The sequence below is a fragment of the Bradyrhizobium sp. Leo114 genome (assembly GCF_055229415.2).
Map to the genome: position 1 here is coordinate 1 of NZ_JBUYEN020000050.1, position 48,262 is coordinate 48,262.

The 48,262-nt window shown below is 64.0% G+C and carries 40 protein-coding genes, 1 tRNA gene and 2 pseudogenes; 24 read left to right on the forward strand and 19 right to left on the reverse strand.

What is annotated here, in order from left to right:
• Positions 1–531: 531 nt before the first annotated feature.
• The gene (locus tag ACZIRK_RS37110; protein WP_130228427.1) at positions 532–1,545 is read right to left on the reverse strand and encodes a KpsF/GutQ family sugar-phosphate isomerase; all 1,014 of its coding nucleotides are present in this window, start codon (positions 1,543–1,545) and stop codon (positions 532–534) included.
• 205 nt (positions 1,546–1,750) lie between these two features.
• Between ACZIRK_RS37110 and ACZIRK_RS37115 the strand changes: the two genes are divergently transcribed.
• Complete coding sequence (locus ACZIRK_RS37115) at positions 1,751–3,472, forward strand: outer membrane beta-barrel protein (RefSeq protein WP_474419211.1); 1,722 nt, start codon at positions 1,751–1,753, stop codon at positions 3,470–3,472.
• A 154-nt stretch (positions 3,473–3,626) separates the two neighbouring features.
• Here the strand turns inward: ACZIRK_RS37115 and ACZIRK_RS37120 are convergent, their stop codons facing one another.
• Positions 3,627–5,084 (reverse strand): glutamate synthase subunit beta, encoded by a 1,458-nt coding sequence (locus ACZIRK_RS37120; protein WP_130228428.1) that lies wholly within the window; start codon positions 5,082–5,084, stop codon positions 3,627–3,629.
• A gap of 182 nt (positions 5,085–5,266) precedes the next feature.
• Positions 5,267–10,000 (reverse strand): glutamate synthase large subunit, encoded by a 4,734-nt coding sequence (gene gltB, locus ACZIRK_RS37125; RefSeq protein ID WP_130228429.1) that lies wholly within the window; start codon positions 9,998–10,000, stop codon positions 5,267–5,269.
• 456 nt (positions 10,001–10,456) lie between these two features.
• Here gltB and ACZIRK_RS37130 point away from each other — a divergent pair, with 456 nt between their 5' ends.
• The gene (locus ACZIRK_RS37130; RefSeq protein ID WP_130228430.1) at positions 10,457–11,167 is read left to right on the forward strand and encodes a hypothetical protein; all 711 of its coding nucleotides are present in this window, start codon (positions 10,457–10,459) and stop codon (positions 11,165–11,167) included.
• Positions 11,168–11,361: 194 nt separating this feature from the next.
• On the opposite strand, the gene ACZIRK_RS37135 is transcribed toward ACZIRK_RS37130, so the two are convergent.
• Entirely contained in the window at positions 11,362–11,832 is a 471-nt protein-coding gene (locus tag ACZIRK_RS37135; RefSeq protein ID WP_028162974.1) for an Hsp20 family protein, read from the reverse strand.
• A 218-nt stretch (positions 11,833–12,050) separates the two neighbouring features.
• On the opposite strand from ACZIRK_RS37135, the gene ACZIRK_RS37140 reads away from it, so the two are divergent.
• Positions 12,051–12,998: an alpha/beta hydrolase gene (locus tag ACZIRK_RS37140; protein WP_474419212.1), complete on the forward strand. Its 948-nt coding sequence runs from the start codon at positions 12,051–12,053 to the stop codon at positions 12,996–12,998.
• Between the two features lie 17 nt (positions 12,999–13,015).
• Here ACZIRK_RS37140 and ACZIRK_RS37145 read toward each other — a convergent pair.
• Positions 13,016–13,342, reverse strand: a pseudogene (locus ACZIRK_RS37145) (c-type cytochrome); the annotation flags it as partial.
• A gap of 122 nt (positions 13,343–13,464) precedes the next feature.
• On the reverse strand, positions 13,465–15,258 hold the full coding sequence (locus ACZIRK_RS37150) for an adenylate/guanylate cyclase domain-containing protein (protein ID WP_130228433.1): 1,794 nt from the start codon (positions 15,256–15,258) through the stop codon (positions 13,465–13,467).
• A gap of 239 nt (positions 15,259–15,497) precedes the next feature.
• Between ACZIRK_RS37150 and ACZIRK_RS37155 the strand changes: the two genes are divergently transcribed.
• The gene (locus ACZIRK_RS37155; RefSeq protein ID WP_130228441.1) at positions 15,498–16,133 is read left to right on the forward strand and encodes a LysE family translocator; all 636 of its coding nucleotides are present in this window, start codon (positions 15,498–15,500) and stop codon (positions 16,131–16,133) included.
• Positions 16,134–16,148: 15 nt separating this feature from the next.
• Here the strand turns inward: ACZIRK_RS37155 and ACZIRK_RS37160 are convergent, their stop codons facing one another.
• Complete coding sequence (locus tag ACZIRK_RS37160) at positions 16,149–16,901, reverse strand: sulfite exporter TauE/SafE family protein (protein ID WP_130228434.1); 753 nt, start codon at positions 16,899–16,901, stop codon at positions 16,149–16,151.
• 89 nt (positions 16,902–16,990) lie between these two features.
• Between ACZIRK_RS37160 and ACZIRK_RS37165 the strand changes: the two genes are divergently transcribed.
• On the forward strand, positions 16,991–17,881 hold the full coding sequence (locus tag ACZIRK_RS37165) for a LysR substrate-binding domain-containing protein (protein WP_130228435.1): 891 nt from the start codon (positions 16,991–16,993) through the stop codon (positions 17,879–17,881).
• A gap of 12 nt (positions 17,882–17,893) precedes the next feature.
• Here the strand turns inward: ACZIRK_RS37165 and hisN are convergent, their stop codons facing one another.
• Together hisN and ACZIRK_RS37175 are read right to left on the reverse strand one after the other, a co-directional pair.
• A complete protein-coding gene (gene hisN, locus ACZIRK_RS37170; protein WP_130228436.1) occupies positions 17,894–18,673 on the reverse strand; it encodes a histidinol-phosphatase in 780 nt (259 codons plus the stop codon).
• A gap of 556 nt (positions 18,674–19,229) precedes the next feature.
• Positions 19,230–20,117, reverse strand: a complete 888-nt coding sequence (locus tag ACZIRK_RS37175; protein WP_028162967.1) for an N-formylglutamate amidohydrolase — start codon at positions 20,115–20,117, stop codon at positions 19,230–19,232.
• 310 nt (positions 20,118–20,427) lie between these two features.
• Here ACZIRK_RS37175 and cpdR point away from each other — a divergent pair, with 310 nt between their 5' ends.
• Together cpdR and ACZIRK_RS37185 are read left to right on the forward strand one after the other, a co-directional pair.
• Positions 20,428–20,787, forward strand: a complete 360-nt coding sequence (cpdR, locus tag ACZIRK_RS37180; protein ID WP_027583737.1) for a cell cycle two-component system response regulator CpdR — start codon at positions 20,428–20,430, stop codon at positions 20,785–20,787.
• A gap of 81 nt (positions 20,788–20,868) precedes the next feature.
• Positions 20,869–20,943 (forward strand) — tRNA-Val (locus ACZIRK_RS37185).
• 167 nt (positions 20,944–21,110) lie between these two features.
• On the opposite strand, the gene ACZIRK_RS37190 is transcribed toward ACZIRK_RS37185, so the two are convergent.
• Positions 21,111–21,401, reverse strand: coding sequence for a hypothetical protein (locus ACZIRK_RS37190; protein ID WP_051397160.1), 291 nt, complete (start codon positions 21,399–21,401; stop codon positions 21,111–21,113).
• Positions 21,402–21,817: 416 nt separating this feature from the next.
• On the opposite strand from ACZIRK_RS37190, the gene ACZIRK_RS37195 reads away from it, so the two are divergent.
• Together ACZIRK_RS37195 and ACZIRK_RS37200 are read left to right on the forward strand one after the other, a co-directional pair.
• Entirely contained in the window at positions 21,818–22,543 is a 726-nt protein-coding gene (locus tag ACZIRK_RS37195; RefSeq protein ID WP_474419213.1) for a hypothetical protein, read from the forward strand.
• Complete coding sequence (locus ACZIRK_RS37200; protein ID WP_474419214.1) at positions 22,544–22,684, forward strand: energy transducer TonB family protein; 141 nt, start codon at positions 22,544–22,546, stop codon at positions 22,682–22,684.
• Between the two features lie 26 nt (positions 22,685–22,710).
• Here ACZIRK_RS37200 and ACZIRK_RS37205 read toward each other — a convergent pair whose 3' ends face one another.
• Together ACZIRK_RS37205 and ACZIRK_RS37210 are read right to left on the reverse strand one after the other, a co-directional pair.
• Positions 22,711–23,193, reverse strand: coding sequence for a hypothetical protein (locus tag ACZIRK_RS37205; protein WP_028168073.1), 483 nt, complete (start codon positions 23,191–23,193; stop codon positions 22,711–22,713).
• Positions 23,194–23,600: 407 nt separating this feature from the next.
• Entirely contained in the window at positions 23,601–24,209 is a 609-nt protein-coding gene (locus ACZIRK_RS37210; protein ID WP_028168072.1) for a TetR/AcrR family transcriptional regulator, read from the reverse strand.
• Positions 24,210–24,379: 170 nt separating this feature from the next.
• Here ACZIRK_RS37210 and ACZIRK_RS37215 point away from each other — a divergent pair.
• From ACZIRK_RS37215 to ACZIRK_RS37230, 4 genes and pseudogenes are all read left to right on the forward strand, one after another.
• Positions 24,380–24,502 (forward strand): annotated as a pseudogene (locus ACZIRK_RS37215) (PspA/IM30 family protein); the annotation flags it as partial.
• 42 nt (positions 24,503–24,544) lie between these two features.
• Entirely contained in the window at positions 24,545–24,820 is a 276-nt protein-coding gene (locus tag ACZIRK_RS37220; RefSeq protein ID WP_130228438.1) for a YiaA/YiaB family inner membrane protein, read from the forward strand.
• A gap of 188 nt (positions 24,821–25,008) precedes the next feature.
• Entirely contained in the window at positions 25,009–26,061 is a 1,053-nt protein-coding gene (locus tag ACZIRK_RS37225) for a hypothetical protein (RefSeq protein ID WP_474419215.1), read from the forward strand.
• Positions 26,058–27,257, forward strand: coding sequence for a hypothetical protein (locus ACZIRK_RS37230; protein WP_130228439.1), 1,200 nt, complete (start codon positions 26,058–26,060; stop codon positions 27,255–27,257). Before ACZIRK_RS37225 ends, ACZIRK_RS37230 begins: the two co-directional genes overlap by 4 nt.
• Before the next feature lie 44 nt (positions 27,258–27,301).
• Here the strand turns inward: ACZIRK_RS37230 and ACZIRK_RS37235 are convergent, their stop codons facing one another.
• Both ACZIRK_RS37235 and ACZIRK_RS37240 read right to left on the reverse strand, forming a co-directional pair.
• Positions 27,302–27,826: a hypothetical protein gene (locus tag ACZIRK_RS37235; RefSeq protein WP_474419216.1), complete on the reverse strand. Its 525-nt coding sequence runs from the start codon at positions 27,824–27,826 to the stop codon at positions 27,302–27,304.
• Between the two features lie 286 nt (positions 27,827–28,112).
• Positions 28,113–28,964: an SDR family NAD(P)-dependent oxidoreductase gene (locus tag ACZIRK_RS37240; protein WP_130229193.1), complete on the reverse strand. Its 852-nt coding sequence runs from the start codon at positions 28,962–28,964 to the stop codon at positions 28,113–28,115.
• A 219-nt stretch (positions 28,965–29,183) separates the two neighbouring features.
• Here ACZIRK_RS37240 and ACZIRK_RS37245 point away from each other — a divergent pair, with 219 nt between their 5' ends.
• From ACZIRK_RS37245 to ACZIRK_RS37260, 4 genes are all read left to right on the forward strand, one after another.
• On the forward strand, positions 29,184–30,680 hold the full coding sequence (locus tag ACZIRK_RS37245; RefSeq protein WP_130229194.1) for an aldehyde dehydrogenase family protein: 1,497 nt from the start codon (positions 29,184–29,186) through the stop codon (positions 30,678–30,680).
• Positions 30,681–30,903: 223 nt separating this feature from the next.
• Entirely contained in the window at positions 30,904–32,031 is a 1,128-nt protein-coding gene (locus ACZIRK_RS37250; RefSeq protein WP_474419217.1) for an alkene reductase, read from the forward strand.
• Between the two features lie 111 nt (positions 32,032–32,142).
• Positions 32,143–32,625 carry a GFA family protein gene (locus ACZIRK_RS37255; RefSeq protein ID WP_028168063.1) on the forward strand — a complete coding sequence of 161 codons (483 nt, stop codon included), beginning with the start codon at positions 32,143–32,145 and terminating at the stop codon, positions 32,623–32,625.
• Between the two features lie 200 nt (positions 32,626–32,825).
• The gene (locus ACZIRK_RS37260; protein ID WP_130229195.1) at positions 32,826–34,490 is read left to right on the forward strand and encodes a thiamine pyrophosphate-binding protein; all 1,665 of its coding nucleotides are present in this window, start codon (positions 32,826–32,828) and stop codon (positions 34,488–34,490) included.
• A gap of 204 nt (positions 34,491–34,694) precedes the next feature.
• Here the strand turns inward: ACZIRK_RS37260 and ACZIRK_RS37265 are convergent, their stop codons facing one another.
• Together ACZIRK_RS37265 and ACZIRK_RS37270 are read right to left on the reverse strand one after the other, a co-directional pair.
• Complete coding sequence (locus ACZIRK_RS37265) at positions 34,695–36,083, reverse strand: LLM class flavin-dependent oxidoreductase (protein WP_130229196.1); 1,389 nt, start codon at positions 36,081–36,083, stop codon at positions 34,695–34,697.
• A gap of 54 nt (positions 36,084–36,137) precedes the next feature.
• Positions 36,138–36,764: a carboxymuconolactone decarboxylase family protein gene (locus ACZIRK_RS37270; protein WP_207231117.1), complete on the reverse strand. Its 627-nt coding sequence runs from the start codon at positions 36,762–36,764 to the stop codon at positions 36,138–36,140.
• Positions 36,765–36,915: 151 nt separating this feature from the next.
• Here ACZIRK_RS37270 and ACZIRK_RS37275 point away from each other — a divergent pair, with 151 nt between their 5' ends.
• Positions 36,916–38,301, forward strand: coding sequence for a M20 family metallopeptidase (locus ACZIRK_RS37275; RefSeq protein WP_474419218.1), 1,386 nt, complete (start codon positions 36,916–36,918; stop codon positions 38,299–38,301).
• Between the two features lie 38 nt (positions 38,302–38,339).
• Here the strand turns inward: ACZIRK_RS37275 and budC are convergent, their stop codons facing one another.
• Positions 38,340–39,110 (reverse strand): meso-2,3-butanediol dehydrogenase, encoded by a 771-nt coding sequence (gene budC, locus ACZIRK_RS37280; RefSeq protein WP_130229198.1) that lies wholly within the window; start codon positions 39,108–39,110, stop codon positions 38,340–38,342.
• Between the two features lie 392 nt (positions 39,111–39,502).
• On the opposite strand from budC, the gene ACZIRK_RS37285 reads away from it, so the two are divergent.
• The 5 genes from ACZIRK_RS37285 (at position 39,503) to ACZIRK_RS37305 (ending at position 44,028) form a co-directional block, all read left to right on the forward strand.
• Positions 39,503–40,414, forward strand: coding sequence for an amino acid ABC transporter substrate-binding protein (locus ACZIRK_RS37285; protein ID WP_130229199.1), 912 nt, complete (start codon positions 39,503–39,505; stop codon positions 40,412–40,414).
• 213 nt (positions 40,415–40,627) lie between these two features.
• Positions 40,628–41,359, forward strand: coding sequence for an amino acid ABC transporter permease (locus ACZIRK_RS37290; protein WP_474419220.1), 732 nt, complete (start codon positions 40,628–40,630; stop codon positions 41,357–41,359).
• A 1-nt stretch (position 41,360) separates the two neighbouring features.
• Complete coding sequence (locus ACZIRK_RS37295) at positions 41,361–42,053, forward strand: amino acid ABC transporter permease (RefSeq protein WP_028168055.1); 693 nt, start codon at positions 41,361–41,363, stop codon at positions 42,051–42,053.
• Between the two features lie 185 nt (positions 42,054–42,238).
• Positions 42,239–42,970 carry an amino acid ABC transporter ATP-binding protein gene (locus ACZIRK_RS37300; protein WP_130229200.1) on the forward strand — a complete coding sequence of 244 codons (732 nt, stop codon included), beginning with the start codon at positions 42,239–42,241 and terminating at the stop codon, positions 42,968–42,970.
• 200 nt (positions 42,971–43,170) lie between these two features.
• Positions 43,171–44,028, forward strand: coding sequence for a D-amino-acid transaminase (locus tag ACZIRK_RS37305; RefSeq protein ID WP_028168053.1), 858 nt, complete (start codon positions 43,171–43,173; stop codon positions 44,026–44,028).
• Between the two features lie 117 nt (positions 44,029–44,145).
• Here ACZIRK_RS37305 and ACZIRK_RS37310 read toward each other — a convergent pair whose 3' ends face one another.
• Complete coding sequence (locus ACZIRK_RS37310; protein WP_474419219.1) at positions 44,146–45,759, reverse strand: MDR family MFS transporter; 1,614 nt, start codon at positions 45,757–45,759, stop codon at positions 44,146–44,148.
• A 91-nt stretch (positions 45,760–45,850) separates the two neighbouring features.
• Positions 45,851–47,002, reverse strand: a complete 1,152-nt coding sequence (locus tag ACZIRK_RS37315; protein WP_130229202.1) for an HlyD family secretion protein — start codon at positions 47,000–47,002, stop codon at positions 45,851–45,853.
• Positions 47,003–47,145: 143 nt separating this feature from the next.
• Between ACZIRK_RS37315 and ACZIRK_RS37320 the strand changes: the two genes are divergently transcribed.
• Positions 47,146–48,057 carry a LysR family transcriptional regulator gene (locus ACZIRK_RS37320; RefSeq protein ID WP_130229203.1) on the forward strand — a complete coding sequence of 304 codons (912 nt, stop codon included), beginning with the start codon at positions 47,146–47,148 and terminating at the stop codon, positions 48,055–48,057.
• The last annotated feature ends 205 nt before the right edge of the window (positions 48,058–48,262 follow it).

Below are 48,262 nucleotides of genomic sequence, written 5' to 3' on the forward strand. Positions count from 1 at the left end.
AGGGAAAGCCGGAATGCTTCGGTTGAACCTGTGGTCCTACCCCCGTGCTTTTTGTTGCACGGGACCCATGGGTGCAACCGGCACCCGGCTTTCCCTGCGCCCTCTGATCTCGAGGAGGGTGAAACGAGACGCAAAACTCGGGCGTAACGCACCGCGAGAATGCGAACGCACATCCCACACTCCATCGTCATGCCCCGCGAAGGCGGGGCATCCAGCATCCGGCGGCCTCTCGGCTCAAGCACCGCCGTCTCTGGAATACTGGATCGTCCGGTCAAGCCGGAAGATGACAGCGGAGAGGCTGTTTGACAGTTGAAGCAGAACTTACCACTCGTCATTGCGAGCGGAGTTCGCAATGACGGGAGAGAAAGAGCGGCGCACTCGTGCCTATCTCCTCACCCCTGAGGAGACCGCATAGCGGTCGTCTCGAAGGGGAGGCCACCGGCGGGGCCTCATGGTTCTCAAGGCGATGCGAGGCATCGTCCGGAGACGCGCGTTCCGCGCTCCTCACCATGAGGGTCTAGCGCGGCGAGCCTACGCCACGCCCGCGCGCAGGAGGTCGTGGAAATGCACGATGCCGACCGGCTTGCCGGCGTCGACGACGATCAGCGCGGTGACCTTCGATGCGTTCAGCAATTCCAGCGCCTCGCCGGCCAGCGTGTCGCGGCCGATGGTTTTCGGATTCTTGGTCATGACGTCGTCGACGACGGCGGTCATCAGGTCGGAGCGCATATGGCGGCGGAGGTCGCCGTCGGTGACGATGCCGACGAGATGGCTGCGGCGGTCGACGATGCCGACACAGCCAAAACCCTTCGAGGTCATCTCGACCAGCGCGTCCGACATCCTGGTGCCGAGCGGCTTCAGCGGCACAGCCTCGCCAGCATGCATGAGGTCGCGGGTATATTTCAGCATCGCCCCCAGCTTGCCGCCGGGATGCAGCACGCTGAAATCGGTTGAGGTGAAGCCGCGGCCTTCCAGCAGCGCAATCGCCAGCGCATCGCCGAGCGCGAGCATCATCAGCGAGGAGGTGGTCGGCGCCAGATTATGCGGGCAGGCCTCGCGCGCCTTCGGCAGCGTCAGCGCGATATCGGCGGCCTTGCTCAGGCTCGAACCCTTTTCCGCTGTTATCGCGATCACGGGAATGCCGAAGCGCGCGGCGTAAGAGATCAGGTTCTTCATCTCCGGCTGCTCGCCGGACCATGACAGCGCCAGGATGACGTCGTCGGCGGTGATCATGCCGAGATCGCCATGGCTCGCTTCGGCGGCATGGACGAAGAACGCCGGCGTGCCGGTGGAGGCAAAGGTCGCCGCGACCTTGCGGCCGATGTGACCTGATTTGCCGAGCCCGGTGACGATCAGCCGTCCCTTGGCGTTGCGGATCATCTCCGCCGCCGCGGCAAAGGGCGCCCCGAGGTCGGAGCGGAGCGCGGCGTCGATCGCGGCGACACCGCTGGCTTCCGCCTCCAGCGTCCGCAGCGCCGATTGTACGGCGGCGTCAGCGGGCTCGGTGTCCGACGATTTCGGCATCAGCGGTTTGGGCTTGGCCATATCTCTTTACCAGAGGGTCTGTTTCCAGGGAGGAGGGGCGGTGCGCCCAGAGCCGTCTCCCTTAGCACGGCCGGCGGCGGCAGGCGACGCAGCCAGCCGCTCTCAACGAGCCATTAACCATAATTGTTTTAACTCCATTAAGGACGTTCTCGGCCCCGTTCCGCGTTTGCCGTGTAAGTCAAGGAATTTGTTGAGGTATTCTATCGTGGGACGAGGGCGAGCAAGGGGCCGGGCTGGGCGCGCGCGCTATTTGCGCGCGCCTGTCGTGTGCCTTACCGCGCTCGCGGTGAGCGGCCCCTTCGCGCAGGCCCAGACGGTCACGCCCGATTTGTTCAGCCCGTCGCGCACGACCCAGGTGGCGCCGCCTGATTCGCCCCTGCGCAGGACCGCGGCCGAGCTGGCCGATCCGCTCAACGATCCACGATTGCGTGACCGGGATCGCGATGGCCGCGCGCCGTCACGCATTGGCCAGGTGCCGTCTTACGGCCTGCCGGCTGCGAACGGCGCCTCGACGTCAGGCTATGACTCGCTCAACCGCAAACGCCAGCAGCCGAAATATTATCCGGCGCAGGCGAGGCCGAAACGGCCGCCCGGCCCCGGCACGCCGCCGCCCGCGCCACCGCCGAGGACTCTGGCCGGACAATTGCGCCTGTCGATCCCGCCGTCGGAGACGGCCAACAAGCCGCCGGTGCCGCCGGCGATGGCCGGCAATGTGGTGGGCCAGCCGCCGCGCAAGCGGCTTAAGGTCGACGATGATCCGTTCGGCGCGGTCGGCGATTATGCCGGCAGCTTCCTGATCAAGTCCGCGGTCGAACTCAGCGCCGGCTATGAAACCAATCCCGGCCGGCTGTCGGTGCCACAGGGCTCGCCGACCTACGTGATCGCCCCGGAATTCCTGGCGGTGTCCAACTGGGAGCGCCACGCGCTGGTCGCGGACCTGCGCGGCTCCTTCACCGGCTACACCCAAAACCTGACGCCGAACGCCGATGGCACAGCGCTCTCCGCGCCGCTCGATATCGATCGCCCCAACTTCATCGGCCATATCGATGGGCGGCTCGACGTCACCCGTGACACAAGGCTGATGGGGCAGGCGCGGCTGCTCGTCTCCACCGACATCCCCGGCAGTCCGAACGTGCCGGCGGGTCTCGCCAGGTACCCGATCTACACCACGGTCGGCGGCACCTTCGGCGTCGACCAGAATTTCAATCGCCTGCAGGTCTCCGCAGGAGCCACCGTCGACCGCACCGATTACCAATGGTCCAGGCTCACCGACGGCTCGTTGGACTCGAACGATGACCGCAACTTCAGCCAGTACGGCGGCGTCGCGCGCGTCAGCTACGAAGTGAACCCTGCGGTCAAGCCGTTCGTGGAAATCCAAGGCGACAGCCGCGTCCATGATCTGCGGCTCGACCGCTCGGGCTTCGCGCGGGATTCCGTGGGCGGCTATGCGAAGGCCGGCTCGTCCTTCGAGTTCTCGCGGCTGTTGTTCGGCGAAGTCTCGATCGGCTACGCCGCCCGCAACTATCAGGATCCGCGGCTGAACCGGCTGGATGGCCTGCTCACCACGGCATCGCTGACCTGGACCGCGACGCCGCTGACGACGGCCAAATTCTATTCCGACACCCAGCTCGCCGAGACCACGCTGCCCGGCACATCAGGCGTGCTGGCGCGCACCTACACCGTCGAGGTCGATCACGACTTCCGCCGCTGGCTGACCGCGATCGGCAGGTTCACCTACGGCACGCTCGACTACCAGGGCGACAACCGCCTGGACAAGATCTACTCGCTGTCAGGCGACCTCATCTACAAGATGACCCGCAGCCTCTGGATCAAGGGCACCGTCCGCCACGACATATTGGACTCGAGCTCGCCGGGATCGAGCTCGCAGTCGACGGTCATGCTGCTCGGGGTCAGGGTGCAGAATTGAGGGAGAAAGCGGGTGCCTCACTCTCCGTCATGCCCGCGCAGGCGGGGCATCCCAGTACGCGGAAGCTTCTCGGCTTATGCTCCGACGCTGATGGAATACTGGGTCACCCGCCTTCGCGGGTGACGACAGTTGAGAGTGGTGCCGGCGCGGCGCACTATCGCGGCAGGTCCGTCTTGCCCATCAGGAAGGTGTCGATCGCGCGGGCGCAGAGGCGGCCTTCGCGGATGGCCCAGACCACCAGCGACTGGCCGCGGCGCATGTCGCCGGCGGAGAAGACGTTGGGCAATGAGGACTGGTAGTCGCTCGTGTTGGCGCGGACGTTGCCGCGCTGGTCGAGGTCGACCGCGAGCTGCTTCAACAGGCCGTCGTGCACGGGATGCACGAAGCCCATCGCCAGCAGCACGAGCTCGGCGTCGAGCTCGAACTCGGTGCCGGGCAGCGGCTTGAACTTGTCGTCGACCTTGATGCAGTGCAGCTTCTTCACCTTGCCGCCAGTGCCCTCGAACTTCTGGGTCAGCACGGCGTATTCCCGGATCGCGCCTTCGGCCTGGCTCGACGAGATCCGCATCTTCAACGGCCAGTTCGGCCAGGTCACGCCCTTGTTCTCGCGCTCCGGCGGCGCCGCCATGATCTCGAGCTGGGTCACGGACTTGGCGCCCTGGCGCAGCGAGGTGCCGATGCAGTCGGAGCCGGTGTCGCCGCCGCCGATCACCACCACATGCTTGTCCTTGGCCAGGATCTCGGTCACGCCGTTGAGCGGCTCGCCGGAGACGCGGCGATTCTGCTGCGGCAGGAAGTCCATCGCGAAATGGATGCCGTCGAGATCGCGGCCGGGGATGGGGAGGTCGCGCGGGGCTTCCGCACCGCCGGTCAGCGCGATCGCGTCGTACTGGCTCTGCAGATCGCTCGGATCGATCGCGCCGGGTGCATCGCCTCCGACTTGGGCGCCGTAATGGAAGGTGACGCCTTCGGCCTCCATTTGCGTGACGCGGCGATCGATGATGCCCTTCTCCATCTTGAAGTCGGGAATGCCGTAACGCAGCAGTCCGCCGGCCTTGGCATACTTCTCATAGACATGCACGTCGTGCCCGGCGCGCGCGAGCTGCTGCGCGCAGGCCATGCCCGCCGGCCCCGCGCCGATCACCGCGACCTTCTTGCCGGTCTTCTCGGCCGGGACTTCCGGCTTCAGCCAGCCATTGTCCCAGGCGCGGTCGACGATCGCGCATTCGATGGTCTTGATGGTGACGGGGTTGTCGTCGATGTTGAGCGTGCAGGACGCCTCGCACGGCGCCGGACAGATGCGGCCGGTGAATTCGGGGAAGTTGTTGGTCGAATGCAGGTTGCGCGAGGCTTCTTCCCAATTGCCCTGATAGACGAGGTCGTTCCAGTCGGGGATCTGGTTGTTGACCGGGCAGCCGGGTGTGCCCGGCGCGACCGAGCCGGTGCCGTGGCAGTAGGGAATGCCGCAGTTCATGCAGCGCGCGGCCTGATCGCGGAGGTCCTTCTCGCTGAGCGGAATGACGAACTCGTGGAAATGCTTCAGCCGCTCGGTGACCGGCGTGTACTTGCGGTCGTGCCGCTCGATCTCGAGGAAACCTGTGATCTTTCCCATTAAGCCTGAGGCCCCTGCACCTGGTTCGTCTTGTTTCGTCATCCGGGCTCGCGTCACGCGCCCCGTTAGACCCTCATCCTGAGGACCGGCGCTCGCGCCGCGTCTCGAAGGATGAAGGCCGGTATCCTGGCCTCATGGTTCGAGACGGCGCTTCGCGCCTCCTCACCATGAGGGTCTTGTGACTACGCTCCGATCGCGATTTTCGGCTCGGCGTCGGCGTTCGCCTTCATTTCCTTCAGTGCGCGACGGTACTCGACCGGCATCACCTTGCGGAATTTCGGCAGCCACGCCTTCCAGTCCGCCAGGATCTCGGCGGCCTTCTTCGAGCCGGTCAGCTTGGCGTGCCGCGTGACCAGCACATGGAGCCGTTCGACATCGGAATCAAGCAGGTTCTGGAACACGTCGACCCGGCCATGCGCCTCGAGATCGCCGGCATGGTGATAGGTGGCGGCGTTGATCATCTCTTCCGACAGCACCGGTTCCAGCTCGACCATCGAAAGGTTGCACAGTTTCGGGAAGTCGCCGGCTTCGTCCAGGACATAGGCGATACCGCCGGACATGCCGGCTGCGAAGTTCCGGCCGGTCTTGCCGAGCACGACGACGATGCCGCCGGTCATGTATTCGCAGCAATGATCGCCGGCGCCCTCGACGACCGCGACCGCGCCGGAATTGCGCACGGCGAAGCGTTCGCCGGCGATGCCGCGGAAGTAGCATTCGCCCTCGATCGCGCCGTACATCACGGTGTTGCCGACGATGATCGACTCCTCCGGCACGATGCCGGAATTCTTCGGCGGCTTGACGATGAGGCGTCCACCAGAAAGGCCCTTGCCGACATAGTCGTTGCCTTCACCTTCGAGCTCGAAGGTGACGCCCTTGGCAAGCCACGCGCCGAATGCCTGGCCCGCGGTACCCTTGAGGCTGACATGGATGGTATCGAGCGGCAGGCCTTCATGGCCGTAGATCTTCGCCACCTGGCCCGACAGCATCGCGCCGGCGGAGCGGTCGGTGTTGTTGATCTCCTCCTCGATCCTGACAGGCGCGCCACGGTCGAGCGCGGCGCGGGCCTTCTCGATCAGGCGACGGTCGAGCACGGCTTCCAGATGATGGTTCTGGGCCTCCGAACGGTATATCTTCTGGCCCTTCTCCTCCTTCTGCCGCACGAACAGCCGCGAGAAATCGAGGCCCTTGGCCTTCCAATGCGCCACCAGCGAGGTCTGGTCGAGCATCTGGGTCTGGCCGACCATCTCGTCGAATGTCCTGTAGCCGAGCGTCGCCATGATCTCGCGCACTTCCTCGGCGACGAAGAAGAAGTAGTTGATCACGTGCTCGGGCTGGCCGGTGAAGCGCTTGCGCAGGACCGGGTCCTGGGTCGCGACGCCGACCGGGCAGGTGTTGAGATGGCACTTGCGCATCATGATGCAGCCGGCAGCGATCAAGGGCGCCGTGGCGAAGCCGAACTCGTCGGCCCCGAGCAGCGCGCCGATCACGACATCACGCCCGGTGCGGAAGCCGCCGTCGACCTGCACCGAGATGCGGCTGCGCAGCCGCTCGCGCACCAGCGTCTGGTGAGTTTCGGCGAGCCCGATCTCCCACGGGCTGCCGGCATGCTTGATCGAGGTGAGGGGCGAGGCACCGGTGCCGCCCTCGAAGCCCGCGATCGTCACATGGTCGGCACGCGCCTTCGCGACACCGGCGGCAACCGTGCCGACGCCGATCTCGGAGACGAGCTTGACCGACACGGCGCCGTCCGGATTGACGTTCTTCAGGTCGTAGATGAGCTGCGCCAGATCCTCGATCGAATAGATGTCGTGGTGCGGCGGCGGCGAGATCAGGCCGACGCCGGGCGTCGAATGGCGAACGCGGGCGATCGTCGCGTCGACCTTGTGGCCGGGCAACTGGCCGCCTTCGCCGGGCTTGGCGCCCTGCGCCATCTTGATCTGCATCATGTCGGAATTGACGAGATATTCCGTCGTCACGCCGAAGCGGCCCGAGGCGACCTGCTTGATCGCCGAGCGCATGGAATCGCCGTTCGGCAGCGGCTTGAAGCGATCGGATTCCTCGCCGCCTTCGCCGGTGTTGGACTTGCCGCCGATCCGGTTCATCGCGATCGCGAGCGTGGTGTGCGCCTCGCGTGAGATCGAGCCGAACGACATCGCGCCCGTGGAGAAGCGCTTGACGATCTCCTTGGCCGGTTCGACCTCCTCGAGCTTCACCGGCTTGCGCTTTTCTTCTGCCGCGGTCTTGATCCGGAACAGGCCGCGCAGCGTCAGCAGCCGCTCCTGCTGCTCGTTCAGGATCTTGGCAAATGCGCGATAACGCTCGAGCGAGTTGCCGCGCACGGCGTGCTGCAGCGTCGAGACCGACTCGGCGGTCCAGGCGTGATCCTCGCCGCGGGTGCGGTAAGCGTACTCGCCGCCGACATCGAGCGCGGTCTTGTAGACCTGGGCGTCGCCGAACGCATCGGCATGCCGACGCGCGGTTTCCTCGGCGATCTCACCCAGCCCCACGCCTTCGATGCGGGTGTGGGTGCCGGCAAAATACTTGCCGACGAAATCGGCCTTCAGCCCGACGGCGTCGAAGATCTGCGCGCCGCAATAGGACTGGTAGGTCGAAATGCCCATCTTGGACATCACCTTGAGCAAGCCCTTGCCGATCGACTTGATGTAGCGCTTGACGATCTCCTTGTCGTCGAGCCCGCCCGGCAGGCGGTCCTTCATCGCGATGATGGTCTCGAATGCGAGGTAGGGATTGATCGCCTCCGCGCCGTAGCCGGCGAGACAGGCGAAATGGTGCACTTCGCGCGGCTCTCCGGATTCGACCACGAGGCCGACCGACGTACGCAAGCCGGTGCGGATCAAATGATGATGCACGGCGGCGCAGGCGAGCAGCGCGGGGATCGGGATCCGGTCGGTGCCGGTCATGCGGTCGGACAGGATGATGATGTTGATGCCTTCGCGCACCGCGCCCTCGGCGCGCGCGCAGAGCTCATCCAGCACCTGCTCCATGCCGGCCGCGCCGAAGCCGGCGTGGAAGGTGGTGTCCAGCGTGCGCGACTTGAAATGCGTCTCGGCAACATCGGAGATCGAGCGGATCTTCTCCAGATCCGCGTCGGTCAGGATCGGCTGGCGCACTTCGAGGCGCTTGGTGGAGGCGAGCCCCTGCAGGTCGAACAGGTTCGGCCGCGGCCCGATGATCGAGACGAGGCTCATCACCAGCTCCTCGCGGATCGGGTCGATCGGCGGGTTCGTCACCTGCGCGAAGTTCTGCTTGAAGTAGGTGAACAGCGGCTTCGCCTTGTCCGACAGCGCCGAGATCGGCGTGTCGTTGCCCATCGAGCCCGCGGCTTCCTCGCCGGTTGCTGCCATCGGCGTCATCAGGATGTTGATGTCTTCCTGCGAATAGCCGAATGCCTGCTGGCGATCGAGCAGCGGCAGGTTCGAACGCACGCTCTTGGTCGGCGCGTCAGGCAGTTCTTCGAGCTGCATCTGGGTGCGGGCCAGCCAGTCGCGATAGGGATGGCTCTTGGCCAGATCGGCCTTGATCTCGTCGTCGGGAATGAGCCGGCCCTGCTCGAGATCGACGAGCAGCATCTTGCCCGGCTGCAGCCGCCACTTGGTGACGATCTGGTCCTCCGGGATCTTCAGCACGCCCATCTCGGACGCCATCACGATGCGGTCGTCTTTTGTCACCAGATAGCGCGCCGGCCGCAGGCCGTTGCGATCGAGCGTGGCGCCGATCTTGCGGCCGTCGGTGAACGCGATCGCGGCGGGGCCGTCCCACGGCTCCATCATCGCGGCATGATATTCGTAGAAGGCGCGGCGCTCTTCATCCATCAAGGGATTGCCGGCCCACGCTTCCGGAATCATCATCATCACCGCGTGCGGCAGCGAGTAGCCGCCCTGCACCAGGAATTCGAGCGCATTGTCGAAGCAGGCGGTGTCGCTTTGGCCTTCGTAGGAGATCGGCCAGAGGCGGCTGATGTCTTTGCCGTAGAGCTCCGAATGCACGGAGGCCTGCCGCGCCGCCATCCAGTTGACGTTGCCGCGCAGCGTGTTGATCTCGCCGTTATGCGCGATCATGCGATAGGGATGCGCCAGCGACCAGGCCGGGAAGGTGTTGGTCGAGAAGCGCTGGTGCACCAGCGCCAGCGCGCTCGCGAAATCGTCCTCGTGCAGGTCCGGATAATACTTGCCGAGCTGATCGGCCAGGAACATGCCCTTGTAGATCACGGTGCGGCACGAGAACGAGACCGGGTAGTAGCCGGCCATGCCGCGATCGCGGCGCTGATAGATCGCCTGCGAGATCGACTTGCGCAGGATGTAGAGCCGGCGCTCGAACTCGTCCTCGGTCTTGCCGACGCCGTTGCGGCCGATGAATACCTGCAGGTGATAGGGCTCGGTCGGCTTCACGGTGACGCCGAGGGAGGAGTTGTCGGTCGGCACGTCGCGCCAGCCGAGCAGCTTGAAGCCCTCGTTCTTGATCTCGTCGGCGATGATGCTCTTGATGACGTTGCGCCAGGCGGCATCGCGCGGCAGGAACAGCGCACCGATTGCATAGTCGCCCGGCTGCGGCAGCTTGAAGCCAAGCTCGGCCGCCTTGCGCGCGAAGAAAGCGTGCGGGATCTGCACCAGGATGCCGGCGCCGTCACCGGCGCGCGGATCGGCGCCGACCGCGCCGCGGTGCTCAAGGTTGCAAAGAATGTTCAGCGCGTCGGAGACAATCTGGTGCGAGGGTTTGCCCTTGATGTTGGCGATGAAGCCGACGCCGCAGGCATCCTTCTCCAGGCTCGGGTCGTACATGCCTTCGGCTTTGGGACGCCAATCGTGTTCGCGCGCCGGTTCGTCCGCTTTCGAGGCTGCGGCCGCCGACAACGTCTCTGTCACGATGGTTTCGCGCTCGAATTCCGACCCGCTCATGTTTCCTCTCAAATAAGGCTAAAGGGCCTCACGGTCGTTGGCGCACCTTGGGCGTTGCGGCACCCACTGGGGCCACCGCTCGTCCTCCGCGAGCCGCAATGTCTTAAATCAGGCGAGGAGCGTTCAACGTCCCTGAGGAACGGCCTTGCCCGCAGCATTCTCGGAGCCCGAAGGGCCGAGTTTCCGTTGCAATCCCTATGCCGGGAATTGCTCCGCGATTAAGACAGCTATACTGTCCTAACTCCGACCTTGCCAAATTTTTTTCTATCACACAAGCGCATGAGAGTCCTCGTCCGCATGTAGTTTTGCGCGGTGCGCGACGGGAGGGCCGCCCCCGATTTGAAGCAAACGCGCCGTGATCCGGCCCAAGGACCGCCGGAATTGCCGCTGAAGTTTCCCGCGGGCGCCAGAGGGCAAAAATGCTCCACGCCCAGCGTCTTACAGGAGCTACCGGTGATGAAGCTGTTTACGGGATGGGTCTTGTCTGCGGGCCTCGTTCTTGCGGCCCCGACCGCCAATGCGCAGGTGCTGGCGCCCAATCACGTCGAAAATCCGCTGGTCGTGACCGTGTCCGACTTCGACGGCCCCTATGCGGTGATGCCGCCGGAGGTGCCGGCGCCGCGCTATGGGCCAGCCTACGAACCGGGGCTGCTGCCGCCGATCGAAGTCTACGCCGTGCTGCGCGAAAACGGGTTCCTGCCGCTCGGCATCCCGCGGCAGCACGGGCTGGTCTACACGATCGCGGTCATCGAGCCCGGCGGCAGTGACGGCAGGCTGATCATCGATGCGCGCAGCCGGCGCATCATCCGATTCATTCCGGCCGACGGGATGGATGACGATTATCGAGGCGATCTGAGCGGCGCCTATGGCGCTGCCGGGCCGTTGCCGCCGGCAACCCCTGTTCGCAGCAGCGTGCCGCGGCCGCCGGCCCCCATTCCGCATGTGGCGAGCCGGACCGTGCCGAAGCCCAGGCCGAACCCGCTGACCGCGAAGCGCGCGCCGGAACCGGCCCAGCAATCAGCCGCCGTGCAGCAGAAGCCCGCGGAGACCCAGCAGGCCATTCCACCGGCTGCCGCCCCGACCGTCGGCCAGGTCAAGCCGGCTGCTCCCGCCGCGCCGACCATTCTGCCGACCCAGGAAATGCCGCAGGTGCAGGGCTTGGAGTAGCAAACGTTCCTGTCATTCCGGGGCGATGCATGAGCATCGAACCCGGAATCCATTTCGCCGCCGACACCCGTGGCCAAATGGATTCCGGGCCTGCGCCTGACGGCGCATCCCGGAATGACCGAGAAAAACAAAAACGCCCCGGTTTCCCGGGGCGTTTTGCGTTCGGCCAATATCTGCCGAAGCTGCTGCCGCGATTAGGCGGCGGCCTTGGAGCCGTCGGCGACCTGCGGCGCGGCGGAGCCGGTCGTGATCGGAATGCTGCGCGGTTTCTTGGCCTCGGGAATCTCGCGAATGAGGTCGACGTGGAGCAGGCCGTTCTCAAGCGAAGCGCTCTTCACCTGTACGAAGTCGGCGAGCTGGAACGCGCGCTCAAAGGCCCGAGAGGCGATGCCGCGATAGAGAACGTTGGTATTGTCCTTGCCATTCTCGTTGGCGGTCTTCTCGCCCTTGATCGTCAGCGTGTTTTCCTTCGCGACGATGGAAAGCTCAGCCTCGGAGAAGCCGGAAACCGCAACGCTGATGCGGTAGGCGTTCTCGCCGGTGCGCTCGATGTTGTAGGGGGGATAGCCGGGGCTGCCGTCCGAAGTCGCCTGATCGAGCAGGTTGAAAAAGCGGTCGAAGCCGACGGTGGAACGATAGAACGGGGTCAGATCGTAGGTACGCATGATAGTCCTCCAATGAGCGACTGATTCGATTACCCGCCCGCCATCGGGCCGGGCTTTAGTCTGTGTGCAGCCTGACGTTCCGGTTCCGAAACACTGGTAGCGGCCTGCACGAAGGTGATATGGGTGGGGCCATCAGGCGTTCAAGAGGCGGAAATATCGTCGCTTTTTGGCGCTCACGCCCTTGATTCCCGCCGTCTCTCACCTAGCGGTTCCCCTTCATGACGCTCGTCTCCATTCCAGCCAATCCGGTTCCGGAAGACGTCGTCAGCGGCACCATCAAGACGCCTGATGGCGCTGAATTGCGCTTTGCGCGATGGGCGCCGCCGCCGGGCCGCAAGGGGACAGTCTGCGTGTTCACCGGCCGCACCGAGATGATCGAGAAATATTTCGAGACCGTGCGCGATCTGCGCGACCGCGGCTTTGCGGTGGCGATGATCGATTGGCGCGGGCAGGGCCATTCCTCGCGGCAGTTGCGCGATCCACGCAAAGGCTATGTGCGCAGCTTTGCCGATTACGAGATCGACGTCGAAACCTTCGTGCAGCAGGTGGTGCTGCCGGATTGTCCGCCGCCCTATTTTGCGCTGGCGCATTCGATGGGCGGGGCCGTGATGTTGCGCATCGCGCATGCGGGAAAACGCTGGTTCGATCGCATGGTGCTGTCGGCACCGATGATCGACCTGCCGGGACGCCGCACCTCATTTGTACCATCCGCGCTGTTGCGGATCATGCGGCTTGCCGGCCAGGGCGGACGCTACGTTCCGGGCGGCAGCGACGATCTGGTCGGGCTTTCGCCCTTCATCAACAATCCCCTCACCAGCGATCCCGTCCGCTTTGCGCGCAACGCGGCGATCCTGGAAGAAGACGCAACGCTCGGCCTCGGTGCGCCAACGGTCGCCTGGGCCGACACCGCCTTCAAGGCGATGCGTACGTTCCGCGAATATTACTATCCCTCGCAGATCCGCCAGCCGATCCTGATGCTGGCGGCGAGCAACGACACCGTGGTGTCGACGCCTGCCATCGAGGAGTTCGCCTATCACTTGCGCGCCGGCTCGCATCTCGTGATCGCCGGCTCCAAGCACGAGATCCTGCAAGAGCAGGACCGCTACCGCGCGCAGTTCTGGGCGGCGTTCGACGCCTTCGTGCCGGGCACGCCGCTGTTCGGGTAGAATATTTCCTCGATCGGCTACAAGGTCTTCAGATATTCGATCAGGGCTTCGCGCTCATTCTTGTCGAGCGCGCGGCCGACGATGCCCTTCGGATACGGTGCGGCTCCCTCGAACGAGCGGCCGCTCACGCTGTTGCCGTGGATCTCTTTTCCGTCGCGATCGGTCGCCGAGAACAGCGTCTGGCCATTCCTGCACGACGTCTCGTCGCTCTTCACGTCCAAGCCGACATGCTCCGGGTCGAAATCACGCGCGCCCATGCAGAACTTTTTTGGACGCTCGGCGGCGGGTCGGAGCAGCCATTCGAGCGAGGCGACGGAGCCGTTGTGCAGATAGGGTGCCGTGGCGCGGTCAAACCACCGAAGCGCGGTGGCGGGGTGTTACACGACTACAGCGTGTGGCGAGGTTTGCCTGAATCCCTCAAAGTGGGTGAATGACCGGAGGGCGCTGCGCTCGGCTGCGCGCTCGTTCACGACTCGGCGGCAAGCCTTCGGGTTTCGACAAGGGTCAGGCGGGCGAGCGGTACGCCGGCTTTCAGGAGCCCCTCACGATAGTGTTGGATATCGGCCGGCTGCTTCCAATGGAAGTTCTTCAAATGTCGATCGACGGTGAAAGTCGGATAGTTGGACATCAGAACGCCGGTCGCGTCCGCCGCCTCCTTGGTCCGCCCCAGCTGAGCCAGCGCGGCGGCACGGATCGCCAGTGCCGGCATATGGTTCGGATTGATGTAGAGCTGCTCGCGCGCCCAGGACAGGGTCGCGTCGTATTGTCCCAGGAGGTAGTGGCTGAACGCGTTCAAGGCTGCCCATTGGTAACGTGGGTCGCTGTTGCCGCGCTGCGCCCCCATCGAAAACAGTTCGATGGCCTGGCGATGCTCACCGCTCACGAGGTGAACATATCCAAGCACGCCGCGCGCGCCCATGTCGTATGGGTTGAGCGCCACGGCGCGGTTCGCCGCATCCAGGGCCGCCTCGTAGTGTCCCTCCACCGAACGCACATAGGACAGGATCTGAAAGGCAAAGGACGAGCGCGGGTCGAGCCGAACGCTGGCCTCCGCAAGGCTCACGATCGAGGTCCACAATTCGCGCGTGCGCTTGATCCAGCCAAACTGAATGCTCTGCACCTGGATGGTGGCGAGATAGGCGTGCGCGATCGAAAGCGTCGGGTCGAGCGCGATCGCTTCCTTGAATAGCGCAATGGAAGCCTCGTAATCTTCCTTGGTGTGCCGGTAATAGTGGGAAAGGCCCTTCAGGAAGCGATCCCACGCCGTGACATCGTTGGAAACGCGGGCAGGTGCGGAAGCCTCCGCGCGGAATATCTCCGTTGCGATCGCCGCGGAGAGACTGGTCGTGATCTCGTCCTGCATCGCGAACAGATCGCCCATGTCGCGGTCATAGCGGCCGGTCCACAGTTGCTCGCCGTTCTCGGGCGCGATCAGCTCGGCGGTCACGCGGATCTTGCTGCCGGCACGCCGCACCGAGCCCTGGATCAGGTAGGTCGCGTCGATCTCGCGGGCGATCAGGCGGGTGCTCACATTCTTGCCCTTGAAGGAGAATGTCGAGTTGCGGCTCAGCACCCGATAGAAGGACTGCAGCGAAAGCGCGTGGATCAGGTCTTCGGTCAATCCGTCGGAAAAATACTCGTCGCTGGAGTCGCTCAAATTGGCGAAGGGAAGCACGCCGACGATCGCGGTCCGCGACTGCCCTGGCAGGCCCGACGAATCCCGCACCTGGCGCCCAGGCGCCTCCGGGCCGCCCGGCTCCCAGGTGAAGACCTCCACGGGGTCCGCGATATTCTTGAAACGATGACTGCCGGTGTTGACCAAGGTGGCTTTGAGGTGCCTGCCGGCTTCGTGATAGGCCTTGGCCGAGGCGGCCAAGCCGCCCGGCGGGGAAACCGTCTCGAGCCGGACGGCGATGTTGACGTCATCGCCGAACAATTCGTCCTCGTCGGCCATCACATCGCCCATGTGAATGCCCATCCGGAACTGCATGACACGGTCGGCGGGAAGCTGGTTATTGCGCTCCGCCATCAGCATCTGCATCTCGATGGCGGCCTCCAGCGCTCCGACGATGCTCGGAAATTCGAGCAGGAAGCCGTCGCCGGTGTTCTTCAGAATACGGCCGCCATGATTGAGGATGATCGGATGGATCGCGGTCCGATGGGCTTTGAAGGCGGCATGCGTGCCCGCCTCGTCGGCGCCCATCATCCGCGAGTAGCCGGCGACATCGGCGCAGACTATGGCAGCTAGCCGTCTCTCCATAACCGTATCTGTGCTCCGGAATCGGCCAGTGACCGCCGCGTGCGCGGCCGACCGTTCCAACCCTTATAAAACAAGATGTACCTGGCGGAAGCCCGATCCTGAGATCATAGTAATGCAAACGTTCCGGAATTGGCAGCGGACGGCGCCGGAAATGTTAGCTGCATGATTTTTATGTCGTGGAATAATGTGGAGCGGCTGTCCTTGTTCGTTGGCCAACGCCCGCGTGAGAGATGACGACGATGCTCGGAATTCACGAACTATGGCTTTTCATCTTGTCGGGGCTGCTGCTTAACGTGACGCCGGGGCCGGACACCGCCTATATCATCGGCAGGAGCATGCAACTCGGATGGCGTGGCGGAGCGGCGGCCGCGCTCGGCATAAGCTGTGGCTGCCTTTTTCATGTCTTCGGCGCGGCGATTGGGCTTTCGGCGCTGCTGATGACGTCCTCACTGGCCTTTACCGCCCTCAAATGGGTCGGCGCAGCCTATCTCCTGTTCACGGGCGTCCAGATGCTGTTGTCACGCCAGCGCGTGATCGCGGATGTCACCCTTCAGGGTGAGGCGCCGACGCTGCGACGGGTGTTCTGGCAGGGCGCGCTCACCAATGCGCTCAATCCGAAGGTGGCGCTGTTCTTCCTCGCCTTCCTGCCGCAGTTCGTGGCGGCTGATTCGCCACACAAGACCGCGGCCTTCCTGCTGCTCGGCGCGATCTTCGTCTTCAACGGCACGCTGTGGTGTTTCGGCGTGGCGGCCTTTGCGGCGCGGGCGGCGATGCGGATCCGCCGCTCCAGCGGCGTGATCGCCTGGATCAACCGCACGCTCGGCGGGCTGTTCGTCTATCTCGGCTTCCGGGTGGCGATGCTGGAGGCGCGCTAGAGAAATCCTCGAGGCTTAGCCGTGGATCTTCACGAGCGCGCTGGCTGCGAGGTAGAACCCGAGCAGGATCATCGCGATCAGGAACCAGCGGCGGAACGCCTCCGGCTGCAGCCGTGACCGCACCGCCTGCCCGACGAACATGCCAACGAAGGACGCCACCATCGCCACCGCCCCGGGCAGCGCGGTCGCGGCGGTCAATACGCCGGCGGCGGTGAGATTGAAGGCGAGGGCGACGGTTGCGGTGGTGAAGAACAGGCCGAGCGCCTGCACCAGCTCGTCCTTCTCCATGCCGATCGCCTGCATGAATGGCATCGACGGAATCACCTGCACGCCGGTCGCCGCCGAGATCACCCCGGTCACGACGCCGACGATGCCGCCGATCCATTTCTCGTCGCGGCGGGCGACCTTGAAGCTGAAGCGGCTGAGGCCCACGACCGCATAGATGATGAGCAGGAGACCAAGAACGACGGTGCCATAGGGCGCATAAGGCCCGGTCAGCAGCCCGCTATTCAGCCAGATGCCGACCACGGTGCCGAGCATCAGAGGCCATAGCCGCTTGAGGATGTCGCGCAGATAAGGGCCGACGAAGGTCTGCCAAATGTTGGTGACGATCGCCGGCACGATCACGATCGAGATCGCCTGCGCGGGCGGCATCGTCACGGCCAGCAGTCCCATGGAAACCGTAGGCAGGCCAAGCCCCAGCGTTCCCTTGACGAAACCGGCAAGCAGGAAGGCGAAGGCGATCAGAATCAGCATCGAGTCGAACATGGGGGCACATTGACCGATCGCCGCAAGCGGCACAATCTGGAGATTACGGAGAATGCCTTCGGCTTTGCCGAAGATAGACGGAGCCCGGTATGCGTTTCGACCTGGTTGATCTGCAGCTCTTCATTGCGGTGGCGGAGACGCGCAGCATCACCAATGGCGCTTCCCGCGTTCATCTGGCACTTGCGTCCGCGAGCGAACGGATCAAGGGGCTCGAGGCTGCGCTTGGCGTCTCGCTGCTCAAGCGCGGCCGCCGCGGTGTCGAGTTGACCGCCGCCGGCGAAAGCCTGCTCGATCATGCGCGGATCGTGATCCACAATGTCGAAGCGCTGCGCGGCGACCTTGCCGCCTATGCCAGCGGCGTTAGGGCGAGCGTGCTGCTGCTCGCCAACACGTCGGGCCTGTCGGAACATCTGCCGCGGGCGCTCGCCGCCTTCCTGCGCGAGCATCCCGACATCAATGTCGACGTCGAGGAACGCGAGAGCGCCGACATCGCGGCTGCGATCGCGACCGGTGCTGCGGATCTCGGCTTCGCCGCCGAGCATGCGTTGCCCGAAAGCGTCGAGCGCTTCCTGTTCAGCGAGGATCGCCTGACGCTGGTGGCCTCGCGCCGCAGCGATCTCGCAGGCCGCCGCCAGATCGATTTCCAGGACGTGACCGGCTATGACTTCGTCGGGCTGACCGCCTCGACCGCGCTGCAGGCCCACATCGCCAAGCACGCGGCCCGGTTAGGGGCCCGTCTGCGGTTCCGGGCGCGCCTGCGCGATTTCGACGCGATCTGCCAGATGGTCGCGGCCGATGTCGGCATCGCCGTGATCCCGGAGACGGCCGCCCGGCGCTGCGCCCGGTCGATGCCGATCGCGTCGATCCGGCTGCGCGACTCCTGGGCCGACCGCAAACTCACGATCTGCGCGCGCAGCTTCAAGGCATTGCCGCGCCCGGCGAAGCTGCTTGTCGACTATCTGCGCAAGGCCGCATCGTGACGGGGGGCTTGCTCAACCGTTGAGCAGCTTCATCGCCGCCTCGTGCACCCGCGGGTCGCCCGCGGCGATGATGCGGCCGCCGCTTTGCGCTGGCTTGCCTTCCCAGGTGGTGACGATGCCGCCGGCGCCGGTGACGATCGGAATCAGGCCTGCGATGTCATACGGCTTGAGCTCGGTCTCGACCACGAGATCGAGATGGCCGGCAGCCAGCATGCAGTAGGAGTAGCAGTCTCCGCCATAGCGCGTGAGCCTGGCGGCGCTCTCGATCCGTCCAAAGCATGCCCGGTCGGTGGCGTTCATCAACAGCGGACTCGTGGTGTAGGCCGTCGCCTCCTTCAGCGATGCGCAGCGCCTGACCGAAAGCCGCCGTTCGCCGGACGGGCCGGAGTAATGAGCTGAACCATTGTCGCCGGAGAACCGCTCGCCGATGTAGGGCTGATGCATCATCCCGAACACCGGCGTGCCCTTGTGCAGCAGTGCGATCAGCGTGCCCCAGATCGGGAAGCCGCCGATGAACGACTTGGTGCCGTCGATCGGATCGAGCACCCAGACATATTCGCCGTCCTCGCGCTCATTGCCGAATTCCTCGCCAACGATGCCGTGCTGGGGGAAATTGGCCTTGATCAACCGCCGCATCACCGCTTCTGCTGCGCGGTCGGCTTCGGTCACCGGATCGAAATCGCTAGCGCTCTTATTGTCGACTGAGAGCGAGGTGCGGAAGAACGGCAGGATGGTTTCGCCGGCGGCGGTCGCGAGGCGGCCGATGAAGGCAGTGAAATCAATGACCGGCACGGCTGTTCCTTAAAGCGAGAAGCGAACTGGCAACTCAGTGCTACTGCCTAGCTCAATCCGGGATAATCCGCACCGACATTGAGGAGGTTTGTCGCCAGCATTTTTGAACGCGAGAGGGGCGCCGCATCCCGCTATGAGTTTTGGTACTAGGTGCAGTCACGAAATCGGGAGGCTGCGATTGAAGAGTAGAATTAACTGTTCATTTCTTGACGAAAATATTGAAAGAAAACGACAAAAATCGACTTTGGCCCTGTGTTGCGGGTCTGCAAGCCCTGCGGATAATGCATGGGAAATGAATCTAAAACCGCTTGCGTTTTGTGCGGCGCGGCCGCATATTGTTGCGGTGCGGTAGCGCCTCGCGCTATCGCTGCCCTCCTTGGGCGTTTCCTCCCTAGACTTGGGCCGCTTGTTCATTCAAGCGGCCCTTTTTTCTTTTGGGGTTCTTGCTGTCATTCCGGGGCGTCCGAAGGACGAACCCGGAATCCATCGGGCCGCAGGTATGGTAGTGAGATGGATTCCGGGTTCGCGCTCGCGCGCCCCGGAATGACGATGGATCCTACTCCGCTGCCGCCTGGAACGGACCGAGGTCGCCGAGCGGGACTTCCGCCAGCGCCTCCGCCAAGGTTGCGAAATCGGCGGCCAACTGCGCAAAGCGCGGCCCGCGCTCGCGCCGGCGTTCATCCATGTAGACCGCGCGGTTGAGCTCGAGCTGAACGGTATGCAGCCCGCTCGCCGGGTTGCCGTAGTGCTCGGTGATGAAGCCGCCGGCATAGGGCTTGTTGCGGCCGATCGAATAGCCGAGCCCGCTCATGACGTCTTCGACCACGTCGGGAAGCAGCGGCGCGCAGCTTGTGCCGTAGCGGTCGCCGATGACGATGTCGGGCCGGCGCGGCTCGTCCCGCGACACCCCGATCGACGGCATCGAGTGGCAGTCGACCACAACAACGGTTCCGAACGCCTGGTGCGCCTTGTTGATCAGCCGGCGCAGCGCCCGGTGATAGGGTTTGTAGAGCGCCTCGATCCGCGACAGCGCCTCATCGACATTGAGCCGCTCGCGATAAATCTCCTGGCCGTCGCCGACGACGCGCGGGATCGTGCCAAGCCCGCCAGCGACCCGCATCGAGCGCGTATTGGCAAAGCTCGGAAGCCGGCCCGTGAACATGCGCGGATCGAGCTCATAGGGCTCGCGGTTCACGTCGACATAGGAGCGCGGGAAATGCACCCGCACGACGGGAAAGCCACGCGCGCTCAAGCCTTCGATCAACTCGTCCATGAAGGAGTCTTCCGAGCGCCTGAGCGACGTCAGATCGATCCTGGAAGCGTTGAGGAATTCGGCCGGATAGACCGAGCCCGAATGCGGCGAGTTGAAGATGATCGGCGCCCGCCAATTGACGGGTTCGACGATCTCGAACGGAGGCGGCAATTCACCGTCAGGCCTGCTCATCGTCCGGCGCCGTCCCTTCAATTCCGCTGGGGCTTCCAGCACGATTTTGCCGGAAAAACGGAGGATTTATGTGGGGGCATTGTCGGTAATCACGACCCTTCTGCCAAGCGAAAAAAATCGTGAGCCGGGCTGGAATGTCTCTTAAGAGCGGGTAACGCCCGACGCGATTGATTCGCGCGGCGTTCCGGTCCACAACTAAGTTAAGCATCCGGTCGGCCGCGCCGGCTCATCTTTCACTCGAAATTTACCGCCTATCGGGCTTAGTGTGCGGACCGATCCTCCCAAGCCGGGATTCGACGAAATCAACGCCATGCCCAAGATCCTCCTCGCCGAAGACGACAACGATATGCGCCGCTTCCTGGTCAAGGCGCTCGAAAACGCCGGATTCCAGGTTTCCCCGCACGATAACGGTATGTCGGCCTATCAGAGGCTGCGCGAGGAGCCGTTCGAGATGCTGCTGACCGACATCGTGATGCCGGAGATGGACGGCATCGAGCTCGCCCGCCGCGCCTCGGAACTCGACCCCGACATCAAGATCATGTTCATCACCGGATTCGCCGCCGTCGCCCTGAACTCCGATTCGGAGGCGCCCAAGAACGCCAAGGTGCTGGCCAAGCCCGTGCACCTGCGCGAATTGGTCAGCGAAGTGAACAAGATGCTGGCGGCCTGATCGGCAGCCAAGATTCGCCTTCAAGCGTCCTTGCCTGCCCGCTTGGGGTCCGTTATAGGGACCCGACCCAGCCGATTTTTCGGGCGCGTAGCTCAGCGGGAGAGCACTACCTTGACATGGTAGGGGTCACAGGTTCGATCCCTGTCGCGCCCACCAGCCTTCGCTCGCGAAGCGAGAGAAGGCTGCCGCCCGAAGCCCCACGGGCGCAGGCGGGTTTGCGTCCGCGAGCTACGGCTCGGCAAGCCACTTCTTCCTTCCTTGAGGGCTACGCGTGGCGCAGCCATGCGGAGCAGGCCAGCGCGTCTTCCTGGGATAAGCCGTCGTCACACCTGCGCTGACAAGATCTCGAGCTCGCTGTGGAGATACCCTGAAGGAAACACGACGCCGCATTCGTAGCCGCGTCTCCACACGACGTGGCAGTGCGTGCTCGACTTGAAGCCGTCAAACGACATGAGGAAGTCGTTGGCAAAGAAGTGAAATGAATTCGAGTACAAACCAGCACCGCGCATGTGGAGATTTCTCACCAGGCAGGGATGAACCCCCGAAATCCCGCTAAACGAAAGCAATGCGAACTGGTTCAACTGAACACGTTCTAGGGCACGACGTTCAATCATGACCGGACGCTCCAATTGATAAAATATCCGCAATTGAAATCTGGGAACGCTGCAACTTTCCATCAGTGCGGCTGTCCTAACGCATGCGCTCGTGTTCCTATGGTTAACGGTCGACGCGAAGAAAGCGCGAGCGAGATGGCACAAACCGCACGTCCGCGGGTCGCCTGACACTTTCTACCTTCGCTCTGGCACAAAGTGCACTGACGAGCGCGCCAAAGGTTGGGCTTGTTTGCGCTGCGACTCTCGCCGATTCACGGCGGGCCTCGGGGATATCGGTTTCAGGGCGCGGAACCGCGCCATGCAGGCGGTCGGAGGCATGTTTCGGTTTCCGGCGCCAGTCCGTTTTAGCGGCATGTCACAAATCCTATATAGAGAGATGGCCATCATGCTTGGCTGAGGGGCTTGGCGCGCCTCAGATGACCGGACTGGCCTTTTCCAGAGATGTTTGTACCGCAGTTCGATGGGTGGTCTGTCCGTGGCGTTCCGATCGCCGGCGTTCGCGGCATCGCGAAGCTCACGCCTATCCCGGCGAAAGCGCCCGCCATATGAAGATGGACGGTTCAGATGATCCGTTGCCCCCAAGGGAGACGGACCGGATAAAGGCCGCGCTCACTGCAGGAGATCCGACGGCTTGGTCCAACGCAGAAGTGGCGCGTCTCGTCATCATCCCGGCTCTGGCGGTGCTGTTGTTTGCCGGCGGCGTCTATTGGATCAAGGTACAGCACCCAGCCGCATCGTCGGTCGATCAAGGACCGACATCTACAATACAGGTGCGCCTGGTTCCTCAACGCGAGGAGACACCGATTCCAGTCGATTCGACTTCGCAGGCGACGACGGCGAATGTCGCCCATTCGAATCCTGAAGCCGAACAGCCGGATGATCAGGCGAAGGATGAGGTTGTGATCAAGTCGCCCGACCGCGCGTCCCTGCCTGTTGAAGCCAGTCCCAGCATCCCCAGCATCTCACGTCGTTCGACCGTGGCGAATGTGGTGCCGAATAATGCCCTGCTGAAGTTTCAACAAAGCCTGCTCAAGCACATTGCAAGATTTCAGCGATATCCCGCGGCGGCCCACAATAGGCTACAGGGCACGGTCGAAACGTTCTTCTCGATCGACCGAAAAGGGCGCCTCCTGGGCGTTTAGGTGAAAACAAGCTCCGGCCAGATACTGCTCGATACCGAGGCGATCGAGACCATCAAGAGGGCGCAGCCTCTTCCATCCATCCCAGCCGAACTTCCGGATCGCCTCAACGTCCAGATCCAACTGGCCTTCGATCCATCCTGAGAACGATTGCCGTAGTCACCGGCGGTCTACGGCTGATTGCCCGGCTCGAAAGTGCAGTCGGCGCCGCCGCCGGCCTTTTGCTTGATCACCTTGGGATCGATCGTGCAGGTCAGCTTCGACAGGCCCGCGATGTTCGATCCGGCGGCGCCTTCGGCGGGGATGCCCGCCATCAGCATGGTTGCAAACAATTCGTTGGCGTCGCGGCCTTTCAGCGCGCGCTTGGCGATCTTGAAGGTGATCTCGCAGGAGCGCGACGTGATGTCGACATTGCTGGTGCGGCAGACGATGTTATCGGCGGTGACGGAGATCTTTCCGCCGTAGGGAAAATTGGTGTCGCCCTTGAAGAAGGAAGCGACGGTGCGCTTGGGCGCGGCGGCGATCGGCGAGTATTGGGCGACCACGGCGGCGAGCGCCAGTGCCGCCGATCCTGAAGCGGAGGTAGCTGGAGCCGCGCTCGCGCCGCTGATCGAAAGAAAGAGAGTGAGAGCCGCCAATGGTCCAACGCGCATCGTTCCCTGCCTCCTCCGCGTGTCGTCCCCGCGAAGGCGGGGCCATGCCGCGTGATGTCTCGATAGGATTCGGTCATAGTCATCTTCGCAAAACTACTTCCTGTGGTTATGGGCCCCAGGTCAAGCCCGGGACGACGTGGAGACAGCGGGCCCGGAGTTGTGGGACTGGCAAAGCGAAGCGCGCCACCGTTGCGAGCGGAGTACTTGATGATGGGCACGTCGCAGGCGCGCCTTTGCCCACCCTGCACATGCTGCGTATTCCAATCTTTCTCCTCACCCTGAGGAGGTCGCGTAGCGACCGTCTCGAAGGGCGAGGCCACCGGCGGGGCCTCATGGTTCGAGACGCGCTGCGCGCTCCTCACCATGAGGGGCGAGAGGGTGGGCACGTCGCTGCGCCTTTGCTCACCCTACAAATTCGCTGCCTTCAATCCCTCGACCATCGCGCGGACGATGGTGGCGACTTCGCTGCGCAAGGCTTCGATGGGCACTGCGATCAGCTTGTGCTCCAGCCCCAGCGCGACCATGCCGTGGACGGCGGAGAACAGGCTGCGGGCCGTGACGCTCAGCTCTCGCGGTGAGCGCGCGGGAAAGAGCGCGGCGAGCGGGCGGTAGATGTGGCCAAACAGGTCCATCTGCTCGGAGATCGCCCAGTCCGGGACCGGCTTGCCCGGCGCCATCCGGTGCTCGAACAACGCGCGCCATAGCTCGAGATTGTCGGCGGCGAAATCGCAATAGCCGACCGCGATGCGGACCAACGTGTCGGTGGGATCCGCCGGACCGTCCCGCTCCGCCGCGGTGAGGGCCGCGTCGAGCCGCGCTAGTGTGCGCGATCCTATCCGCAGGATCAGCTCGTCGACGTCCTCGACCAGATTGTAGACCGCGCCATTGGCGATGCCGAGTTCGCTGGCGAGATCGCGCGTCTTCAGGCCGGCCAATCCGCTGGCGGCGATCGACCGCTCTGCTGCCTCGATCAGCCGCTCGCGGTTTTTGGCTCGTCGTTCCAGGGCCTTGGACATTTGTCAATCACATTTTGAGCGTTGCTCAAGAAATTATTGAACCGCAAAGATGATGTGAGCGATGCTCATAACAGGGAGCTGGCAAATGTTCAAAACCATTTTCACGCTTTTCCGCGGCACCGTGGCCGCGGCGGAGGAGGAGCTGCAGGATCGCTCGGCCCTCCTCATCCTCGACCAGCGGACCGCTCGCCACCGCTGAGAAGCTCGCCGAGCTGGGCTTTGGTCCCCGCATGAAATCGACTGCCGACGACGTGCTCGCACGGCTCAAAGCCGGGCGCGCAGCTACTGCCTGAACCTTCAAGTCCTCAACATTGTTCATTTAAGGAGAGATTGCCATGAACCAGAACGTCCAGCCCCACAGCAATGCGTGGGTCACCTTCACCTATGCCTCCTTCCTCGGCTCCGCCTTCCTGGTCGGCGTCGGCATATTCTTCCTGCCCGTCGATCTCTGGATGAAGGGCTATCTCACCATGGGCATCGTGATGCTGGTACAGACCTGCGTCACCCTGACCAAGACGGTCCGCGACGTCCATGAAGGCGGCAAGCTGGTGAACCGCATCGAGGACGCCAAGGCCGAACGGATCCTGATGGAAGTGTCCAAGGCGGCCTGACCAGGCAGCCGGAGATGGAACGAACTTCGCGAGGCGGCGGATGTCTGGCATCCGCCGCTTTTCGCCGCGAGGATGCAGCGATGACGGCGCGCAAGGGAGCATTTACCTTCTCACCGTGAGCGCCGCCTGGCGCTTACAGCGCCTTAATGGGCGAAGGGCAGTAATCTGGCCCGACAACGGGCAGCGGCATGGCGTCTTGGAGTAGAATCTCGGTCTCGCGCTTGCGCGAAAGATTTGGCAAAGCCGGCGTGGCACTGGCGCGCCTGCCCGGCCACGCCAACTTCTGGCTCAAGGCGTTGTCGCAGCCAAACATCGATCTCACCTTGCGCACGCATGCGGGCCTTCGCACGCGCATCGTCGAGCGTCCGGGCGTCTCGCTGCCGCAGGAGGAATTGGCGGCACTGGTCTCGCAGCTACGCGTCGTGGCCGCCAAGACGCTGCCGCAGGAGAGCTTGACTTACGGCATCTTCTCCGGCGAGTCAGAGCGTCTCGCGCGCGCCATCGTCACGTTGATCTCCGAGGAGGGAACCGGACGGCCGATCGCCTTCAATGCGCTGTCGGTGATGGAGGTCGAGCTCGACGGCGCACCGATCGACGTCACCCATCTCGGCCTCGTGATGGTCGACCCTGACGTGCGCGGGCAGGGGCTGTCCTGGGTGCTCTATGGCATGACCGCACTGGTGCTGTTTGCGCGCGACGGGCTGCGTCCGAAATGGATTTCCAATGTCACGCAGGTGCCGGCGGTGGTCGGCATGGTCTGTGAGACATTTTCCGATGTGTACCCGTCGCCGCTATCAGGCGCGCGGCGCAGTTTTGCGCACCTGCAGCTCGCGCGCGGGATCATGGCGCGTCATCGCGCGGTGTTTGGTGTCGGTTCCGAGGCCGGCTTTGACGAAGAGCGCTTCGTCATCACCAATGCCTACACCGGCGGCTCGGATGCGCTGAAGAAGAGCTTCGAGATCGCGCCAAAGCACCGCAATGCGATCTATGGCGAGTTCTGCGCTCGCGAGCTCGACTATGCGCGCGGCGATGACGTGCTGCAGCTCGGCCGCATCGATCTGGCCGGCGCGCGGCGCTATCTCACGAGCGAGGTGCCGGCGGGCTCGCTGCCGGCGCTGATTGCCGCCTCCGCCGTGCTGGCGTTGCAGCGGCTGGTGTTGCCGTTCTTCCACTGGTTGGATGACACGCGCACGTTCGGCTCGCTGCGGCCGCGTTCTCGCGACAAGGATGGGCGCCGATGAATCCCGGGATCGTGGCCGATTCCATCGTCAATCTCTGCGGTGCGATCGGGCTCTGCGTCGCGATGATGACGTTCTACTGGCGCGACCCGAACAGCCCGCTGACGCGGCGCCTCTTGTTCGGACTCGGCGTGATCGCGCTCCTGTTCCTGGTGCGCGGCGTGGCGTGGTGGAGCGGCAGCGATGTGCTGGATCGCCTGAGCGTCATTCCGGCGGCGCTGATCCCGCTTGGCGCGCTTGTCGTGACCGAAGGCATGCTGCGGCGGCATGCGCCGCGCGTGGTGAAGATGCTGGCGGTGTTCGGCGGCATCTTGCTCGGCCTTGGCGGCGCGCTCGGGCTTGCCCGGTTCACGACGGCTTATGCTGTTTCGTTGTCGCTGTTCCAGCTTGCGGGCTTTCTCGTCTGTGCCTTGTTGCTCGCGCGCCGCGATCGCGCTTCGCTGATGGCGTCGGAAAACCGCAGCATCGGACGTCTCGCAGCTGGCGCGCTGATCGTGATTCCGTTCGTGATCACCGATTTCCGCACGCTGTTTCCGGACATCCCGGTCCGGCTCGGTGCGATCGGCGCGCTCTTGACCGTGACCGTGATCCTGATCGCAGGGGGCGGTGCCGAGACGCGGCGTCACGGGCTTGCGCTGATGACCTTGCGGCTTGGCAGCTCGGCGCTGCTCGGCATCGCCGCCGCCTTCATCGCCGGCGATGTCGATGCCGCGCAGATCGAGCGCTTCTGCGCGGTCGCGGTCGCCGGCGTGCTCACGATCGCCCTGATGACGGATGCGCTGCGCGCGGTGTTCGAGGCGCAGGAGCCGGGGGTCTTGAATGCGGCAGCGCTGTCGACGGCGAGGACGCGTGACGAATTGATCGCCGAACTGGCGCGGCATCCGATCTTCGAGCACGCGCGGCGCTACCGCGAGGCCGAGCTCGCCAGTTACGATCCGCCGCGCTTGCGGGAATTGTTCGCCACGCAGCGGGTGCTGCGCCGGTCGGGTGCGCCCTGGGGATATCCACCTGACGACCCCGCGGTCGAGCGCGTGCTCTCGCTGATTGCGGCCAACAGCGCCACGCATGTGATCGTGCTCTCGCATGATCCGGTCGACCTGATCGTGCTCGCCGTGCCCGTCACATCAGCCGATCCCGCCACCGAAACCGCGCTCGCACTGGTGCGGCGGTTGCTGGCGCTGACGCCAGAGACGGTGTGAGGTCGGCGGAAATCCGCCGGCCTCTTTGGATCTCCGCTCGCCTATCAGCCGCAGACCTGCGTCGGCTGTGTACGCCAGCCGTGCGTGGTGTGGACGCGGCGATTCACGACATAGCAATTGCCGTTGTCGTAATAGGTGTCGCTGTAGCCGTAATACGGGTAGCCATAGCCGTACGGATAGTCGTAGGCATAGTCATCGTAATAATAGGGATCGTACAAGCCGAGGCCGAAGCCCGTGCCGAAGGCGAAGCGCCGTCCATGGAAGCCGCGGCCGTGGAAGCCGCCACCACGGAATCCGCCGAAGCCCTGATGAATACCGCCGAAGGCGTTGTGGAATCCGCCGCCGGCAAAGCCGCCGCGGAAACCACCGCCGCCGAAGCCGCCATGGAATCCGCCACCGCCAAATCCGCCGCCATGAAAGCCGCCGCCACCAAAACCGCCGCCGTGGAAGCCGCCGCCACCGCCAAAGCCGCCACCGCCTCCGCCGCCACGCGCCAACGCAACCGTCGGCGCTGCCGCAAGACCAACCGATGCAGCCGCCAACAATGCGATAACCATCTTGCGTAACATTACACCACTCCGTCAGTATCGCACCCAGCCCGCGATCATGATGAGGTGGCGATCATTTGCGAGATCGCGATGCGCACACCTCTCAACTCCGTGCGAGCGTCTTTAAATTCCAGTTTAGAGAGAATTGAACGGCGCAGTCGGAGCGGCGCCGCGGTATTACATCGGAAATGAAAACGCCGGCTTTGTTGCGGGCGAAAAAGCGACCGCGGCGCGAAAGCTGCGGTCGCGGTCCCGGAATTCGCATGGAGGAGCGCTGCAGCGCTGCTCGATATCCATGAGGCGGCGACTATTTTCCCTTCACGAACGCCGCGAAAGCATCCGCATAATCCGGATGCCAGCGCGACAGTGCGGGACGGTTCTCGACGATGTCGCCGACGGCCCAGAGGATGCGCCGCTCGTCGAGCTGCCGCGACACATCATTGTCGGGACAGAGGATATAGAAGTCGCCCGCGTCCAGCCGCTCGATCATGAAGTCGATCGTCTGCTCCGCCGTCCAGGCGCTGGCTGGCTTCTCGGCGCGTCCGCGCGCGGTCAGGCCGGTGAAGACGAAGCCGGGGATCAGCAGATGCGCTGACAGCCGGCAGCCCGGCGTGTTGCGCAATTCATGCTGCAGCGCCTCGGTGAAAGCCTTCACGCCGGCCTTGGATACGTTGTAGGCGGGATCGCCCGGAGGCGTCGTGATGCCCTGTTTAGAACCGGTGTTGATGACGAGGCCGTCGCGCCCGCGCTCGATCATGCGCGGCACGAAGGCATGCGTGCCGTTGATGATGCCCCACAGATTGACGCCGAGAATCCGCTGCCAGTTCTCGCGCGGACCGAACATCTGGCTGCCCGGCTGGACGCCTGCATTGTTCATCAGGATGTCGGTGCCGCCGAACCGTTGTCGCACCGCGCTTTCCAGTTTCACGAGGTCCTCGAACCGGCTGACGTCGACGGTTTCGGTCATGATGCTGTCGGCGCCGCCGGGCGCGATCATTGACAGTTTTGTGGCGGCTTCCTTGAGAGCGTTGGCACTGACGTCGGCGACGCAGACCTTCATGCCCGAAGCGGCGAAGCGCATGGCGGCGGCGAGCCCGATGCCGGACGCGCCTCCGGTGATCACGGCGACATGATTTGGCGACATGGCGGGGTGGGGCATGGTCTGTCTCCGACAAAAATACGTGGCAGCGATCTCTAGGCTAACATGGCGGCCGTGCCATGCACGATGGTGCATGGGAGGTCTTCATTGCCGCGCTGCCCGCGATCAGGCCGGCTGCTTTACGGATTCGGGTCGCCGTTGTAGAGTTCCGCATATAACGGGTCTGAAACCTGCAAGGCCCGTCATATAAATCTCGTTCCATATCAAGGGAGTGCAAACATGGCTGTCACACAGGCAATTCCGATCACGCGTCACCCCTACGCGGACGGTTCCTACAAGAAGATGCTGATCGACGGCCAATGGGTCGATGCGGCCTCCGGTAAAAAGTTCGAGACCCACAATCCCGCGACCGGCGAATTGCTCGCAACGGTAGCCGAAGGCGACGCGGAAGACATCAACCGCGCGGTGGCGGCGGCGCGTCGTGCCTTCGAGGGCCCGTGGAGCAAGGTCAAGCCGTTCGAGCGGCAGAGCATGCTCTTGAAGCTCGCCGACCTGGTGGAGAAGAACTTCGAGGAACTGTCGCAGCTCGATACGCTCGACATGGGCGCGCCGATCAGCCGCACCCGCGGCAACCGCCTGCGCGTGCTCGGCATGCTTCGTTATTATGCCGGGCAGGCGACCGCGCTGCATGGCGAGACCATCGAGAACTCGCTGCCGGGCGAGATATTCTCCTACACCTTGAAGGAGCCGGTCGGCGTGGTCGGCGCGATCATTCCATGGAACGGGCCCTTGGCGGCGACGGTCTGGAAGATCGGCCCGGCGATCGCGACCGGCTGCACGGTGGTGCTGAAGCCGGCGGAAGAAGCGCCGCTGACATCGCTGCGGCTCGCGGAGCTCTGCATGGAAGCCGGCATTCCGCCTGGTGTCGTCAATGTGGTGCCGGGATACGGCGAGACCGCAGGCGCGGCGCTCTCCTCACATCCGGGCGTCGACAAGGTCGCCTTCACCGGTTCGCACGTCACGGGACAAGCGATCGTGCGGGCGTCGGCCGGCAACCTCAAGCGCGTCTCGCTCGAGCTCGGCGGCAAGTCGCCGGACATCGTGTTCGCCGATGCCGATCTCGACCAGGCGGTGCCGGGCGCGGCAATGGCGGTGTTCGCCAATTCCGGGCAGATCTGCAGCGCCGGTACGCGGTTATTCGTCGAGCAGAAGGTCTATGACGAGTTCGTCGGCCGCGTCGCCGAATTCGGCAAGAAGCTGCAGGTCGGCAACGGCATCGACCCGAACACGCAGATCGGCCCCCTGGTGTCGCAACAGCAGATGGATCGTGTCAGTGACTATCTCGATATCGGCCAGAAGGAAGGCGCGAGCGCTGTTGCCGGCGGCGCGCGGCTGACCGAAGGGCCATTGGCAAAAGGCTATTTCGTGCAGCCGACGGTGTTCGCCAATGTGCAGGACAATATGCGCATTGCGCAGGAGGAGATCTTCGGGCCGGTCATCTCCGCGATCGCCTTCAAGGACACGGATGAACTGATCCAGCGCGCCAATGCGACGATGTTCGGCCTCGGCAGCGGCGTGTGGACCACCAATGTCAGCAAGGCGCACCAGGTTGCGCGCGCGCTGCGCGCCGGTTCGGTCTGGGTCAACTGCTACCAGGCGATGGACCCGGCGGTGCCGTTCGGCGGCTACAAGATGAGCGGCTACGGCCGTGAATCCGGCAAGCAGCATTTGGAGGAATATCTCAACGTCAAGGCGGTCTGGATCAAGACGGCCTGACACTCCCTCGTCATTCCGGGATGCGCCAAAGGCGCAGGCCCGGAATCCATCGGGCCGCAGATTGCGTGGATAAATGGATTCTCTGATGTGCAATTGCACATCATAGCTCGCGCTTCGCGCGCCCCGGAATGACGGCTTATCGGCGATAGGCCGCCACTTGCTTTTCAGCGGCGCGCGCCTCCCCTATAGTGCTGATAACGACAACACAAAATCCGGGGCAGGCATGAAATTCCCGTCGCTTTTCTCTCCTCTCAAGATCGGACCGTACCAGCTCCAGCACCGCGTGGTGATGGCGCCCTTGACGCGGATGCGCGCGGAAAAACCGTCGCTCGCGCCGTGGCCGCTGAACGTGGAATATTATGCCCAGCGCGCCACGCCGGGTGGGCTGATCATCGCGGAAGCCTCGCCTGTGGTGAATACCGGGTTCGGCAGTCCCGGCATTCCCGGCATCTACAGCGAGCAGCAAATTGCCGGCTGGCGGAAAGTGGTCGACGCTGTGCACGCCAAGGGCGGCATCATCTTCCTGCAGCTCTGGCATGTCGGCCGCGTCTCGCATTCCTCGTTCCAGCCCGGCGGCGCGCTGCCGGTCGCGCCATCAGCGGTGGCGATCTCCTCCGAGTTCAAGGCGATGACGGCGGACGGCAAGGTGGTCGATTACGAGACGCCGCGCGCGCTCGAGACGAGCGAGATTCCCGGCGTCATCGAGGCCTATCGCGAGGGCGCGAGGAACGCACTGAAAGCCGGCTTCGACGGCGTCGAGATCCACGGCGCCAACGGCTATCTGATCGAGCAGTTCCTGCAATCGCGCAGCAACCTGCGCACCGACCAGTATGGCGGGTCGATCGAGAACCGCGTGCGCTTCCTGATGGACGTGACCAGGGCCGTGGTCGAGGTCTGGGGCGCGAACCGCGTCGGGGTGCGGCTGTCGCCTTACGGCATCGCCAATGGCAGTGGCGAGGCGGACCCGATGCCGCTCTACAGCCACGCCATCAAGCAGCTCGATCCGCTCGGGCTCGCCTATCTGCACTTCATCGAGCCGCGTTCCTCCGGCGCCGGCCGCGCCGAGGTCAATCACCAGAACGTGCCCTCGGCGATGGTGCTGTATCGCCCGATGTGGAGCGGCGTCCTGATCACCGCCGGCGGCTTCACCGGCGAGACCGCGGATGCCGCAATCGCTGCGGGACACGCGGATGCGATCGCCTTCGGCCGCATCTTCATCTCCAATCCGGACCTGCCGCGCCGCCTGCAGCGCAGCTATCCGATCACACCGTATAATCGCGCGACGTTCTACGGCGGCGAGGAGAAGGGATATACGGATTATCCCGTGCACGACGAGATGGCGCAGGCGTAAACACCGCCGTCATTGCGAGCGTAGCGAAGCAATCCATGGTTCCGCGCGTGGAGAGATGGATTGCTTCGTCGCTTCCGCTCCTCGCAATGACGAGGAAAACGAGGAGCGACAATGGCCAAAGCAGCCGCTGCAGGAGGGATCGCGTCGGGCCAATGCCTGTGCGGCGCAGTTCGGCTTGAGATCGACGTGCCGGCGCGCTGGGCCTGGCATGATCATTCCGCGCCGAGCCGCCGCGCGCATGGGGCGGCCTATGCGACCTATGTCGGGAGCTGGCGCAAGCGGTTCCGCATCGTCGCGGGGAAGGATGCGATCACGCGCTACGAGGATGACGCGACGAAGACCGTGCGCAGCTTCTGCGCGACCTGCGGGACGCCTCTATTTTACGAGCGCGCTCGCTCGCCGCACATGGTGAACATTCCGCGCGCGCTGTTCCTGGGCCGTACCGGGCGGCAGCCGCTCTATCACGTCGCGATCGAAGAGCTGCAGGAGTGGGCCTATACCGGCGAACCGCTGGTGCCATTGAAGGGTTATCCCGGCGTGGTCTGGCATCGCTCGAAAAAGAAGAAGCGCCCCGATCGCGAGGGGATGTTTTGAATTTTCGTAGCCCGGGTGGAGCGCAGCGCAACCCGGGTTCGCCCGTGGCTCCGCGGATTACACTGCGCTCCATCCGGGCTACGGTCCTACGGCGCTACATCGCAAGGCAGCCATGAGCGCAGGCGCGATTGCTCGGGGCGTGCAAGTTTGGTCATGATGCCTCATCCCGCGCGCCAATGAGCCCGAGGGTAGGAGGAGACATGAAGAATCGCATTACCGGGCGTTCGGCGTTCCTGGCGCTGTTGAAGGACGAGGGCATCACGCATCTGTTCGGCAATCCCGGTACCACCGAATTGCCGATCATGCATGCGCTGAAAGACCATCCCGACCTCACCTATGTGATGGCGATGCAGGAGAGCCTGGTGGTGGCGATGGCCGACGGATTCAGCCGCGCCTCCGGCAAGCTCGTCGCCTGCAACGTCCATGTCGCGCCCGGTCTCGGCAACGCGATGGGCTCGCTGTTCAACGCCAAATTCACCGGCACGCCGTTGATCCTCACTGCCGGCCAGCAGGAGCAGGGCCACGGCTTGACGGAGCCGGTGCTTTATGGGCCGCTGGTGCAGATGGCGGAGCCGCTGGTGAAATGGGCGGTCGAGGTGACGCGACTGGAGGATCTGCCGCGCATCGTGCGCCGCGCCGCCAAAGTCGCGACCACGCCGCCGACCGGACCGGTGTTCATCTCGCTGCCCGGCGATATCCTCAATTCCGAAGCCGGCATCGAGCTCGGCCGGGCGACCCGCGTCGACACGCGGGTGAAGCCGTCAGATGAATCGCTGCAGGCGCTGGTCGCGCGCATCCTCAAAGCCGAGCGGCCGGTGATCGTCACCGGCGATGAGATCGTCAAGAGCGATGCGCTGCAGGAAGCCGCCGAACTCGCGGAAACGCTCGGCGCGCCGGCCTATCAATCTTCGACGCCCTATGGCGCGCACTTCCTCTCCGAAAGCCCGTGCTTCATGGGCGCGATCGCTCGGGTTCAGAAACTTGCGCGCGAGACCCTCGCGCCCTACGACCTCATCATCGCACTCGGCGGCGATCCCTTGCGGATGTCGGTCTATAGCGAGATCGATCCGCTGCCGGATGGGCTCGGGATCGTGCAGGTCGGCCTGGTCGACTGGGACCTCGCCAAGAACTACGGCGCGGAGATCGCGCTGAAGGCTGACGTGAAGGAAACCCTGCGCGCGTTGATCCCGGCGCTGAAAGCAGCCGGCGGCGGCGCGCTGGAGGCGCGGGCAAAGCAGGGCGTTGCGGCGCTGGCGTCAAAAAACTGGGCCGCGAAGCGCAAGGCGCTGGTCGACCAGATCTCGAAAGCCGAGGGCACCTCGCCGATCGATCCGGACTGGCTGGCGCTGCAGGTTGTCGAGGCAATGCCTGATAATGCGATCCTGGTCGATGAAGGCCTGACCTCGTCGCGCCAGATGATCGCGCTGCGCCCGCACCGCGACCGCTATGGCTATCACGCGCTCGCCTCCGGCGGCATCGGCTGGGGATTGCCGGCATCGGTCGGCGTCAGCCTCGCCAATCCGCAGCGACCGGTGGTGTGCTTCTCCGGCGACGGCAGCGCGATGTATTCGATCCAGTCGCTGTGGACCGCGGCCAACCACAAGCTGCCGCTGACGTTCGTCATCGTCAACAATGGCGGCTACCGCATCATCAAGCAGCGCCTCCTCGCCTTTCACGGCGACGATCATTATGTCGGCATGGATTTCGTCGACCCGCCGGTTGATTTTACTGGCGTTGCGAAGTCGCTTGGATTGGAAGCGATACGGATCACCGATCCCCGCGAACTCAAGGGCGCGATGCGGTCCACATTCGGCCGGCCGGGTACGAAGCTGATCGAGGTGGTGGTCAGTAATTCGGTGAATTGAGCCACGAGTCGTAGGGTGGGCAAAGCGAAGCGTGCCCACCATTACGAGTGGAGTGCTTGACGGTGGGCACGCTCTGCTTTGCCCACCCTACGATTCTTCGTCGTCATTGCGAGCGAAGCGAAGCAATCCATTGCGCCGCTTGCGGAAGCGTGGATTGCTTCGTCGCTTCGCTCCTCGCAATGACGGTGTGAGGGGCTGTCAGTCCTACTCCGCTGCCGTCGCGTGCGGCTTGATGCGGTAGCGACTCGCGGGGTGCTCGTCCGTCAGCCGCGCGCGGCCCGTGCCGAACAATTTCTCCCGCAGCGTGCCTTGTGCATAGTCCTGCTTGTATCGGCCGCGGCGGGTCAATTCCGGCACCAGCATGTCGGCGATGTCCTCGAAATCGTCGGGCGAGATCGCAAACGCGACGTTTAGGCCATCGACGTCGGTCTGCTCGAACCAGCGCTCGATGTCATCGGCGACCTTTTCCGGTGTGCCGACCACGACCGGGCCGATGCCGCCGATGCCGACATGCTCGGCGACCTCGCGCACGGTCCAGATGCGATCGGGATCGGCGCGGGTGATGTTGTCCATCGCGGTGCGGCCGGCGTCGTTATGGACATGGCGCACCTCCTGGTCGAGGTCGTAGGTCGAGAAATCGACGCCGGTCCAGCCGGACATCAACGTCAGTGCGCCCTCATGGCTGATGTGGCTGCGATAGTCGGCATATTTCGCGTTTGCTTCGGCCTCGGTGCGGCCGAGGATGACGGTCATCATGCTGAACATCAGGATCTCGGCCGGATTCCGGCCCTTCTGGGCGGCAAGCTCACGGATGGCGGAGACTCGCGGCGCGATCACCTTGGCCGACGGTCCCGACATGAATACGCATTCGGCGTGCTCGGCGGCGAACTGCCGGCCGCGTGGCGACGTGCCGGCCTGATAAAGCACCGGCGTGCGCTGCGGCGACGGCTCGCTCAAATGCAGCGCGTTGAGGCGATAATTCTTCCCCTCGTGCTTGACGGGATGCACCTTGGCGGGATCGACGAAGATGCTATGCGCGCGATCGCGGATCGCAGCGTCGTCTTCCCAGCACCCTTCCCAGAGCTTGTAGACCACTTCCATATACTCGTCGGCGACGTCGTAGCGGTCGTCATGCGCCGTCTGCTTGTCCTTGCCGGCGCCGCGCGCGGCCGAGTCGAGATAGCCGGTCACCACGTTCCAGCCGACGCGGCCTTCGGTCAGGTGGTCAAGCGTCGACATCCGGCGGGCGAATGTGTAGGGCGGCTCGAAGGAGAGATTGCTGGTGACGCCGAAGCCGAGATGCTTCGTCACCGCGGCCATCGCCGGAACCAGCAGCAGGGGATCGTTCACCGGCGTCTGCGCGGCGTTGCGCAGCGCGGCCTCCGGGCCGCCGCCGAACACGTCGTAGACGCCGAGCACATCAGCGAGGAACAGGCCGTCGAACCGGCCGCGCTCCAGAGTCTTGGCGAGATCGAGCCAGTACGGCAGGCGGTTATACTCCGCGGTGCGGTCGCGCGGATGGGTCCACAATCCCGGCGACTGATGCGCCACGCAGTTCATGGCAAAGGCGTTGAGCCGGATTTGTTTTGTCATCGTGGGCAACCCGAGAAGCGCGGCATCGCTGCCGCGCCAAAGCGTGGAAGAAATTTATCGTCCGGCCTGCCCGAACGGCAGTTCCTCACCGGCCGGCGGCATGACATGCGCGACGTTGAGCGTCATCGACACCACATCGTAATAGCCGTTCACCGCGACCAAATCCATCACGCCCTGTTCGCCGAATTTTGCAACCGCTTTCTGGTAGATGGCATCGTCGACGCCATGGTCACGGCGGAGCTGGGTAGTGAACTCCCAGACGATCGCTTCATCCTCCTTCATGTTTTCGGGCTTGCGGCCGGCACCGAGCGCCGCGACGATCTTCGGATCGAGCCCCGCCTTCAGCGCGAGCGGCGCGTGCGCATACCACTCATATTGCGAGCCCCAATATTGCGCGGTCATGATGATCGCCATCTCGTTGACGCGCTTGTCGAGCGAGGTGTTGAAACGGAGATATTCGCCGACCTTCTGCAAGCGGTCCGCGAGTTCCGGGCTGCGTAACCAGGCATTGAACGGTCCGCTCATGCCTTTGCGCGGGCCGGACATGATGGCATCCGCGACCGTGCGCTGGGCAGGGGTCATCTTCTCCAGCGGGATCTCCGGAAAGCGCTCGCCGGTCGCGGCCGGTGCGACGCCGGTGAACAGGATGCAAAGTGCCGAGACGCGCAGGATCGTTTTCATGGATGACCTCCCTATTTGATGTCCGGACGGACGCCGGACTGCGCGGAAATTGTTGCAGCTTGGCGAGCGTTGGCAAGCTTTATTCGGGCGTCTTCCAGCCGCCGCGATATCCCTATAAGAGGTGGGCAGTTGGTTGCGGGAAAGGCAGATCATGGCTGACAGGGCTGACGCGATCGCGCGGGTGCGCGCGCAATTTCACTCTGGCGAGTTCCTGCGCGAGCTCGACAAGCGGGTCGGCTATCGCACGGAAAGCCAAAATCCTGGCAGCGGTGACGCGCTGCGCGCCTATCTCACGGAGAATCTGCAGCCTGCGCTCGCCGAACTCGACTTCAAGACTCGCCTGATCGAATCGCCGACAGGCAAGGGCCCGTATCTCGTGGCCGAATATATCGAGGACGCCTCGCGCCCGACCGTGCTCACCTACGGCCATGGCGATGTCGTCGACGGCATGATCGGCGAATGGCGCGACAATCTCGATCCCTGGAAGACCACCATCAAGGGCGACCGCGTCTATGGCCGCGGCACCGCAGACAACAAGGGCCAGCACAGCATCAATATCGCGGCGCTGCGTGCGGTGCGGGAGACCCGCGGCGGCAGGCTCGGCTTCAACGTAAAGTTCATCATCGAGACCGGGGAGGAGATCGGCTCGCCCGACCTGCGAACGGTCTGCGAAGCCTATTGTGAGGAACTCAAGGCCGACCTGTTCCTGGCATCCGACGGGCCGCGGCTTTCGGCCGAACGGCCCACGATCTTCCTCGGCTGCCGCGGCGGCAACCGCATCCATCTCGATGTCAACCTGCGCGAGGGCGGGCATCATTCCGGCAATTGGGGCGGTGTGCTCGCCAATCCCGCCACCATCCTGGCGAACGCGATTGCGAGCCTGGTCGACGCCAAGGGCCGGATGAAACTGGAAGCCTTGAAGCCGCCGCCGATCTCGAACCGGGTCCGCGCGGCGCTGGCGGATGTGAAGGTCGAGCCGGGCGCGGATGAGCCGGCGCTGTCGCCGGACTGGGGCGAGGAAGGGCTGTCGCCCGCCGAGCGGCTCTCCGCCTGGAACACGCTGGAAGTGCTGGCGCTGTCAGCGGGCAATATCGCAAGCCCGGCGAATGCGATCCCGGGGAAGGCGAATGCCGTGCTGCAGCTTCGCTTCGTTGTCGGCACGAAGATCGACAAGGTCGTCGATGCCGTGCGCGCGCATCTCCATGCCAATGGTTTCCCGATGGTCGAGGTCAGCGGCGCGCAACGATTTGCGGCGTCGCGGACCGACATGGACAGTCCCTGGATCGACTGGACCGCGACATCGATCCGCAACACCACCGGCAAGGCGCCGGCGGTGCTGCCGAATTTCGGCGGCTCGCTGCCGAACGACGTATTTTCGGAAGGTCTCGGCTTGCCCACGATCTGGGTGCCGCATTCCTATCCCGGCTGCTCGCAGCACGCACCCGACGAGCACATTCTGCTGCCGGTGACGGAAGAAGCGCTCACGATCATGGCCGGCCTGTTCTGGGATCTCGGCGAGATGGCGCGGGCGCTGTGATCGCAGCCGACGCACCAAGCGAGTCCGCATAGGACGGTCTATATAAAGGGTGCCGAGCCCGTCGATGCGCCGACGCCGCCATCGATCGCCAAGTTTACGCCATTGACAAAGCTCGCATCCTCACTGGCAAGAAACGCGATGACACCGGCAACCTCTTCCGGCTGGGCTGCCCGTCCCAGGGGAATGCGTTCTTCTAGCCGCTGAAGCACGTCAGGGAAGTGTTCGAAGACGCGCCTCGTCAGGTCGGTGAATATGGTGCCTGGACAGACCGCGTTGATGCGCACGCCTTTTGGGGCAAATTCGAGGGCCAGGCTCCGCGTGAGATTGCTGACCGCGCCTTTTGTGGCGTTGTAAAAGTTGAGCCCGCGATCGCCGCCAAGCCCCGAAATGGATGACACGTTGATGATCGAGCCCTTGCTCTCGATAAGATGAGCAAGCGTCGCCCGCGTTACGTTGAAGACCCCATCGACGTTGACCGCGAAGACCTCGCGCCAATTCTGAGTGGGCAGATCGAGGAAAGCCCCGGCAGTTCCCGTTCCCGCGTTGTTGACGACAATGTCGATCCTGCCGAGCCTGCGGACGACATCGGTGACGAGGTCTTCAACCGCATTCGCGTTGGAGACATCAGCCGGCCGGATCATGCAGCGGTCGGCTGTCAAGGTTGCGGCGACGTCCTGCAATTTGGACGCCCGGCGTCCGTTCAGGACGACGATCGCTCCTTCCTCATGAAATCGGCGTGCGGTCGCAGCGCCGATACCACTGCCGGCGCCGGTGACGATGACTACCTTGCCGTCGAACCTTCGGGACATAGCTCGTGAACTCCACCTGATGCGATCGATGCGTCGGCGGATGCTGGGGAGCTTCGATTGCAGTTGTATTTCAGCGGAGACATTCTTGGCTACATTTGAAGGCGGTCACGGCGACGAGACTACGAATCGACTGCGCGGAGGCGGAGCGCTCTCGACGAGGCGCTGGCGGGTGCGACTAAAGTGCACCGCCGCGGGTACCTTGCGACTGTCCGGACTTCAGGCCATCATGGCGGCAGCCATCGCCGGGCACGTTGGGGACACCTGCTTGAGCCATATGACGTCATCTCGGATGCGAGCCATGCCGCCGTCGCGGCGTTGCCGCGCCGTCCGACCAAATGCGGCTGACGGACATTCTGACACAATCGAACCTATCCAAACGAGGAGAACTACGCATGAAACGCCTTCTTTCGATCGGCTTCGCGCTCGCCGCCGCGCTCGGCGCGGCTGAGGCCGGCGCCCAGGAGCTGACGGGGACGTTGAAGAACATCAAGGAGACCGGCACGATCACGCTCGGCCACCGCGACTCCTCAATCCCCTTCTCCTATCTCGACGACAACCAGAAGCCGATCGGCTATGCGATGGACATCTGCCACAAGATCGTCGACGCGGTGAAAAAGGAACTGAAGCTCGACAAGCTCGAGGTGAAGCTCAATCCGGTGACGTCATCGACCCGCATTCCGCTGCTCGCCAACGGCACCATCGATCTCGAATGCGGCTCTACCACTAACAACGCCGAGCGGCAGAAGCAGATTTCCTTCACCAACACCCATTTCCTCACCGCGAGCCGCTACGTCTCGAAAAAGTCGAGCAAGCTCAATTCGATCGACGATCTCAAGGGCAAGGCCGTGGTGTCGACCGCGGGCACCACCAACATCAAGCAGCTCACCGAGGCCAACGCCGCGCGCGGGCTCAACGTCAACATCATCCCGGCCAAGGACCACGCGGAAGCGTTCCTGATGGTCGAAACCGACCGCGCGGTCGCCTTCGTGATGGACGATATCCTGCTCGCAAGTCTGGTTGCGGGGTCGAAAACGCCCGACGATTACGTGATCTCGAAGGACGCATTCTCGAAGCCGGAGCCTTACGGCATCATGCTGCGCAAGGACGACCCGGCCTTCAAGAAGGTGGTCGATGCGGCGACTGCCGCGCTCTACACCGGCGGCGAGGGACAGAAGATCTACGACAAATGGTTCACGCAGAAGATCCCGCCGAAAGGGCTGAACCTGAATACGCCGATCGCTGCGGAGCTGAAGAACGAGTTCGCCAAGCCCTCGGACTCGCCGGACCCGGATTCGTATAAGTAAACGCAGCTTTAGACCCTCATGGTGAGGAGCGCGTAGCGCGTCTCGGGACGATGCTTCGCATCGCCGGGAGAACCATGAGGCCCGACCGTGGCCTCATCCTTCGAGACGCTTGCTGCGCAAGCTCCTCAGGATGAGGGGAAACAGCGGCTGGCCGGCCATCCTTGGCCCGGCCATTGCATGGGCGGGCCGGGCGTATCGCGGAACGGGGGAGCTTTGAACTATCAGTGGAACTGGCAGATTTTCTTCGAGCCGAACCCGACCGGCAGTGGCACCTATCTCGACATGCTGCTGTCGGGGCTGGCGCTGACGATCAAGACCGCGCTCACGGCCTGGATCATCGCGCTGGTGTTCGGCTCGGTGGTTGGCGTGCTGCGCACGCTGCCGTCGAAGGTCGCAGGCTGGATCGGCTTCTGTTATGTCGAATTCTTCCGCAACATGCCGCTGCTGGTGCAGCTCTTCCTGTGGTTCTTCGTGCTGCCGGAACTGTTGCCGCGCGCGGCGGGACTGTGGCTGAAGCAAATGCCGAACGCGCCGTTCTGGACGGCTTCGATCGGCGTCGGGCTGTTCATGTCGGCGCGCGTTGCCGTGCAGCTTGCCGCCGGTATCGCCTCGCTGCCGCGGGGCCAGAAGCAGGCGGCGACCGCGCTCGGGCTGACGACGGCACAGACCTATCGCTACGTGCTGCTGCCGATGGCCTATCGCATCATCCTGCCGCCGCTGACCTCCGAATTCCTCAACACCGTGAAGAACACGGCGGTGGCGATCACCATCGGGCTGATCGAATTGACCGGGCAGGCGCGCGCGATGCAGGAATTCTCGTTCCAGGTGTTCGAAGCCTTCACGGCCGCGACCATCATGTATCTGCTGGTCAATATCGTCGTCGTCACCGGCATGCGCTTCCTGGAGCGCAAGGTCGCGATTCCCGGCTACATCGCGGGGAAATAGCATGCTCGGCAGCTTCGATTTCGACGTCATCCGCCGCTCGCTGCCGTACCTCTTCGTCGACGGCATGACGTTCACGCTGACGCTGACCGCGCTGTCGGCGCTGGGCGGGTTGGTGTTTGGAACGCTGATCGCGCTGATGCGCTTGTCCGGCTTCAAGCTGCTCGGCCGCATCGCCGGGCTCTATGTCGATTTCATGCGCTCGCTGCCGCTGGTGCTGGTGATCTTCTGGTTCTATTTCCTGGTACCCTATATCGGGCAGTGGCTGACCGGCGCGTCGCGCCCGATCAGCGTCGGCGCGTTCGCCTCCTCGCTGATCACCTTCATCATGTTCGAGGCGGCGTATTTCTCCGAGATCATGCGCGCCGGCATCCAGTCGATTTCGCGCGGCCAGCCGGCGGCGGCAAGCGCGCTCGGCCTGACCTACGCGCAGAGCATGCGCTACGTCGTGCTGCCGCAGGCGTTCCGCAACATGCTGCCGGTGCTGCTCACCCAGACCATCGTGCTGTTCCAGGACACCTCGCTAGTCTACGTCCTGTCGATCCCGGATTTCCTCGGCGCCGCCAGCAAGGTGGCGCAGCGCGACGGGCGGCTGGTCGAGATGTACCTGTTCGCGGCAGTGGTCTATTTCACCATCTCCTGCCTTGCCTCCTTCGGCGTCCGCCGCCTCCAGGCGCGCATCGCCATAGTTCGGTAGATAGTCATGCAGTTGAAATTTCGAGGCACGCACCTCTTCACCTCTCCCATAGGGAAAGGTCGGATCGCACAAGCGATCCGGGTGAGGGGCTCTGCTCTATCGAGGGACCTTAACCCCTCACCCGGCGCTGCGCGCCGACGTCTCCCTTCGGGAGAGGTGATCTCGCGGCAACAGTTGAGCCAGGCATGATCGAACTTCGCCACGTCAACAAATGGTACGGGCCGACCTTCCAGGTGCTGAAGGACTGCACCACCAGCGTCGCCAAGGGCGAGGTCGTGGTGGTCTGTGGCCCTTCGGGATCGGGCAAGTCGACGCTGATCAAATGCGTCAATGCGCTGGAGCCGATCCAGGGCGGCGAGATCATCCTGGACGGCATCAAGGTCAATGATCCCAAGACCGACCTGCCGAAGCTGCGCGCGCGGGTCGGCATGGTGTTCCAGCACTTCGAGCTGTTTCCCCATTTGCGGATTATCGACAATCTCTGCCTGGCGCAGGAGAAAGTGCTCGGCCGCAAGCACGATGAAGCGGTGGCAAAGGGGATGAAGCTGCTCGATCGCGTCGGGCTGAAGGAGCACGCAAAGAAATATCCGGCGGAGCTTTCCGGCGGGCAGCAGCAGCGCGTCGCGATTGCGCGGGCGCTGGCGATGGACCCCGTCGCGATGCTGTTCGACGAGCCGACCTCGGCGCTCGATCCGGAAATGATCAGCGAGGTGCTCGACGTGATGGTCGACCTCGCGCGCGAGGGCATGACCATGATGGTCGTCACTCATGAAATGGGCTTTGCCAGCAAGGTCGCCCATCGCGTGATCTTCATGGATCAGGGCGAGATCGTCGAGGATGCGCTGAAGGCGGATTTCTTCGGCAAGCCGCGCAGCGACCGCGCGCAGAAGTTCCTGTCGAAGATCTTGCAGCATTAATACCGCCGTCATTCCGGGGCACGCGAAGCGTGAGCCCGGACTCCGTTCAGCCGCTTGCGCTGGCGGGGAAATGGATTCCGGGCTCGATGCTGCGCATCGCCCCGGAATGACGCCGAGGGTTTGATGGCCTGGAAGGTCTATCGGCATCAACGAATTGCGTATAGAAACCTCATCGCATCACTACGTCCGGGAGACTTCGCTTGGAAAAGATCGCTTACGTCAACGGCTCCTATGTACCCCTTTCGGAGGCCAAAGTGTCGGTCCTCGACCGCGGCTTCCTGTTCGCCGATGGGATCTACGAGGTGGCCGCCGTGCTCGACGGCAAGCTGGTCGACAACGCCTCGCATCTGGCGCGACTGGAGCGCTCGGTCGGCGAGATCAGGCTGGAACTGCCGGAAACCATCGCGCGGATCCAGGACATCCAGAAGGAGCTGGTGGCGCGCAACAAGCTCGTCAACGGCATGGTCTATCTGGAGGTGACCCGCGGCGCCGATACCGGCCGCGATTTTGCCTTTCCCAAAGGGGTGAGGCCGACGCTGGTGATGTTCACCTCTGAGAAGGACATCGTCGGGGCGCCCTCGGCCAAGACCGGCATCAACGTGATCACGGTGCCCGACATCCGCTGGGAGCGGCGCGACATCAAGAGCGTGGCGCTGCTGGCGCAGGTGCTGGCCAAGCAGGCGGCCGCCGAAGCCGGCGCCGGCGAGGCCTGGATGATCCAGGACGGCAAGGTCACCGAGGGTGGTTCGTCCTCTGCCTTCATCCTGACCCAGGACGACGTCATCGTGACCCGACAGAACGGCAGCGAAATTCTGCCCGGCTGCACCCGTAAGGCCGTGGTGGCGCTCGCCGAGGAACGCCAGCTCCGCGTCGAGGAGCGCGCCTTCTCGATCGAGGAGGCGCTGGCCGCCAAGGAAGCCTTCATCACCAGCGCCAGCCTGTTCGTGCAGGCGGTGGTCGCCATCGACGGCAAGAAGGTCGGTAATGGCAAGCCCGGCCCGATGACGGAGCGGCTGCGCGAGATCTATGTGGAGTTCGCCAAGGCGACCGCGGTGTAGCATGTCACCCTCGTCATTGCCGGGCTTGACCCGGCAATCCATCTCGCTGCGGAAGAGTCTTTTTTGATGGATGCGCGGGTCAAGCCCGCGCATGACGAGGGGGTGCGCGCGGCAATCCTAATGCGCGCCGCCGCCGGCCAGCGCATTCGGCTTCTTCAGGAGCGCCGCGGCGAACAGCGCGACGATCAGCGCGACGCCCATCACGTAAAAGGTGTCGCTGAAGGCCAGGATATAAGCCTGCTTCTGCACGATCCTGCCGACTGCGACGATAGCGCGGTGCGTGGCATCGGCATGGTCGGCGACGCCATGGCTCATGAAATATTGCGTGAGCTGCTCGATCCGCGTGCGGGTCGCCTGCTCCAGCAGCGAGACCGACTGCATCAGCACGTTGGAATGATACTGCTCACGTTTGGTCAGCAGCGTCTGCAACAGCGCGATGCCGACGGCGCCGCCGAGATTGCGCATCATATTGAAAAGCCCGGACGCCGAGCCGGCATTCTCGGCCTCGATCCCTGCAGTCGCGACCGCCGACAGCGGCGCCATCACCAGCGCCTGGCCGATGGCGCGCACGATGTTCGGCCAGAACAACTGGTCGGTGGCGTAGTCATTGGTCATATAGATGTTCATGAAATTGGAAGCGGCGAACAGCGTGAAGCCGACGCCGATGATGATGCGCGGGTCGAAGCGCTGCATCAGGCGTGGCACCAGCGGGATCAGCACGAGCTGCGGCAGCCCGGTCCATGCCAGCACCATGCCGATCTGCTCGGCATTGTAGCCCTGAATCCGTGACAGATATTGCGGCAGGATGAACACCGAGCCGTACAGCGCGGTGCCTAGCAGGAAATTGGCCAGCATGCCGAAACCGAAGTTGCGGCGGAGCAGCAGGCGAAGGTTGAGCAGCGGCTTGTTCGCGGTGAGCTCGATCACGATGAACGCCACTAGCGCCACCGCCGCGATGACGGAGAGGCGGACGATGAAGGGCGAGCCGAACCAGTCGTCCTTGTTGCCCTCTTCCAGCACCGTCTGCAGCGCGGACAGGCCGATCGCCATGGTGATGATGCCGGGCCAGTCGCCCTCGCGCAGAAGCGAGAGCTTCATTGGTTTTGCTTCCAGCGAGAAATAGAGCATGCCGACCATGATCGCACCGGGCACCAGGTTGACATAGAAGATGTACTGCCAGCCCCAGTTCTCGGTGAGATAGCCGCCGATGGTCGGGCCGATCGCCGGCGCGAACGTCGCCGACAATGCGAATATGGCGAGCCCGATTGGCTGCTTCGCCTTAGGTAGCAGCGCGATGATCAGTGTGAACGCCAATGGGATCAGCACGCCGCCAGTGAAACCCTGCACGGCGCGCAGCGCGATCATCTGCGGCAGGTCGTGCGCGAGCGCGCAGGCCGCGGAAAAGACAAGGAACAGAACAGCATTGGTCAGGAGATAGCGCCGGACCGAGAACACCTGCGCGAGCCAGCCGCTCAGGGGGATCACCACGATCTCGGCGACCAGATAGGAGGTCGAAATCCAGCCGCCGTCATCGATGCCGGCGCCGATCGCGCCCTGGATGTCCGCCAGCGAGGCGTTGACGATCTGGATGTTGAGCACCGCCATGAAGGCGCCGAGATTGGCGCCGACCACCGCGATCCAGATTTTTGCGGGGATAGCCGGTGCGGCGGCGGGTTTTGGGCTGAGGTCCGCGGAGGACGCGGCGTTGAGCGTGGGCTGTAGCGTGGTCATTAGTCTCGTCCGCAAGCGCGTGATGAAGCCGAATTGCTTCCGCGATCGATGCTGCACTCCTCTCCCGCAAGCGGGAGAGGAGAACTCGCCGCTAGCCTCCGTCCGGCCGCGCGGCGCTGGCGGCAAGTCGGCTCTTCGCTTCGCGCTCGGCCAGCACGGTGGCCTTGGTGTCGACGGTCGGCACTGCGGACATGCCCGGGCGCAACAGGCCCTTTAGCCTGATATCATCGAGTACGATCTTGACCGGCACGCGCTGCACGATCTTGGTGAAATTGCCGGTGGCGTTGTCCGGCGGCAGCAGCGCGAATTCGAGTCCGCTCGCGGGCGACAGACTGTCGACATGGCCGCGCAGCTTGGTGCCGCGGAAACTGTCGATCTCGACTTCGACCGGCTGGCCGTTGCGCACATTCGTGAGCTGGGTCTCCTTGAAGTTGGCGACGACGTAGACGGCATCGAGCGGCACCACCGCCATCAACTGCGTGCCGGCCTGAACATATTGTCCGACCCTGAGCGAGCGTGCGCCGACGGTGCCGTCGACTGGCGCGGTGATCCGCGTATAGCTGAGGTTCAGCGATGCCTGCTGCTCCACCGCACGGGCGCGGTCGAGCTGCGCGACCGCCTTGGCGCGTTCGGTGGTGAGCACATCGACCTTGCGCTGGGCGGCGAGCAGGCCGGACTTGGAGTGCTGCAATTGCGCGTTGTTGGCACGGAGCGCGGCGTCGGTCTGCTGCGCGCGCTGTACGGTGCCGGAGCCGGTCTTCATCAGCCCCTCGTAGCGAGCCTGCTCCTCCTGCGCGAATTTCAGATTGGCTTCGGCGGCGGCGACGTCGGCCGTGCCCTGCTCGATGATCGGCTGCTGCTGGGCGAGCTGGGCATCGAGGTTGCGCACCGCAGCCTCGGAGGCCTCGACATCGGCGTGGGCCTGGGCGAGCGCGGCGCGGAGATCGCGGTCGTCGATTTCGGCCAGCAACTGCGCGGCCTTGACCGGCTGGTTATCGCTGACCAGCACCTGTGCGATATAGCCGGAGACCTTCGGCGAGACGATCGTGGAATCGGCCTTCACATATGCGTCATCGGTCGATTCGAGGTAGCGGCCGGTGGTGAGATAGTCGTAGCCGAAATCGGCAATGCCGGCGACGCCGAGCACGGCGACCAGCGCCAATGCCGCCCGCCTGATCACCAGCCGCGACGGGCGCAGGCTTATTTTCTCTTTTGTATCAGTGACATAGGATGTCGTCGACATGGCTACCCCGAATACGTTTAGGCGCGCCTCCCGGGCGGGAGGGCGCCAAATCCGCGACATACATGCGATTTCTCCAGCGCTGTGATAATCCCGCCAAAACTGGAAGGATTATCCAGTGAGAGCAAATAATCGGGAACTCGCGCATGGACCGGTTGACCAGCCTGACGGCCTTTGTCCGGGTGGTGGATAGCGGCGGCTTTTCGGCCGCCGGCCGCCGCCTCAACATGTCCACGACCATGGTCAGCAACCACGTCCAGGCGCTCGAGGACCGGCTCGGCGTCCGGCTGCTCAACCGCACGACGCGCAAGGTGAGTCTCACCGAGGTCGGGCGCACCTATTACGACCGCTGCGTGCAGATCCTCGCCGACATCGAGCAAGCCGACGACATCGCCGGCGCGCTGCATTCGACGCCGCGCGGCACGCTGCGCGTCTATACCCATACCCACACGGTGCCCTATGTCGCGCCCGTCGTCGCCGAATTCCTGAAGACCTACCCGGAGGTCAGGGTCGATCTCTCGATGGGCGAGCGCACGGTCGACATGATCGACGAGGGCTTTGACGTGGCCGTGCGCATGATCCGGCCGCCGGATTCAAGCCTGATCGTGCGCAGTCTCGCCACCTGGCGCCACGTGCTGTGCTGCTCCCACGACTACATCGAACGGCACGGCGCGGTGCATGAGCTTGCCGAGCTCAGCGAGCGCGATTGCGTGCGGCACGTAAACTATCCGTACCAGGACGAGTGGCGGTTCATCGACCGCACCGGCGCGCCGGCATCAGTGAAGGTATCCGGCCGGTTCACCACGAACAGCGGCGAGGCGCTGCGCATGGCGGCGCTGCAGGGGGCCGGCATCTGCCTCGCAGCGGGCTTCCTGGTTCACGGCGATCTCGAAGCCGGACGGCTGGTCCGCCTGCTGCCGGAATACCGGCCCGTCGAGCTTTCGTTGAACGCGGTCTATCCACATCGCCATCATCTATCGGCGAAGGTGCGGACCTTCATCGACATGCTGGTCAACCACAGCGCCGAGCAGCAGAAGCTGATCGACCCCTATTCGTAGTATTGGGAAGCGTAGGGTGGGCAAAGCGCAGCGTGCCCACCATTCACGGGTGGTGGTGGATGGACGGTGGGCACGCTGCGCTTTCCCCACCCTTCTGTAACGGGCCTTGCTCAGTCAATCCCTTTTTGCGTCATCCGCTCGCCGGGGTCTCGCTTCTGTACGGGGTCGGTGCAAGACCGCCACCTGATGGGGTTGGAGAGGATCG

Excerpts from the sequence above, each read along its gene's own strand:
- ACZIRK_RS37110 (WP_130228427.1), bottom strand. The coding sequence starts at position 1,545 with ATGGCCAAGCCCAAACCGCTGATGCCGAAATCGTCGGACACCGAGCCC.
- ACZIRK_RS37120 (WP_130228428.1), bottom strand. The coding sequence starts at position 5,084 with ATGGGAAAGATCACAGGTTTCCTCGAGATCGAGCGGCACGACCGCAAG.
- gltB (WP_130228429.1), bottom strand. The coding sequence starts at position 10,000 with ATGAGCGGGTCGGAATTCGAGCGCGAAACCATCGTGACAGAGACGTTG.
- ACZIRK_RS37130 (WP_130228430.1), top strand. The coding sequence starts at position 10,457 with ATGAAGCTGTTTACGGGATGGGTCTTGTCTGCGGGCCTCGTTCTTGCG.
- ACZIRK_RS37135 (WP_028162974.1), bottom strand. The coding sequence starts at position 11,832 with ATGCGTACCTACGATCTGACCCCGTTCTATCGTTCCACCGTCGGCTTC.
- ACZIRK_RS37140 (WP_474419212.1), top strand. The coding sequence starts at position 12,051 with ATGACGCTCGTCTCCATTCCAGCCAATCCGGTTCCGGAAGACGTCGTC.
- ACZIRK_RS37150 (WP_130228433.1), bottom strand. The coding sequence starts at position 15,258 with ATGGAGAGACGGCTAGCTGCCATAGTCTGCGCCGATGTCGCCGGCTAC.
- ACZIRK_RS37155 (WP_130228441.1), top strand. The coding sequence starts at position 15,498 with ATGCTCGGAATTCACGAACTATGGCTTTTCATCTTGTCGGGGCTGCTG.
- ACZIRK_RS37160 (WP_130228434.1), bottom strand. The coding sequence starts at position 16,901 with ATGTTCGACTCGATGCTGATTCTGATCGCCTTCGCCTTCCTGCTTGCC.
- ACZIRK_RS37165 (WP_130228435.1), top strand. The coding sequence starts at position 16,991 with ATGCGTTTCGACCTGGTTGATCTGCAGCTCTTCATTGCGGTGGCGGAG.
- ACZIRK_RS37175 (WP_028162967.1), bottom strand. The coding sequence starts at position 20,117 with ATGAGCAGGCCTGACGGTGAATTGCCGCCTCCGTTCGAGATCGTCGAA.
- cpdR (WP_027583737.1), top strand. The coding sequence starts at position 20,428 with ATGCCCAAGATCCTCCTCGCCGAAGACGACAACGATATGCGCCGCTTC.
- ACZIRK_RS37190 (WP_051397160.1), bottom strand. The coding sequence starts at position 21,401 with ATGATTGAACGTCGTGCCCTAGAACGTGTTCAGTTGAACCAGTTCGCA.
- ACZIRK_RS37195 (WP_474419213.1), top strand. The coding sequence starts at position 21,818 with ATGACCGGACTGGCCTTTTCCAGAGATGTTTGTACCGCAGTTCGATGG.
- ACZIRK_RS37205 (WP_028168073.1), bottom strand. The coding sequence starts at position 23,193 with ATGCGCGTTGGACCATTGGCGGCTCTCACTCTCTTTCTTTCGATCAGC.
- ACZIRK_RS37210 (WP_028168072.1), bottom strand. The coding sequence starts at position 24,209 with ATGTCCAAGGCCCTGGAACGACGAGCCAAAAACCGCGAGCGGCTGATC.
- ACZIRK_RS37220 (WP_130228438.1), top strand. The coding sequence starts at position 24,545 with ATGAACCAGAACGTCCAGCCCCACAGCAATGCGTGGGTCACCTTCACC.
- ACZIRK_RS37225 (WP_474419215.1), top strand. The coding sequence starts at position 25,009 with ATGGCGTCTTGGAGTAGAATCTCGGTCTCGCGCTTGCGCGAAAGATTT.
- ACZIRK_RS37230 (WP_130228439.1), top strand. The coding sequence starts at position 26,058 with ATGAATCCCGGGATCGTGGCCGATTCCATCGTCAATCTCTGCGGTGCG.
- ACZIRK_RS37235 (WP_474419216.1), bottom strand. The coding sequence starts at position 27,826 with ATGTTACGCAAGATGGTTATCGCATTGTTGGCGGCTGCATCGGTTGGT.
- ACZIRK_RS37240 (WP_130229193.1), bottom strand. The coding sequence starts at position 28,964 with ATGCCCCACCCCGCCATGTCGCCAAATCATGTCGCCGTGATCACCGGA.
- ACZIRK_RS37245 (WP_130229194.1), top strand. The coding sequence starts at position 29,184 with ATGGCTGTCACACAGGCAATTCCGATCACGCGTCACCCCTACGCGGAC.
- ACZIRK_RS37250 (WP_474419217.1), top strand. The coding sequence starts at position 30,904 with ATGAAATTCCCGTCGCTTTTCTCTCCTCTCAAGATCGGACCGTACCAG.
- ACZIRK_RS37255 (WP_028168063.1), top strand. The coding sequence starts at position 32,143 with ATGGCCAAAGCAGCCGCTGCAGGAGGGATCGCGTCGGGCCAATGCCTG.
- ACZIRK_RS37260 (WP_130229195.1), top strand. The coding sequence starts at position 32,826 with ATGAAGAATCGCATTACCGGGCGTTCGGCGTTCCTGGCGCTGTTGAAG.
- ACZIRK_RS37265 (WP_130229196.1), bottom strand. The coding sequence starts at position 36,083 with ATGACAAAACAAATCCGGCTCAACGCCTTTGCCATGAACTGCGTGGCG.
- ACZIRK_RS37270 (WP_207231117.1), bottom strand. The coding sequence starts at position 36,764 with ATGAAAACGATCCTGCGCGTCTCGGCACTTTGCATCCTGTTCACCGGC.
- ACZIRK_RS37275 (WP_474419218.1), top strand. The coding sequence starts at position 36,916 with ATGGCTGACAGGGCTGACGCGATCGCGCGGGTGCGCGCGCAATTTCAC.
- budC (WP_130229198.1), bottom strand. The coding sequence starts at position 39,110 with ATGTCCCGAAGGTTCGACGGCAAGGTAGTCATCGTCACCGGCGCCGGC.
- ACZIRK_RS37285 (WP_130229199.1), top strand. The coding sequence starts at position 39,503 with ATGAAACGCCTTCTTTCGATCGGCTTCGCGCTCGCCGCCGCGCTCGGC.
- ACZIRK_RS37295 (WP_028168055.1), top strand. The coding sequence starts at position 41,361 with ATGCTCGGCAGCTTCGATTTCGACGTCATCCGCCGCTCGCTGCCGTAC.
- ACZIRK_RS37300 (WP_130229200.1), top strand. The coding sequence starts at position 42,239 with ATGATCGAACTTCGCCACGTCAACAAATGGTACGGGCCGACCTTCCAG.
- ACZIRK_RS37310 (WP_474419219.1), bottom strand. The coding sequence starts at position 45,759 with ATGACCACGCTACAGCCCACGCTCAACGCCGCGTCCTCCGCGGACCTC.
- ACZIRK_RS37315 (WP_130229202.1), bottom strand. The coding sequence starts at position 47,002 with ATGTCGACGACATCCTATGTCACTGATACAAAAGAGAAAATAAGCCTG.
- ACZIRK_RS37320 (WP_130229203.1), top strand. The coding sequence starts at position 47,146 with ATGGACCGGTTGACCAGCCTGACGGCCTTTGTCCGGGTGGTGGATAGC.